52 protein-coding genes and 1 tRNA gene (2 of these 53 cut by a window edge) are annotated in these 55,273 nt (G+C 66.8%); 28 read left to right on the forward strand and 25 right to left on the reverse strand.

Going from position 1 to position 55,273, the window contains the following annotated elements; all coding sequences use genetic code 11:
* Positions 1–358 carry the beginning of a type I methionyl aminopeptidase gene (gene map / locus RCAP_RS16990; RefSeq protein ID WP_013069130.1) on the reverse strand. It extends 452 nt beyond the left edge of the window, so only the first 358 of its 810 coding nucleotides appear in the window; it begins with the start codon at positions 356–358; its stop codon lies beyond the left edge, outside the window.
* Positions 359–470: 112 nt separating this feature from the next.
* Between map and RCAP_RS16995 the strand changes: the two genes are divergently transcribed.
* The 3 genes from RCAP_RS16995 to RCAP_RS17005 are packed head-to-tail and all read left to right on the forward strand — an operon-like array spanning position 471 to position 2,841.
* The gene (locus RCAP_RS16995; protein ID WP_013069131.1) at positions 471–1,199 is read left to right on the forward strand and encodes a competence/damage-inducible protein A; all 729 of its coding nucleotides are present in this window, start codon (positions 471–473) and stop codon (positions 1,197–1,199) included.
* A complete protein-coding gene (locus RCAP_RS17000; protein ID WP_013069132.1) occupies positions 1,196–1,909 on the forward strand; it encodes a GNAT family N-acetyltransferase in 714 nt (237 codons plus the stop codon). The genes RCAP_RS16995 and RCAP_RS17000 overlap by 4 nt, the downstream gene beginning before the upstream one ends.
* Positions 1,906–2,841: an OmpA family protein gene (locus tag RCAP_RS17005; protein ID WP_013069133.1), complete on the forward strand. Its 936-nt coding sequence runs from the start codon at positions 1,906–1,908 to the stop codon at positions 2,839–2,841. The genes RCAP_RS17000 and RCAP_RS17005 overlap by 4 nt, the downstream gene beginning before the upstream one ends.
* 39 nt (positions 2,842–2,880) lie before the next feature.
* Here the strand turns inward: RCAP_RS17005 and RCAP_RS17010 are convergent, their stop codons facing one another.
* Positions 2,881–3,786 (reverse strand): LysR family transcriptional regulator, encoded by a 906-nt coding sequence (locus RCAP_RS17010; RefSeq protein ID WP_013069134.1) that lies wholly within the window; start codon positions 3,784–3,786, stop codon positions 2,881–2,883.
* A 281-nt stretch (positions 3,787–4,067) separates the two neighbouring features.
* On the opposite strand from RCAP_RS17010, the gene RCAP_RS17015 reads away from it, so the two are divergent.
* Positions 4,068–6,080: an NADPH-dependent 2,4-dienoyl-CoA reductase gene (locus RCAP_RS17015; protein WP_013069135.1), complete on the forward strand. Its 2,013-nt coding sequence runs from the start codon at positions 4,068–4,070 to the stop codon at positions 6,078–6,080.
* Positions 6,081–6,135: 55 nt separating this feature from the next.
* Here RCAP_RS17015 and RCAP_RS17020 read toward each other — a convergent pair whose 3' ends face one another.
* From RCAP_RS17020 to RCAP_RS17030, 3 genes are all read right to left on the reverse strand, one after another.
* Positions 6,136–6,480: a hypothetical protein gene (locus RCAP_RS17020; protein WP_013069136.1), complete on the reverse strand. Its 345-nt coding sequence runs from the start codon at positions 6,478–6,480 to the stop codon at positions 6,136–6,138.
* Positions 6,481–6,489: 9 nt separating this feature from the next.
* Positions 6,490–7,260, reverse strand: coding sequence for a DUF6478 family protein (locus tag RCAP_RS17025; protein ID WP_013069137.1), 771 nt, complete (start codon positions 7,258–7,260; stop codon positions 6,490–6,492).
* A 171-nt stretch (positions 7,261–7,431) separates the two neighbouring features.
* The gene (locus tag RCAP_RS17030) at positions 7,432–8,061 is read right to left on the reverse strand and encodes a hypothetical protein (protein WP_013069138.1); all 630 of its coding nucleotides are present in this window, start codon (positions 8,059–8,061) and stop codon (positions 7,432–7,434) included.
* A gap of 134 nt (positions 8,062–8,195) precedes the next feature.
* Between RCAP_RS17030 and RCAP_RS17035 the strand changes: the two genes are divergently transcribed.
* A complete protein-coding gene (locus tag RCAP_RS17035; RefSeq protein WP_013069139.1) occupies positions 8,196–9,020 on the forward strand; it encodes a BadF/BadG/BcrA/BcrD ATPase family protein in 825 nt (274 codons plus the stop codon).
* Complete coding sequence (gene nagA, locus RCAP_RS17040; protein ID WP_013069140.1) at positions 9,008–10,153, forward strand: N-acetylglucosamine-6-phosphate deacetylase; 1,146 nt, start codon at positions 9,008–9,010, stop codon at positions 10,151–10,153. The genes RCAP_RS17035 and nagA overlap by 13 nt, the downstream gene beginning before the upstream one ends.
* Here the strand turns inward: nagA and serB are convergent.
* The gene (gene serB / locus RCAP_RS17045) at positions 10,129–11,001 is read right to left on the reverse strand and encodes a phosphoserine phosphatase SerB (protein ID WP_013069141.1); all 873 of its coding nucleotides are present in this window, start codon (positions 10,999–11,001) and stop codon (positions 10,129–10,131) included. The genes nagA and serB overlap by 25 nt on opposite strands.
* 155 nt (positions 11,002–11,156) lie before the next feature.
* On the opposite strand from serB, the gene RCAP_RS17050 reads away from it, so the two are divergent.
* The 4 genes from RCAP_RS17050 to RCAP_RS17065 all read left to right on the forward strand — a co-directional run bounded on the left by RCAP_RS17050 (position 11,157) and on the right by RCAP_RS17065 (position 16,197).
* Positions 11,157–12,302 (forward strand): phosphoserine transaminase, encoded by a 1,146-nt coding sequence (locus tag RCAP_RS17050; RefSeq protein ID WP_013069142.1) that lies wholly within the window; start codon positions 11,157–11,159, stop codon positions 12,300–12,302.
* 71 nt (positions 12,303–12,373) lie between these two features.
* Positions 12,374–13,969, forward strand: coding sequence for a phosphoglycerate dehydrogenase (gene serA, locus RCAP_RS17055; protein ID WP_013069143.1), 1,596 nt, complete (start codon positions 12,374–12,376; stop codon positions 13,967–13,969).
* Between the two features lie 63 nt (positions 13,970–14,032).
* Positions 14,033–14,764 carry a metallophosphoesterase family protein gene (locus tag RCAP_RS17060; protein ID WP_013069144.1) on the forward strand — a complete coding sequence of 244 codons (732 nt, stop codon included), beginning with the start codon at positions 14,033–14,035 and terminating at the stop codon, positions 14,762–14,764.
* A 257-nt stretch (positions 14,765–15,021) separates the two neighbouring features.
* Positions 15,022–16,197: an acetyl-CoA C-acyltransferase family protein gene (locus RCAP_RS17065; RefSeq protein WP_013069145.1), complete on the forward strand. Its 1,176-nt coding sequence runs from the start codon at positions 15,022–15,024 to the stop codon at positions 16,195–16,197.
* A gap of 69 nt (positions 16,198–16,266) precedes the next feature.
* Here the strand turns inward: RCAP_RS17065 and pbpC are convergent, their stop codons facing one another.
* Positions 16,267–18,321, reverse strand: a complete 2,055-nt coding sequence (gene pbpC, locus RCAP_RS17070) for a penicillin-binding protein 1C (RefSeq protein ID WP_013069146.1) — start codon at positions 18,319–18,321, stop codon at positions 16,267–16,269.
* Complete coding sequence (locus tag RCAP_RS17075; RefSeq protein WP_013069147.1) at positions 18,318–23,762, reverse strand: alpha-2-macroglobulin family protein; 5,445 nt, start codon at positions 23,760–23,762, stop codon at positions 18,318–18,320. The genes pbpC and RCAP_RS17075 overlap by 4 nt, the downstream gene beginning before the upstream one ends.
* A 138-nt stretch (positions 23,763–23,900) precedes the next feature.
* On the opposite strand from RCAP_RS17075, the gene RCAP_RS17080 reads away from it, so the two are divergent.
* Positions 23,901–26,132, forward strand: a complete 2,232-nt coding sequence (locus tag RCAP_RS17080) for a response regulator (RefSeq protein WP_013069148.1) — start codon at positions 23,901–23,903, stop codon at positions 26,130–26,132.
* Here the strand turns inward: RCAP_RS17080 and recQ are convergent, their stop codons facing one another.
* Positions 26,133–28,196 carry a DNA helicase RecQ gene (recQ, locus tag RCAP_RS17085; protein WP_013069149.1) on the reverse strand — a complete coding sequence of 688 codons (2,064 nt, stop codon included), beginning with the start codon at positions 28,194–28,196 and terminating at the stop codon, positions 26,133–26,135.
* A gap of 4 nt (positions 28,197–28,200) precedes the next feature.
* On the reverse strand, positions 28,201–28,488 hold the full coding sequence (locus RCAP_RS17090) for a YggT family protein (RefSeq protein WP_013069150.1): 288 nt from the start codon (positions 28,486–28,488) through the stop codon (positions 28,201–28,203).
* Positions 28,489–28,639: 151 nt separating this feature from the next.
* Between RCAP_RS17090 and RCAP_RS17095 the strand changes: the two genes are divergently transcribed.
* The 8 genes from RCAP_RS17095 (at position 28,640) to dxs (ending at position 36,491) form a co-directional block, all read left to right on the forward strand.
* Positions 28,640–29,179 carry an acyl-CoA thioesterase gene (locus tag RCAP_RS17095; protein WP_013069151.1) on the forward strand — a complete coding sequence of 180 codons (540 nt, stop codon included), beginning with the start codon at positions 28,640–28,642 and terminating at the stop codon, positions 29,177–29,179.
* 54 nt (positions 29,180–29,233) lie between these two features.
* On the forward strand, positions 29,234–30,574 hold the full coding sequence (locus RCAP_RS17100; protein WP_013069152.1) for an MFS transporter: 1,341 nt from the start codon (positions 29,234–29,236) through the stop codon (positions 30,572–30,574).
* 15 nt (positions 30,575–30,589) lie between these two features.
* Positions 30,590–31,492 (forward strand): penicillin-insensitive murein endopeptidase, encoded by a 903-nt coding sequence (gene mepA, locus RCAP_RS17105; RefSeq protein WP_013069153.1) that lies wholly within the window; start codon positions 30,590–30,592, stop codon positions 31,490–31,492.
* Positions 31,465–32,388 carry an esterase-like activity of phytase family protein gene (locus tag RCAP_RS17110; RefSeq protein ID WP_013069154.1) on the forward strand — a complete coding sequence of 308 codons (924 nt, stop codon included), beginning with the start codon at positions 31,465–31,467 and terminating at the stop codon, positions 32,386–32,388. The genes mepA and RCAP_RS17110 overlap by 28 nt, the downstream gene beginning before the upstream one ends.
* A gap of 96 nt (positions 32,389–32,484) precedes the next feature.
* Positions 32,485–33,105, forward strand: coding sequence for a queuosine precursor transporter (locus tag RCAP_RS17115; RefSeq protein ID WP_013069155.1), 621 nt, complete (start codon positions 32,485–32,487; stop codon positions 33,103–33,105).
* A 356-nt stretch (positions 33,106–33,461) separates the two neighbouring features.
* Positions 33,462–33,704, forward strand: coding sequence for an exodeoxyribonuclease VII small subunit (locus RCAP_RS17120; protein ID WP_013069156.1), 243 nt, complete (start codon positions 33,462–33,464; stop codon positions 33,702–33,704).
* Positions 33,704–34,570, forward strand: a complete 867-nt coding sequence (locus RCAP_RS17125; RefSeq protein ID WP_013069157.1) for a polyprenyl synthetase family protein — start codon at positions 33,704–33,706, stop codon at positions 34,568–34,570. Before RCAP_RS17120 ends, RCAP_RS17125 begins: the two co-directional genes overlap by 1 nt.
* A 10-nt stretch (positions 34,571–34,580) precedes the next feature.
* Positions 34,581–36,491: a 1-deoxy-D-xylulose-5-phosphate synthase gene (gene dxs, locus RCAP_RS17130; protein WP_013069158.1), complete on the forward strand. Its 1,911-nt coding sequence runs from the start codon at positions 34,581–34,583 to the stop codon at positions 36,489–36,491.
* 102 nt (positions 36,492–36,593) lie between these two features.
* Here the strand turns inward: dxs and RCAP_RS17135 are convergent, their stop codons facing one another.
* The 4 genes from RCAP_RS17135 to mbfA all read right to left on the reverse strand — a co-directional run bounded on the left by RCAP_RS17135 (position 36,594) and on the right by mbfA (position 40,119).
* Positions 36,594–37,511, reverse strand: coding sequence for an ornithine cyclodeaminase family protein (locus RCAP_RS17135; RefSeq protein WP_013069159.1), 918 nt, complete (start codon positions 37,509–37,511; stop codon positions 36,594–36,596).
* On the reverse strand, positions 37,508–38,125 hold the full coding sequence (locus RCAP_RS17140; protein WP_013069160.1) for an HAD family hydrolase: 618 nt from the start codon (positions 38,123–38,125) through the stop codon (positions 37,508–37,510). The genes RCAP_RS17135 and RCAP_RS17140 overlap by 4 nt, the downstream gene beginning before the upstream one ends.
* Positions 38,122–39,039 carry an AEC family transporter gene (locus RCAP_RS17145; protein ID WP_013069161.1) on the reverse strand — a complete coding sequence of 306 codons (918 nt, stop codon included), beginning with the start codon at positions 39,037–39,039 and terminating at the stop codon, positions 38,122–38,124. Before RCAP_RS17145 ends, RCAP_RS17140 begins: the two co-directional genes overlap by 4 nt.
* 102 nt (positions 39,040–39,141) lie before the next feature.
* Positions 39,142–40,119 (reverse strand): iron exporter MbfA, encoded by a 978-nt coding sequence (gene mbfA / locus RCAP_RS17150; protein ID WP_013069162.1) that lies wholly within the window; start codon positions 40,117–40,119, stop codon positions 39,142–39,144.
* Positions 40,120–40,270: 151 nt separating this feature from the next.
* Here mbfA and RCAP_RS19730 point away from each other — a divergent pair, with 151 nt between their 5' ends.
* The 3 genes from RCAP_RS19730 to pncB all read left to right on the forward strand — a co-directional run bounded on the left by RCAP_RS19730 (position 40,271) and on the right by pncB (position 42,447).
* On the forward strand, positions 40,271–40,432 hold the full coding sequence (locus RCAP_RS19730) for a hypothetical protein (RefSeq protein ID WP_023910752.1): 162 nt from the start codon (positions 40,271–40,273) through the stop codon (positions 40,430–40,432).
* A gap of 100 nt (positions 40,433–40,532) precedes the next feature.
* The gene (gene pncA / locus RCAP_RS17155) at positions 40,533–41,138 is read left to right on the forward strand and encodes a bifunctional nicotinamidase/pyrazinamidase (protein WP_013069164.1); all 606 of its coding nucleotides are present in this window, start codon (positions 40,533–40,535) and stop codon (positions 41,136–41,138) included.
* 1 nt (position 41,139) lies between these two features.
* On the forward strand, positions 41,140–42,447 hold the full coding sequence (gene pncB, locus RCAP_RS17160) for a nicotinate phosphoribosyltransferase (protein ID WP_013069165.1): 1,308 nt from the start codon (positions 41,140–41,142) through the stop codon (positions 42,445–42,447).
* Here the strand turns inward: pncB and RCAP_RS17165 are convergent.
* From RCAP_RS17165 to dapF, 7 genes are all read right to left on the reverse strand, one after another.
* Complete coding sequence (locus RCAP_RS17165; protein WP_013069166.1) at positions 42,444–43,916, reverse strand: inorganic phosphate transporter; 1,473 nt, start codon at positions 43,914–43,916, stop codon at positions 42,444–42,446. The two genes, pncB and RCAP_RS17165, sit on opposite strands and share 4 nt — an antisense overlap.
* Positions 43,917–44,013: 97 nt before the next feature.
* Positions 44,014–44,460, reverse strand: a complete 447-nt coding sequence (locus RCAP_RS17170) for an NUDIX hydrolase (RefSeq protein WP_013069167.1) — start codon at positions 44,458–44,460, stop codon at positions 44,014–44,016.
* Entirely contained in the window at positions 44,457–45,431 is a 975-nt protein-coding gene (locus tag RCAP_RS17175) for a phosphotransferase enzyme family protein (protein ID WP_013069168.1), read from the reverse strand. Before RCAP_RS17175 ends, RCAP_RS17170 begins: the two co-directional genes overlap by 4 nt.
* Positions 45,428–46,690, reverse strand: a complete 1,263-nt coding sequence (locus tag RCAP_RS17180) for an aminotransferase class III-fold pyridoxal phosphate-dependent enzyme (RefSeq protein ID WP_013069169.1) — start codon at positions 46,688–46,690, stop codon at positions 45,428–45,430. Before RCAP_RS17180 ends, RCAP_RS17175 begins: the two co-directional genes overlap by 4 nt.
* The gene (arfB, locus tag RCAP_RS17185) at positions 46,683–47,105 is read right to left on the reverse strand and encodes an alternative ribosome rescue aminoacyl-tRNA hydrolase ArfB (protein WP_013069170.1); all 423 of its coding nucleotides are present in this window, start codon (positions 47,103–47,105) and stop codon (positions 46,683–46,685) included. Before arfB ends, RCAP_RS17180 begins: the two co-directional genes overlap by 8 nt.
* A 91-nt stretch (positions 47,106–47,196) precedes the next feature.
* Positions 47,197–48,456 carry a tRNA (N(6)-L-threonylcarbamoyladenosine(37)-C(2))-methylthiotransferase MtaB gene (gene mtaB / locus RCAP_RS17190; RefSeq protein ID WP_013069171.1) on the reverse strand — a complete coding sequence of 420 codons (1,260 nt, stop codon included), beginning with the start codon at positions 48,454–48,456 and terminating at the stop codon, positions 47,197–47,199.
* The gene (dapF, locus tag RCAP_RS17195; RefSeq protein ID WP_013069172.1) at positions 48,453–49,286 is read right to left on the reverse strand and encodes a diaminopimelate epimerase; all 834 of its coding nucleotides are present in this window, start codon (positions 49,284–49,286) and stop codon (positions 48,453–48,455) included. Before dapF ends, mtaB begins: the two co-directional genes overlap by 4 nt.
* Before the next feature lie 106 nt (positions 49,287–49,392).
* On the opposite strand from dapF, the gene RCAP_RS17200 reads away from it, so the two are divergent.
* The 3 genes from RCAP_RS17200 (at position 49,393) to msrA (ending at position 50,509) form a co-directional block, all read left to right on the forward strand.
* Positions 49,393–49,468 (forward strand) — tRNA-Lys (locus RCAP_RS17200).
* A gap of 92 nt (positions 49,469–49,560) precedes the next feature.
* Positions 49,561–50,007 (forward strand): peptide-methionine (R)-S-oxide reductase MsrB, encoded by a 447-nt coding sequence (gene msrB / locus RCAP_RS17205; RefSeq protein ID WP_013069173.1) that lies wholly within the window; start codon positions 49,561–49,563, stop codon positions 50,005–50,007.
* Between the two features lie 4 nt (positions 50,008–50,011).
* Entirely contained in the window at positions 50,012–50,509 is a 498-nt protein-coding gene (gene msrA, locus RCAP_RS17210; RefSeq protein ID WP_013069174.1) for a peptide-methionine (S)-S-oxide reductase MsrA, read from the forward strand.
* On the opposite strand, the gene fliP is transcribed toward msrA, so the two are convergent.
* Genes fliP through fliF form a run of 4 tightly spaced genes read right to left on the reverse strand, consistent with a single transcriptional unit; the run spans position 50,500 to position 53,791 of the window.
* Positions 50,500–51,222: a flagellar type III secretion system pore protein FliP gene (gene fliP, locus RCAP_RS17215; RefSeq protein ID WP_013069175.1), complete on the reverse strand. Its 723-nt coding sequence runs from the start codon at positions 51,220–51,222 to the stop codon at positions 50,500–50,502. The genes msrA and fliP overlap by 10 nt on opposite strands.
* A 1-nt stretch (position 51,223) precedes the next feature.
* Positions 51,224–51,496, reverse strand: coding sequence for a FliM/FliN family flagellar motor switch protein (locus RCAP_RS17220; protein WP_013069176.1), 273 nt, complete (start codon positions 51,494–51,496; stop codon positions 51,224–51,226).
* Positions 51,489–52,094 (reverse strand): FliH/SctL family protein, encoded by a 606-nt coding sequence (locus RCAP_RS17225; protein WP_013069177.1) that lies wholly within the window; start codon positions 52,092–52,094, stop codon positions 51,489–51,491. Before RCAP_RS17225 ends, RCAP_RS17220 begins: the two co-directional genes overlap by 8 nt.
* Positions 52,091–53,791: a flagellar basal-body MS-ring/collar protein FliF gene (gene fliF / locus RCAP_RS17230; protein ID WP_050759951.1), complete on the reverse strand. Its 1,701-nt coding sequence runs from the start codon at positions 53,789–53,791 to the stop codon at positions 52,091–52,093. The genes RCAP_RS17225 and fliF overlap by 4 nt, the downstream gene beginning before the upstream one ends.
* A gap of 78 nt (positions 53,792–53,869) precedes the next feature.
* Between fliF and RCAP_RS17235 the strand changes: the two genes are divergently transcribed.
* The 3 genes in view from RCAP_RS17235 to RCAP_RS17245 are tightly spaced (at most 10 nt apart) and all read left to right on the forward strand, a layout consistent with a single transcriptional unit that may run on beyond the window.
* Entirely contained in the window at positions 53,870–54,364 is a 495-nt protein-coding gene (locus tag RCAP_RS17235) for a flagellar basal body-associated FliL family protein (protein WP_013069179.1), read from the forward strand.
* Between the two features lie 10 nt (positions 54,365–54,374).
* Positions 54,375–54,770 (forward strand): hypothetical protein, encoded by a 396-nt coding sequence (locus RCAP_RS17240; protein WP_013069180.1) that lies wholly within the window; start codon positions 54,375–54,377, stop codon positions 54,768–54,770.
* Positions 54,767–55,273: the 5' portion of a MotE family protein gene (locus RCAP_RS17245; protein ID WP_013069181.1), read on the forward strand. It continues 114 nt past the right edge of the window; 507 of the gene's 621 nt are visible here — the first part of the coding sequence; its start codon is at positions 54,767–54,769; its stop codon lies beyond the right edge, outside the window. Before RCAP_RS17240 ends, RCAP_RS17245 begins: the two co-directional genes overlap by 4 nt.

The raw sequence follows: 55,273 nt of genomic DNA on the forward strand, positions 1-55,273 counted from the left end.
TCCGCGAGGTGTCGCCGAACCAGCCCTCCAGAATCACCGTCACGTCGATGTTCAGGATGTCGCCATCGGTCAGGACCTTTGTCCCCGGAATGCCGTGGCAGACCACATGGTTCACCGAGATGCAGGACGCATGCTTGTAACCGCGATAGCCGATCGTCGCCGACACCGCCCCCAGTTCCGTCACCCGGTTGCGGATGAAATCATCGAGCGCCCCGGTCGTCACCCCCGGCACCACCATCGGCGCGACTTCGTCCAGGATCTGCGACGCGATCTTGCCCGCCGCCTGCATCCCCGCGAAATCGGCACGGTCGTAAATGCGGATGCCATCCTTGGTCAGGCGGGGTTTTGCGTCGTTCACGGGCACTCTCCTGTTCAATCGCCCCTAGATAGTCACAAATCCGCGGCTTGGCCAGACCCGGGCTTTTCCGCAAGGCCCGCGCCCCTTATACCGTGGCCCAAGGAGGAGCCCCATGCCCAATCCCACCTGCGCGATCCTGATCATTGGCGACGAGATCCTGACCGGCCGCACCCGCGAGGGGAACGCCCATCATCTGGCGGGGGAACTGGTCAAGGCGGGCTTCGATCTGCGGCAGATCCGGGTGATTTCGGATGATCACCCGACCATCGTCGCCGCAGTGCGGGAGCTTTCCGGGACGCATGATCATCTGTTCACCTCCGGCGGCATCGGGCCGACGCATGACGACATCACCGCCGATGCCGTGGCCGAGGCTTTCGGGCGCAGCATCGGCATTCGCGACGACGCCCGGGCGATCCTTGCCGCCCATTACGCCGCCCGCGGGGTGGAGTTCACCGAGGCCCGGCTGCGCATGGCCCGCATCCCTGAAGGCGCCAGCCTGATCGACAATCCGGTCTCGGGCGCCCCCGGGTTCAGCATCGGAAATTGCCACGTCATGGCGGGGGTGCCGAACATCTTTCAGGCGATGGTGGCGGGGCTCTTGCCGCGGCTTGCGGGCGGGCAGCCGCTGTTGTCGCGCAACTGGCAGATGATGGTGGCCGAAGCCGCCATCGCCGATGCGCTGCGCGATCTGGCCGCGGCGCATCCGGCCGTGTCCTTCGGCTCCTATCCTTTCGTCACCGAGGGGCAATACGGCACCAACCTTGTCGCCCGTTCGACCGAGCCCGCGGCGCTGGACGCCGCCTTTGCCGCACTGCAAGACGCTTTCCCGGAGGGTCGATGACCGATCCGCTGTTCGAGGTCATCGACGCCACATGGCCCGCGGCCTCGGTCCGGCAGGCGGGCGGCTTTCTGATCCGCGAAGGCCGGGGCGGCGGCGCGCGCGTCAGTGCGGCAAGCCTGATCGGAGATCTTGCAAACGCCGACATCGACGCCGCCATCGCTGCGCAGCGAGATCTTGGACAGGAGCCGAAATTCATGCTCCGCCCCGGGCAGGAGGCGCTGGATGCGGCGCTGGCCGAACGGGGCTTCGAGGCCTTTGATCCGGTGGTGATCCTGATGGCCGATCTGGCCGCCCTGCCCCGCGACGTGCCGCCCGTCACCGCCTTCGCGCATTGGCCGCCCTTGGCCATCGCCCGCGAGATCTGGGCGGAAAACGGCATCGGCCCGGCGCGGCAGGCGATCCTCGACCGCGCAAGCACGCCGAAAGCCGCCGTCCTTGGCCGCAGCCGCGACCGCGCCGCCGGGGCGGCCTTTGTCGCCATCCATGACCGCATCGCGATGCTGCATGCCCTTGTTGTCGCGCCGGAATTTCGCCGTCAGGGCCTTGCCCGCGCGATCCTGGCCGAGGCCTGCCGCTGGGCCGCCGCGGAGGGGGCAACCCGCCTGAGCCTTGTCGTCACTCGGGCGAATACCGCGGCGCTGGCGCTTTACCGCGACCTCGGACTGACGCCCGTCTGCGCCTATCATTACCGCCGCGAGACCCGGACATGAGACGTTTTTTCTGCGCAGCATTTTTGCTGGCCGCCCTGCCCGCGCAGGCCGATCCGCTGGCCCTGACCCTGCCGCAAGGCGCCGCGATCTCGGCCGAGCGAAGCCAGGCCGCGACCTCCTACGGGCTGCCGATCGGGCCCTGGCGCGCGGACACGATGGCGCGCAGCGCGCTGGAAGGGGCGCGGTCCGACACGGCCTGGCGGCTGCGCGGCAATCAGCAGACGACGCTGCAAATCCTGGCGCCGCTGCGCGACCAGATCGCGGCGGCGGGCTATATCCTGATGTATCAATGCGAAACCGATGCCTGCGGCGGTTTCGATTTCCGCTATGCGCTGGATCTGATCCCGGAACCGGAAATGCATGTCGATCTGGGCGACTTCCGCTATCTGGCGGCGCAGAACGGCAATGACTGGATCGCGCTGACGGTGTCGCGCTCGTCGGAATCGGGCTTCGTGCATCTGACGACGATGACGGCCGAAGACGCCACCCCGGTCACGCCCGGCAACGATCTGGCCGCGCCGCAGCCCAGCCCGGAACCCGAAAGCCCCGCCGCCGATCTGGCCAAGGCGCTGGAGCGCGCGGGCAAGGTGGCGCTGGACGATCTGGTCTTCGCCAGCGGCGCATCGCAACTGGCCGAGGGCGATTTTGCCTCGCTTTCGGCTTTGGCCGATTATCTGGCGACCCGGCCCGAGGCGCGGATCGCGCTTGTGGGGCACACCGACAATTCCGGCGCGCTGGCCGCGAATATCGCGCTCTCGCGCGATCGGGCCGCGGCGGTGCGCAAGCGGCTGATCGAGAAGCTGGGCGTTCCGGCCGGGCAGCTGAGCGCCGAAGGGGCGGGCTGGCTGTCGCCGCGGAGCTCGAACCTCACACCCGAGGGGCGCGACAAAAACAGAAGGGTCGAAGCGGTGCTCGCCTCGACCCCAAGGTGACGGCGCCGGACGGAAGGGCACCGTGGGAGGAACGGAAACCTACCAGTTGTCGGGCCCCTTGTCGGCAAAGGTCTCGGCCAGAAAATCGATGAAAGCCCGGACCTTGGGCTGGGTGAAGCGGCCCGGCGGATAGACGGCGTAGATGCCGAGCGTCTCCATCGGCAGATCGGGCATCGCCTCTTCGACCTGACCCTTTTTCATCGCATCGGCGTAAAGGAAGCTGGGCAGATAGGCGATGCCAAGCCCGGCGATGGCGGCATGCAGCAGCGACTGGCCGTCATTCACCGTCAGCCAGCCGGCCGAGCGCACCTGCCGCCGCTCGCCCGAAGGCGCGGTGATCTTCCAGACATTGCCGTTCGACTGGTTCGAATAATGCAGCAGCTTGTGATCGTTCAGATCGTCGATCTTCGTCGGGCGGCCGTATTTCTCGAAATAGCGCGGCGAGGCGATCATCCGCTTCGCCGTCTCGGTCAGCTTGCGCGCCTTGAGCGTGCTGTCTTCCAGCTCGCCCACCCGGATCGCCATGTCGAACCCTTCCGAGATCAGCTCGACATAGCGGTTGTTGAGCACCATGTTGACGGTCACTTCCGGATATTCCTGCAGGAAATCGCCCAGAACCGGGGACAGCAGATTGACCCCGAAATCGGTCGCGACCGAAATCCGCAAAAGCCCCGAGGGCGCCACCTGCATCGAAGTGACCAGCGCATCGGCCTCTCCGGCGTCATTCAGCACCCGCCGGGCGCGGTCGTAATAAGCGAGCCCGATTTCCGTGGGCGAGACCCGCCGCGTCGTGCGGTTGAGCAGCCTTGCGCCCAGCCGCGCCTCCAGCGCCGAGACATGTTTCGACACGGCCGATTTGGAAATCCCCATCTTCTTGGCGGCATCGGTGAAGCCACCTTGATCCACCACCGTGGCAAAGGCTTCCATTTCGGTCAGACGGTCCATCGGTCACCCATCGGGAATGTTTCGCGCTTGCCCAAGTCATCGGATTGAATTCGGGCGCAATTTGGACGCTTACGGGACAATACGGGGGAAATTGCAAAGTTCGGTCAAGGCGGGGAAACGATTGTTGCCCGTCTTGGCGGGAAAGGGGCTCTGCCCCTCGCCCTGCGGGCTCACCCCGAGGTATTTCGGGCAAGATGAAGACAATGACGTCGCGTTTGCCGTGACAGGGGGGGCGGCGCTTGTAAGGTGGCCGAAAATGAGAGCCAAAACGCGAGGACGTGATGAGCCATTATCCGCATCTGCTGGCGCCGCTCGATCTGGGTCATGTGGTGCTGCCCAACCGCGTGCTGATGGGCTCGATGCACACGAACCTGGAAGAGACCGGCGACTGGGCCCGGGTGGCCGAATTCTACGCGACGCGGGCGCGCGGCGGGGTCGGGCTGATGGTGACGGGGGGGATGGCGCCGAACCGCGAGGGGGGCGTGTTTCCCGGCGCGGCGGGTTTGTTCACCGCCGCGGACATCGCCCACCACCGGCTGGTGACGGAGCGGGTGCATGATGCGGGCGGGCGGATCGCGATGCAGATCCTGCATGCGGGCCGCTATGCCTATGGACCGGAGTGTGTTTCGGCCTCGGCGGTGAAATCGCCGATCTCGCCCTTTGCACCAAAGGAGTTGGATGCGGCGGGCATCGAGAAACAGATTGCCGACATCGCCACCGCTAGCGCCCGCGCCCGCGAGGCGGGTTATGACGGCGTCGAGGTGATGGGCTCGGAGGGCTATTTCCTCAATCAGTTCCTGGTCCGCCACGTGAATCGCCGGACCGACGACTGGGGCGGGTGTTACGAAAACCGGATGCGCCTGCCGGTCGAGGTGATGAAGCGCGTGCGCGCCGCAGTCGGGCCGGATTTCATCGTGATCTTCCGCATCTCGCTGATCGATCTGGTCCCCGAGGGCTCGACCTGGGACGAGGTGGTGGTGCTGGCCAAGGCCATCGAGGCCGCGGGGGCGACGATGCTGAATACCGGCATCGGCTGGCACGAGGCGCGGGTGCCCACGATCGCCACCTCGGTGCCGCGGGCGGCGTTCTCCTGGCTGACGGCGCGGCTGCGTCCCGAAGTCGGCATCCCCGTCATCACCTCGAACCGGATCAACACCCCCGAAGTGGCCGAAGGGATCCTTGCCGCCGGTCAGGCCGACATGGTCTCGATGGCGCGGCCCTTCCTCGCCGATCCCGATTTCGTCGCCAAGGCGGCCAGCGGCCGTGCGGCGGAAATCGCGCCCTGCATCGGCTGCAATCAGGCCTGCCTGGACCACACCTTTTCCGGCAAGATTTCGTCGTGCCTGGTCAATCCGCGCGCGGGCCATGAGACCGAATTGCTGCTGACCCCTGCCGAAAGCCCGAAACGCATCGCCGTCGTCGGCGCGGGGCCCGCCGGCATGGCCTGCGCCATCGCCGCGGCCGAGCGCGGCCATGCGGTGAAGCTCTTCGAGAAGGACGCCGAAATCGGCGGGCAGTTGCGGCTGGCCCGCACCATCCCCGGCAAGGAGGAATTCCACGGCCTGACCGACTGGTTCGCCACCATGCTGGCCCGTGCCGGGGTCAGCCTGCGGCTCAAGACCGAAGCGACGGTGGCGGCGCTGGGCGGCTTTGACGAGGTGGTGATCGCCACCGGCGTCACCCCGCGCCGTCCCGGCATTCCGGGCGAAGAGCTGGCCGTCAGCTATGCCGATCTGCTCTCGGGCAAGGCCGTCGCCGGGCCGCGGGTCGCGGTCGTCGGCGCGGGCGGTATCGGTTTTGACGTCGCCGAATTCCTGACCGTGACGGACAGCCCGACGCTCCACCCCGAGGACTGGCGGCGCGAATGGGGCGTCGGCGATCCGGCGCAAAGCCCGGGCGGGCTGGCCGAGCCCGCCCCCACCCCGCCCGCGCGGAGGGTGACGCTGCTGCAGCGGAAACCGGAAAAGCCCGGCCGTCATCTTGGGAAAACGACGGGCTGGATCCATCGCGCGGCGCTGGCGGCAAAGGGCGTGAAGATGCTCGGCGGGGTCAATTACGAACGCATCACCGCCGAGGGCCTACACATCAGCTTCGGCCCCGGGCGCGAAAACCCGACGCTGATCGAGGCCGATACGGTGGTGCTCTGCGCGGGACAGGACAGCCAGCGCAGCCTGGCCGAAGCGCTGACGGCGCAGGGTTTCACCCCCCATGTCATCGGCGGCGCCGATGTCGCGGGCGAGCTGGATGCGAAACGGGCAATCGATCAGGGCACAAGGCTCGGCGCCCGGCTCTGATCCACCTTTTGTCGTGCCGCAAATATCCCGGGGTCCGGGGGCAACGCCCCCGGTCTCAGGCGCCGCTTTCGACGCAATGGCGGCGGAAGGCCCGCTTCAGCAGATCCAGTTCCGCCCGCAGCAGATCCAGTTCCGCGCGCAGATCCGCCTCGAGCGGCTGCCCGGCGATCAGGGTGAAATGCCCCACCTGTTCCTCGCCCGAGCGCAGAACAAAGGTCTGCACCCCGTCCGACAACAGCCCGGGCGGGATCGGCAGGCTCAGCTGCCAGAGGTTTTCGCCCAGCGCGGCGCAGCTCAGACCGGGCACTTCCCGTTCCAGATGCAGCACCTTGAAGGCGGGCTCCGGCCCCCGCCACAGAGCTTCCCAACGCCCGGCCGCGATCCGCGATCCTTCCAGCATCCTGCCCTCTCAGATATTGGCGCGCGGATGCCGCGCCACGGACAGATCCCGCAGCAGGATCTGGTTCATCTGCGGCCCTTCGAAGATCAGATCGACCCAGGCCTTCTCGACCCGCTTTTCGTTCATCTTCGTATAGGCCAGATCGAATTCGACGAAATCCGTGCCGCCGCCCAGCGGCATCTCCCGCACCAGCTGATCGGTGTTCGGCCCGTGCTTGATGTTCAGCCGACAGAAAATCTCGAGCGGCCGTTCCAGCTCGACCGACATGGCGAGCCGGATCAGATGATTGCGCTTCAGCCCCGCGATGCCCTCCTCGGGCAGGTCCAGCACCAGCGACAGGAACGAGCCGTCGAAGCGAAAGACATCCATCCGCAGCCCGAAGGGCGCGGCCTCCTGCGGCGGGCGGTTGCGGATCTGGCGCAGCGTGATGTCGCTGTCGCGGCAATCGTGAAACAGCGTCGCATCGGCGCCGATCCGGGTCCGGCTCTCGATCCCGACATGGCCCGAGGGCACCACCGGCCCCCGCCACAGATCCGGGCGCCAGACCCAGTCGCAGCCCAGCGGCCGAACGATCCCGTCGCCGCCGGGCGGCAGGGCCAGACGTTCTTCCGCCTGAAACAGCACCTGATCCAGCCTGCGCCGCAGGGTCTGCGCATCGTCGCGCAGCTGCGCCAGCTCGGCCGCGCTCATCAGCGAAACCTTGCGCCCCGCACGCTCCCAGCGCGCCAGCATGCGGCCTTGCGCCAGCCGATCAAGGAGGGAGTTGGATTTTCCGGACATCATCACCCAGGCGATACGAGGACGCCACCATCATACAAACGAAAAGTTACGCTAGGATTGTTCTGCACCGGCTCCGGATAGAAATGAAGCTTAAAATCAGCAAGAAAAGCAGCATTTCAGCCTTGTTGCAACCCTGCCGTGAAACGCATTTTAAACACTCTCCGAATGCGGTCAATTCAGGTCATGAATCGTCTCGTCGAAAGCCGACAGCAGGTCCAGCTGAGTCGCGTCATCCAGCGCGCTGCCCGCCAGCGGCAGCACCGACAGCGCCGAGACATGGCCGCCAAGCCCGATGATCTCGCGCCAGTAGACCGGCTCCACCGGGGCGGTGTCGGGGGCAGAGTGATCGGCGATTTTCAGCAGCAACCGCCGCTCCTCGCGCCGCACCGCCAGGATCTCGACATCCCGCGCCTTCCCCGACCGCGCCAGCGCCGCCCGTCCGGCCCGGCTTTTGAAAAACGCCTCGTAGCTTTCGAAGGCGGCCTCGACCGGATCCTCGCTGGGTGGACCGATCGTGGCGCTGAGCAGCGCCTTTTGTGCCGGTCGCGGCGCGCGCGGATCGCCGCCGATCGCGGCACAACTGCCCCACAGCACGAAGCTGCCCTCGGGCCCGTCGCGGGTCGAGCCGGGATCGACGCAGAACCCGTCCGGCGCCAGAAGGGTCATCCTGCCCTGCTGCAGCGTGACCCGGCCGGTGACCGGCTTCTGCTTCGGCAGCGGCAGCTCGAGTTTGAACGGAAGTGCCGTGACGCAGCCCGAGAGGGCAAGGCTCAGACACAGAGTGATCAAGATCCGTCGCATCGTCCCCCCCCTGCGCGCGCGGCCCTTCCTATCAAGGCCCGCGACCCGGGGACAAGCGCCGAGTTGCGACCCGGGCGGGTTTCGCCTTGCCGCCTGCGCCGGGCCACGGCATCTTGGGCCGAACGGAGGCGAACATGGTCTATCTTGCGATTGATGGCGGCGGAAGCGGCTGCCGGGCGGTGCTTTGCGATGCCGAAGGGCGCGAACTCGCCCGGGCCGAGGGCGGTCCCGCAAATATCGCCACGGATTTTGCGGCGGCGCTGGAAAGCCTGCGCGGGCTGGCGCTGCGGCTGATCGCGGACCGGCCGCCGGAACAGGTGCGGGCGGTGCTGGGCGTCGCCGGGGCGAACCTTTCGGGGGCGGGGCCGCGGCTGGAGGCGGCGCTGCCGTTCCGGGCCAAGGTGGTGCAGGATGTGACCACCTCGCTGCGCGGCGCGCTGGGGACGGGCGACGGGATCATGGCGGCGATCGGCACCGGCTCGGTCTTTGCGCGGCAGTTGGGCGGGCAGGTCACGGCGATCGGCGGCTGGGGGTTCCGGCTGGGCGACGAGGCCTCGGGCGCCTGGATGGGGCGGCTGATGCTGAACCGGATCACCCGGATGCTGGATGGCTACGCGCCGATCTCGCCCCTGGCGCAGACGATCCTGACCGATCTGGGCGGCGGGCCGGGGCTGGTCGCCTTCACGCTGCAAAAGACGCCCGCCGATCATGCGCTTTTGGTGCATCGCATGGCGAGCGCCTTCGACGATCCGCTGTCGCGTCACGTGCTGGCCGAGACCCGGGCGGAATTGCGCGCGGCGATCGGGCTGTTGCAGACCGATCCGCCGTTGCCGGTGGTGTGGTTGGGCGGGCTTGGGCCGACGCTGGCGCTGACCGACTGGCCGCGGGCCGAGCCCCTGGGCACGGCGCTTGACGGCGCGATGGCGATGGCGCGGGATCCGGCAACATGGGCCGCATGATCCTGACCGGGGCCCGGCTCTTTGACGGCGCCCGGTGTCTTGACGGACAGGCGGTGGTGATCGAGGGCGACCGGATCGCCGCGATCCTGCCCGTGCAGGACGCGCCCGAAGGCGCGCGGATCAAGCTGGAGGGCGGCCTGCTTGCGCCCGGGCTGATCGATCTGCAGGTGAACGGCGGCGGCGGGGTGATGCTTTCGGGCGATGATCCCTTGGCCGAGATCGCCACGATCTGCGCCGCCCATGCGGGCCTTGGCACGACCGGGCTTTTGCCCACGCTGATCACCACCTCGGCCCGGCAGACCCGCGCGGTTCTGGCCGCCGGGGTGGCGGCGGTCGGCCGGGTGCCGGGGTTTCTGGGCCTGCATCTCGAAGGGCCGCATCTCGACCCGAAGCGGCCCGGCTGCCATCCGGCCGCGCACATCCGGCCGATGACCGAGGACGACCTTCTGACGCTTTGCGAAGCCCGCGCCGGTCTGCCCGCGCTGCTGCTGACGGTGGCGCCCGCTTCGGTGACGCCCGAGCAGATCGCCCGGCTGACCGCGGCCGGGGTGGTGGTGGCGCTGGGTCACGCCGACTGCAGCTTTGCGCAGGCGCAGGCCGCTTTCGACGCGGGCGCCCGCGTCGTGACGCATCTCTTCAACGCGATGAGTCCGCTGGGCTCGCGCGAGCCGGGGCTGGTCGGTGCCGCCCTGTCGCTGCCCTTCGCCTGCGGTCTGATCGGCGACGGGATCCATGTTTCCGCCGAATCAGCCCGGCTGGCGCTGCGGCTGGCGGCGGAGCGGATCTATCTGGTCAGCGATGCGATGGCGGTTGCAGGCACCGATCTGACCGGCTTCGACCTTGCGGGGCGGCGCATCCATCGTGCCAACCGGAGCCTGCGGACGGAAAACGACACGCTGGCCGGGGCGGATCTGAGCCTGCCCCGGGCGATCCGATTCTGCGTGACGGATCTGGGCCTGCCGCCCGAACAGGCACTGGCCATGGCCACCGCACGCCCGGCGGCGCTGATCGGGTCGAACCGGGGACGCATCGCCCCCGGCCTGCCCGCCGATCTGGTGCATCTGACTGACGACTGGGCACTGACCCGGGTCTGGCAGGGCGGGAAGCTTCAGGCGAAATCGCCCACCGCATAGCCCTGAATGTACAGCAGCGCCGAAAGATCGCCGTGGTTGATCCGGATCTCGCATTGCGCCGCGACCGAGGGTTTGGCGTGCAGTGCCACCCCCGCCCCGGCCAGCTGCAGCATGCCCAGATCATTGGCGCCGTCGCCCACCGCCATCACCTCGGAATGGGCCAATTTCAGTCTTTCCGAAATTTCCAGAAATGCCTGAACCTTGGCTTCACGCCCCAGAATGGGCCACACCGGAACCCCGGTCAGCTTGCCATCCTTGATGCCCAGAACATTCGCCCGGTTCTCATCAAAGCCAAGCGTTTCAGAGACATAGCCGGTGAAAGCGGTAAATCCGCCGGATACCAGCGCACAATAAGCCCCGTTCGCCTTCATCGTGCGCAACAGGTCATGACCGCCCGGCATGAAGGTGATGCGCTCCGAAATCACCCGGGCAATGACGCTTTCGGGCAAGCCGGTCAGCAGGCCCAGACGCTCGGTCAGCGCGCCTTCGAAATCCAGCTCGCCATTCATCGCGCGGGCGGTGATCGCGCTCACCTGCGCGCCGACGCCCGCCACATCGGCCAGCTCGTCAATGCATTCCTGCTGGATCATCGTGCTGTCCATATCGGCCAGCAGCATCTTTTTCTTCCGCCCCTCGGCCCCCTGCACCACAAGGTCGAAACCGAGCTTCTGCAGATCTTCCCAGACCTGCCAGCGGTTCTCGGGCATCCTGTCCATCGGGAATTCGGCGGCGATGCCGGGGGCCAGCCAGCGGACCTCTCCGCCCCCCCAGGCATTGCGCAATGAGGTGACCGTGACCGCCTCCAGATTGGCGGCTTTCGGGTCGGCGAGAAGCGTGGCGATGAACATGGATCAGGGGTCCCGGGGCTGGAGGGATGTCGCTTTTGATATCCGATGCGGCGCTTTAGCGTGATTTTCCATCTTGTGCCAGAGGGCAAAGCCTGTAGCAGCGACGGCGGGACACCCTTCCCCAACGAAGGGCGTTTATCTGGAAGGATAGCGACATGACGAATACTGCCCCGGCCAACCGTCCGGCGAATGCACGTTTCTCTTCGGGCCCTTGCGCGAAGATCCCCGGTTTCTCCCTCGACATGCTCTCGGATGCGCCGCTTGGCCGGTCGCACCGTGCCGCCATCGGCAAGAACAAGCTGAAAGAGGCGATCGACCTGACCCGCGAAATTCTGGGCGTGCCTGCGGATTACCGCATCGGCATCGTTCCCGCCTCGGACACCGGCGCCGTCGAAATGGCGCTCTGGTCGCTGCTCGGCGCCCGCAAGGTGACGATGTGCGCCTGGGAAAGCTTCGGCTCCGGCTGGGTCACCGATGTCGTCAAGCAGCTGAAACTTGACGCCGAGGTGAAAGAGGCTGGCTATGGCGATATCGTCGATTTCGCCACCGTCGATTTCAACACCGATGTCGTCTTCACCTGGAACGGCACCACCTCTGGTGTGCGGGTTCCGAGCGGCGACAAGATCCCGGCCGACCGCGAAGGCCTGACCATCTGCGACGCGACCAGCGCGGCGTTCGCCATGGACCTGCCCTGGGACAAGCTCGACGTCACCACCTTCTCCTGGCAAAAGGTGCTGGGCGGCGAAGGCGGCCATGGCGTGCTGATCCTGTCGCCCCGCGCGGTGGAACGGCTCGAAAGCTACACCCCGGCCTGGCCGCTGCCGAAGATCTTCCGCCTGACCTCCAAGGGCAAGCTGATCGAGGGCATCTTTGTCGGCGAAACCATCAACACCCCCTCGATGCTTTGCGTCGAAGATTATCTGGTGGCGATGAAATGGGCGAAAACCATCGGCGGGCTGAAGGGCCTTGTCGACCGGGCCGCCGCCAACGCCAAAGTGGTCTGGGACTTCTGCGACGCCAATCCGTGGATTGCCAATCTGGCGAACGACCCGGCGACGGCCTCGACCACCTCGGTCTGCCTCAAGTTCAATGACGCCCGCATCAAGGACGGCGCCGCCTTTGCCAAGGCCGTTGCCAAACGCCTTGAAAAAGAAGGGGTTGCGCTGGATATCGGCGCCTATCGCGATGCCCCGGCCGGTCTGCGGATCTGGTGCGGCTCGACGATCGAAAAAGCCGATGTCGAGGCCCTGATGCCGTGGCTGGCTTACGCCTTCGAGGCGGAAATCGCGGCGCAAGCCTGATTTCAGAACGGCGATGGGCGCAGGCCGCGCCCATCCTTTCCCACATTTCCGAAATTTCAGGAGCCCATGAAATGGTCCCCAAGGTTCTGATCTCTGACGAACTCTCCGACGCCGCCGTGCAGATCTTCCGCGATCGCGGCATCGAAGTGGATTTCCAGCCCAAGCTCGGCAAGGACAAGGAAAAACTGGCCGAGATCATCGGCAATTACGATGGCCTTGCCATCCGCTCGGCGACCAAGGTCACCGCGGCGCTTCTGGAAAAGGCGACGAACCTGAAAGTCGTCGGCCGCGCCGGGATCGGTGTCGACAACGTCGACAAGGAAGCGGCGTCGAAAAAAGGCGTGATCGTGATGAACACGCCCTTTGGCAACATGATCACCACCGCCGAACATGCGATCGCGATGATGTTCGCCGTTGCCCGTCAGATCCCCGAGGCCTCGGCCTCGACCCATGCGGGCAAATGGGAAAAGTCGAAATTCATGGGCGTCGAACTGACGGCGAAGACGCTGGGCGTGATCGGCGCGGGCAATATCGGCGGGATCGTCTGCGACCGCGCCAAGGGCCTGAAGATGAAAGTGATCGCCTATGATCCCTTCCTGTCGGAAGAAAAGGCCGAGAAGATGGGCGTGGAAAAGGTCGAGCTGGAGGAACTCCTGCGCCGCGCCGATTTCATCACCCTGCACGTGCCGCTGACCGACAGCACCCGCAACATCCTGAGCCGCGAAAACCTGGCGAAAACCAAGCCCGGCGTGCGCATCATCAACTGCGCCCGCGGCGGTCTGGTCGATGAAGAGGCGCTGGCCGAGATGCTGAAATCGGGCCATGTGGCGGGCGCCGCCTTTGACGTCTTCTCGGTCGAACCGGCGGAAACCAACCCGCTCTTCAACCTGCCGAACGTCGTCTGCACGCCGCATCTGGGCGCCTCGACCTCGGAAGCGCAGGAAAACGTCGCGCTGCAAGTGGCCGAGCAGATGGCGAATTATCTGCTGGATGGCGCCGTTGAAAACGCGCTGAACATGCCCTCGATGACCGCCGACGAAGCCCGCGTCATGGGGCCGTGGGTGAAGCTTGCCGAATATCTGGGCGCCTTCATCGGCCAGATGACCGACGAGCCGATCACCGCGATCAACGTCACCTATGACGGCACCGCCTCGACGATGAACCTGCGTGCGCTCGAATGCGCCGTCATCGCGGGCATCATGAGCCGGGTGAACCCGGACGTGAACATGGTTTCGGCCCCGGTCATCGCGAAGGAACGCGGGATCCAGCTTTCGACCACGACGCAGGACAAGTCGGGCGTGTTCGACGGCTACATCAAGATCACCGTCGTCACCGACAAGCGCGAACGCTCGATCGCGGGCACCTGCTTCTCGGATGGCAAGCCGCGCTTCATCCAGATCAAGGGCATCAACGTCGATGCCGAAGTCGGCCGCCACATGCTTTACACGACCAACAAGGACGTGCCTGGCATCATCGGCAAGCTGGGCACGCTTCTGGGCGAAAACAAGGTCAACCTGGCGAACTTCACCCTGGGCCGCGCGGCCGCGGGCGGCGAGGCCATCGCCATCGCCTATCTCGACGAGGCGCTGGATGCCAAAGTTGTGTCCGAACTTGAAGCCACCGGCCTCTTCCAGCAGGTGAAACCGCTGGAATTCAACATCGCCTGACCCTAGATTCAAGGCGTTACCAGGCCCTCCGCGACCGCGGGGGGCCTTTTCGTTGGAGAGACCATGCAAAGCTATGCAATCGGCGACATCCACGGCCAATATGACCTGATGATGCGCGCCTTCGACCGGATCGAGACCGACCGAACCCGCGAGGGCGCCCCCGACAGCCCCGTGGTGGTGCTGGGCGATCTGTGCGACCGCGGTCCGAATTCCGCCGGGGTGATCGCCCATCTGTTCGAGCGGCAGCAGACCGATGACACTCTGATCGTGCTCAAGGGCAATCACGACCGGATGTTCTCGATCTTCCTCGATGATCCCTTCGGCCGCGATCCGCGGCTGCGCGCCGAATACACCTGGATGCATCCGCGGTTGGGCGGGCCCGAGACGCTGGCCTCCTACGGCATCCGCGAACCGGCGAACCGGCCCACGGCACAGGTCCATGCCGAGGCACTCGCCGCCGTGCCGCCCGCGCATCGCCGCTGGCTGGCCGATCTGCCGCTCTTTCATCAGCGCGACGAAGCGATCTTCGTGCATGCGGGCATTCGCCCCGGCGTGCCGCTTGCGGCGCAGACCGAGGATGACCTGCTCTGGATCCGCGCCCCGTTTCTGGAAGACCCCCGCGATCACGGCGCGCTGATCGTGCATGGCCATACCGCGCTTGAGGTCCCGAGCCATTACGGCAACCGGCTCAATCTGGACAGCTCGGCCGGCTATGGCGGCCCGCTGTCCGCCGCGGTGATCGAGGGGCGGAAGGCCTGGCTGCTGACCGACCGGGGCCGGGTGCCGCTGGGCTGAGAACCTCGCATTAACCAATTCGGCGCATGCTTCCCGAAACAGCAACCGCGGGGGGCTTTGATGCGGAAACGAGTGACACCACGCCTGCGAACCCATTGGATCGTCACCCATCCCGAGGGAGAGGGGGGGCGCACGGAACTGCGGCTGGTCTGGGCCTTCGGCGCCTGAGGGAATGACGTTCCGTCACGCAAGGCCAAAGCCCTGTTCCCCGCCCCCGTGCCGGAGATAACCTTTCCGCATTGCAGCGGAGGGGAACCATGACCGGCATTGTCATTCTTTCGGGCGCACGGACCGCCATCGGCGGCTTCGGCGGCAGTCTTGCGGGCTTTGCGCCCGTCGATCTGGCCACCATCGCCGCGCGGGCGGCGCTGGAGCGCGCGGGCCTCGCGCCCGAACAGATCAATCAGGTGGTGATGGGCCATATCCTGAACACAGAACCGCGCGACATGTATGTCAGCCGCGTCGCTGCGGTGCAGGCGGGCGTGCCGGTCGAAACGCCCGCGATGAACGTGAACCGGCTTTGCGGCTCGGGGGTGCAGGCGATCGTCTCGGCGGCACAGGCGTTGATGCTGGGTGAGGGCGACTTCGCCTTGGCCGGTGGCGTCGACGTGATGAGCCGCGCCCCCTATATCCTGCCCGCCGCGCGGTTCGGGCAGAAGATGGGCGATGCGAGCGTGATCGACATGATGGTGGGGGCGCTGTCCTGCCCCTTCGGCACCGGCCACATGGGGGTGACGGCGGAAAACGTCGCCACCGAATGCGGGATCAGTCGCGCGGATCAGGACGCCTTTGCGCTGGAAAGCCAGACCCGCGCCGCGGCGGCGATTGCGGCGGGCGCCTTCAAGGAGGAAATCGTGCCCGTCGAGATCGCCTCGCGCAAGGGCACGATGATTTTCGACACCGACGAACACCCCAAAGCGACGACGCTGGAGAAACTCGCCGCGCTGAAACCCGCCTTCCTCAAGGGCGGCTCGGTCACGGCGGGGAATGCCTCGGGCATCAATGACGGTGCCGCGGCGCTGGTGATCGCGCGCGAGGAGGCCGCGATGGCGACCGGGCTGAAACCCTTGGCGCGCATCCGCGGCTTTGCCGTCGCGGGCGTGCGCCCCGAGGTGATGGGCCTTGGCCCGATTCCGGCGGTACGGCTTTTGTGCGAAAGGACCGGGCTGAAGCTCGGCGATTTCGACGTGATCGAAAGCAACGAGGCTTTCGCGGCGCAGGCGCTTGCTGTTTCACGTGCGCTTGACCTCGACCCGGCGCGGGTGAACCCGAACGGCGGCGCCATCGCGATGGGCCATCCGGTCGGTGCGACGGGGGCGATCCTGACGGTGAAGACGCTTTATCACCTGCACCGGACCGGCGGTCGGCTTGGCCTGATCACCATGTGCATCGGGGGCGGACAGGGGATTGCGCTCGCGATCGAGCGCCTCTGACCCCTGTCGCAAGGGCATATTTGGACCAAGAAAAAGCAGCTGTTTTTTCTTGGCAAAAATACGCCCTTCTCACGGTTTCAGCACGATCTGGCGGTGGTCGCTGCGCCCCTGCGCATCGAGCACGGTCAAGGACACGAAGCCCGGGCCGGTCAGGTCGAGCACGGTTTCCCGCGTGCGGCTGCCCACCAGCAGCGGCGCGCCATTCGCAAGCCAGGTGAAGGGCGGCGCGCCACCGCGCAGCTTCACCGTCAGCCCCTGCCCCGCCATCTCGATCTCGGCGCCCTCGGGTGGGAAGGTCACTTCCGGGGCGCCCGCGACCACCGTCGCAAAAGCCGCGTCGCGGGGGCGGAAGCGCTGCAACGGCTGCGGCAGCCGGGCATTGGGCAGGATCAGCGTCGCGGGCGGCGGCGGCGGCAGGGGGGCACGGGCGGCGCCGATGCGGTCGAAGAGTTCGAACAGCACCGGCGCCGCCAGCTCGCCGCCAAAGGCCCCGGGAACCGGCGTGCCATCGGCGCGGCCCATCCAGACGCCCGCGACATGGGCGCCGTCAAAGCCCAGCGCCAGCGCATCGCGATGGCCATAGGAGGTGCCGGTCTTGAAAGCGATCCGGTTCGGCGCCGCGCCGGGCGGCGGCGGAATGCGCGACAGGATATCGCTCACCTGCCAGGCCGCGACCGGGCCGAACAGCGCGCCATCCCGCGGACCGGCCTTGCCCGCCTCGGCCGAAAGCCGCAAGGGGCGGCCGAGCCGGGCCAGCGCCGCATAGGCCTGCACCAGATCCTGCAGGCTGATCCCCACCCCGCCCAGACTGACCGCAAGACCCGGCGGGGCGTCCGTTGGCAGCAGCACCTTCGCCCCGGCCTTGCGCAGGGCCGACAGCAGCCGTTCCGGCCCCAGGGCCTCGGTCAGGCTGACAACGGGGATATTGAGCGAGAGCGACAGGGCTTGCCGCACCGGCAGAGTGCCGCGAAAGCTGCGGTCGAAATTCTGCGGCCGCCAGGGGCCGAAGGCGACCGGGCGATCCTCGATCAACGTCTCGGGATGGGCCAGACCATCGTCGAAGGCCAAGGCATAGACGAAGGGTTTCAGCGTCGATCCGGGCGAGCGCGGCGCCTGGGTCAGATCGACGAAACCGGCCCGTTTCGCATCGGTCCAGGCCGCGCCGCCGACCGAGGCGAGGATCTCTCCGGTCCGGTGATCGGCGACCAGCAGCGCCACCGAGACCTGCCCGGCCTGCCCCGCCACCGCCCGGCCCGCCAGCGCCTCGGCCGCGCGTTGCAGCCCCGGCGCGATCGTCGTTTCGATCCGGGCGCCCCGCGGCGCGGCGGCGGCAAGCCGTTCGGTCAGATGCGGGGCGAGCGCGGGAAAATCCCGCCGCCGGGTCGGGATCGGCTCGGCCTTGGCGGCGCGCGCGGCATCGGGCGCCAGAACGCCTTCGGCGGCCAGACGATCCAGAACCCGGTCGCGGGCGAGTTTGGCGGCCTTTGGAAAGCGGTCCGGGCGGCGGGTCTCGGGCGATTGCGGCAGGGCGATCAGCAGCGCCGCCTCGGCCGGGGAAAGCCGCCGCGGTTCCTTGCCGAACCAGGCGAGGGACGCCGCCCGTACGCCTTCGACATTGCCGCCAAAGGGCGCCAATCGCAGATAAAGATCAAGGATTTGGGCCTTGCTCAGATGCCGTTCCAGCGCCAGCGCCAGCCGCGCTTGCCGCAGCTTGCCATCAAGCCTTCCGGTCGAGCCTTCCTCCAGCAGACGCGCCACCTGCATCGTCAGGGTCGAGGCGCCCGAGACCACCTGCCCGTTCCACAGCATCTGCCCGCCTGCCCGCAGCACGGCGATGGGGTCCACGCCGGAATGGTGGTAAAACCGGCCATCCTCATAGGCGACCAGCGCGGTCAGATAGGCCGGATCGACCGGGCCGGGCGCCAGGCGCCAGCGGCCGTCGGCGACCGGAAAGGCGCGCAGGATCGTGCCGTCGCGGGCCAGAACCTCGGTGCCGACATCGACGCCCAAGGGCGGCAGCGGCGCCGTCGCAATCCAGCGATCCAGCCCGTCGCGCAGGCCCGCCCCCGACAGCAGAAGAAGGGCGGCGGCGAAAACCCCCGCCGCCCGCAGGCGAGGTGTCATTCCACCGTCACCATCCCGGTGTCGCCATGCGCCCGCATGTCCGGGCGATACATGTCTTCGACCGAGGCCGCCGGATGGACGAAGGTCCCCGGGCTGACCGCGCGCACGACATAGGCCAGCCGGAAGGGCTGATCGCTTTGCCAATCCAGCGCGGCGAGGAACCGATCCTGCCGGAACTCGGTCGTCAGCGGGTTTTCCTCGACCGAAAGCCAGTCGAGCGCCGCCAGATCGCCCGCGCGGATCAGGTTCGGGTTGTCGATCTCGAAGCCCGCGGGCAGCGGATCGTTGACCATCAGCCGCGCTTCCTGGCGACCAAGCGGCTTGATTTCCAGCACCGTCACCAGCCGCGTGCCTTGGGCAACCTTCGTCGCGTCAACCTCCTCGCCCTCCAGCGTGTAGTAGCTGCGCGCAATCGCCCAGCCCTTGCCCCCGGCCTTTTCGGCGACTTCAGGCACGCCGACCGTGGTCAGGGTCAGGGTCTGCGGGGCGTCGCCGGTGTTCGCGATCGCCAGCGACCGCCCGGCCGTCTCGGCGTCGATCACCTTGACGAGCGGCCCGGTCACCGGAGCGCCATCCACCGTCAGACCCTCGGCCCCGGGCCGGTCGATCTGCGCATGGGCGGCCAAGAGCGTCCAGGTCGCCTCCTGCGTCGACAGGGGCGTGCTGCCCAGCCGCGCGATCACCGATTGGCCGACCGTCTCGGGATTGACCGCAGTCGAGCCCGATTCCGACGCCAAGGCAAGCACCGCCGCCGCATCGCGCAGGTTGGTGCCATAATCGTCCCGCCAGACCGGCTTTTCATCGCCCAAGGCCGAGACCGACTTTGCCGCCCGGGCAAACATCGCATCGGCCCGGGTCTGATCGCCATAAGAGGCCAGCGCCGCCCCCAGTTGCGCCATCGCCAAGGGCGTCGCGAAATCATCGCCCTTCACATCGGCGAAATAGCGCAGATCGCCGATCGAGGCCGCCCCTTCGCGCGCCAGCACCATCAGCTGATAGGCCAGAACCCGGCCGCCGCCATTCGAATTGCGGTCGAAATCGGGCGCGTAATTCACCTGATTGCGCAGGTTGTCGAGCGCGTTGCGGAAGGCCGTGTCCGGCACCGGATGACCGGCCTTGCGGGCGCGGCTGAGGAAATCGGTGACATAGGCATCCAGCCAGCCATCGCCCGACATCGGCCCCCAAAGCCCGAAAGCGCCGGTGGCATCCTGATTGGTCAGCACCTTGGAAACCGCCATTTCGATCCGCGCGTCGATATCCTTGGGCGTGCCCAGCTCCATCGCCTCGGCCACGGACGACAGATAAAGCAGCGGCAGCGCCGTCGAGGTGATCTGCTCGGTGCAGCCATAGGGGTAACGGTCGAGCGCCTGCAACAGCGCCGGGGTGTCAAAGCGGGCAATCGGCCCCGCCGCCAGCGTCGCGCGGGCGGAACCGGGCAGGAAGCCCGCAAAGACATTGGCGTCAAAGGTGAAGCTCTTGCCCGCGGCCAGATCGAACCGCGACTGCCGCGCCACCTCGGGGCTGTTGTCCTGCACGGGGATTTTCAGCACCTTTTCCAGCAGCTTGCCATCTGGCGTCGTCAGCGCCACCCGGATCTCCTGCACCCCTTCGGCCTTGGGCGCAGTGACCGGCACGGCGATTTCCGCCTTGCCCAGATCGGCCAGATCGAGCCCCGAGGGACGATCCCCCAGCACCAACCCGGCCGAGGTCACGTCGAGCCCCATCCGCCCGGAAGGCCCGGTGGCATGGACGATTTCCAGAAGCAGCCGCGAGCTGTCGCCGGGGGCCAGGAACCGCGGCACCGAGGCCGTCACCACCACCGGATCCCGCACCAGAACATCGGACGAGGCCTGCCCGACGCCGGTCTTCGACCAGACCACCGCCGAAAGCCGCACCGTGCCGTTGAAGGCAGGCAGGTCGAAACTGGTGCGGATCACGCCATCTGCATCCGCCGTCAACGCGCCCGAGAAATAGGCCACCAGCTCTTCCGTGGGCGGCGGCGCCTGCAGCGTCATGTCCCGCCCGGCATCGCCGCCGGAACGGATCACCCCCATCTCGCCGCTGCGACCGTCGATCAGCCGCCCGTAAACGTCGCGCAGCCCGACGCCCAGACGCCGCTGCCCGAAATAATGCGCCGCAGGATCGGGCGCCTTGAACCCGGTCAGGTTCAGAATCCCCAGATCCACCGCCGCAATCGTCGCGTAAACGGTCTCTCCCTTCTTCACGCCCGCGACCTTCAGCGCCACCGGCAAAGCCGCGCGCGGATCGGAGGCGGCAGGCACGTCGAAGGCCGCCTGCAGCTTGCGTTCGCCCGGATCGACCGTGGCATAGGCCAGCCCCATCGCCCGGTTCGGCGCCCGCGCCGGGGCCTCCTCGGCCAAGGGCCGCAGCACGGAGGCCGTCACATAGGCCCCCGCCCCCCATTCCTGCGTCACCGGCAGGTCGATGCTGTTTTCCCCGGCCTCGACCGCGAGGGATTTCAGCGCCACCACCCGGTTCGACAGGACCGAGACCAGTGCCACCCCCTTCGCAGGCGCGACGATGCGCAGATGCGCCGTGTCGCCCAGCGCATAGGCGGGCTTGTCGAGCGCCAGCTGCAGCCGGTCGGGGCTGGCCAGAACATCGGCGGGCGCATACCAGCCCGCGTCAAAGGCCATGCTGGCCGCCATCGCGCCGCTTTCCTCCTCGACGACAAGCTCGTATTGCCCCCAATCGACCTTGGCCGCGATCTGCAGCGGCCCGGCCGCGGTCAGATCGCCCCGGCCCTCGGCCACGCGAGAGCGCCGGGTGATCGGCTCCCAGTTCCAATAGCCATCGACCGCATACCACTGGTAGGTGGTCTCGACCTTGTTCACCACCCAATGCAGCGTCATCGGCACCGGCTGCAGATCCGGCCCCAGGGTCGTGACCTCGAAGCCGGCCTCTGCGCCTTCGGGCACGGCGCCCTCGGCAAATTGCGGCTTGATCCCCAGAACCGGCGCCGCGGGCATCACCAGACGCTTGATCTCGCGGCTGATCGGACGGCCCGAGCCTTCGCGGACTTCCACCGCAAAGGTCGCCTCGAGCGGCCGGTCGGCGGTCAGGGCCGCCTCGGGCAGCGAGACGGCGATCTCGGCCGCGCCGGTCTCGTCGGTCTCGCCCGCTTCCAGACTGTCGTAGATCGTTTCAAACGGCGTGTCGTGACGGCCGAAGACATAGCCCGCAAAGCCCGGAACCTCCGCGGCGGTGCGCAGCGCGAAGCTGCCCTCGGTGCCCAGCCCGGCCCCCGGAGCGCCAAAGAGATAGCGCGCCGAAACCCCGATCAGCGGCATGTCATCCCCGGCCAGAACGCCTTCGGGCAGGGTCAGGGTGGCGTCGATCCGTTCGGGCAGGAAGTCCTCGACCAGGAATTTGCCCGAGGCGAGCGGCTCGCCCTTGGGATCGGCGAAGATGTCGAGCCGCCAGGTGCCGCGCGGCGCCTGCGCCCCGATCGGCAGGGCGATGGTGTGCCCGCCCGCGCCCGCATCTTCGGTCAGGGCGCGGGAATATTCGACACCATCGGGCCGCAGCAGCACGGCGGTCAGCGGCAGGCCGTCAATCGCCTGCGTGCTGGCATCGCGGGCCAGAACGGTCGCATGCACGGTCTCGCCCGCGCGATAGGCGCCGCGGTCGGTGGTCAGGAAAACATCGATCGCGGGCGCGGGGGGCATGCCCTCGACACCGCGGTCGGACAGGTCGAATTCCGCATCGGTGAGCGAGAGATAGGCCAGATCCTCGCCGCGGCTGACCGCGATCAGCGCCGGGGCGGCATTGCCCTTGCCCGCGGCCTGTTCGGGGGCGAACTGCACCACGCCCTCGGCATCGGTCGTGGCCGTCGCGATCACCGCATTGGCCTTGGACACCAGCTGCACCGCGGCGCCCTCGACCGCAACGGCATCGGACAGGCCGCGCACCGCCACCGTCAGCCCGTCGGCGCCCGAATAGCTGGTCAGCCCCAGATCCGAGATCATGAACCATTGCGCCGCGGGCGGCTTTTCATAGGGGTCCGCCCCCGGCACCGCCGCGGTCAGCACATAGATGCCCGCCCCCAGCGGCCCGGTCACCTCCTGCACCGGCAGGCGGGTGGTCATGTCGCGGTTGACCTCCATCTTCACCTCGGCGCTGCCGTGCCAGACCTCTTCGGCATATTGGGTGTTGAAGTAATCGACCGACCAGCTGTCCATCGAACGGGCAAAGTAATCCTCGCGCATCGCGGCCACCAGATTGCGGTCCGACACCCGCAGGATCTTCAGATCCAGCCCCTTGAGGTTCACCGTCTGCACCGGCACGCCACTGTCGGCCCCGCGCGGCAGGATATAGGACCGGCCCGGGAAGCTGACCGCGGGCGCCCGGTCGCGCACATAGGCGGTGATCGTGACATCCTTGCCCAGCGTTTCCCCCGTCGCCGCAGGCAGGCCCTTGCGGAAGGTCAGCGCATAGCGTTGCCCGTGCTTCACCCCGCCGACACAGATCTGGTTCGCCGCGGCCTCGACCGACAGCCCGGTTTCGGGCAGCTGCACGAAGGGCGCGTAATCGACCCCGGTCTTCACCAGATCGGCGTTGAAATTCGCGCAGATCCGGGGACTTGCGCTATCCGCCTCGACGCTGTTGTCCTGAATGCGAAAGCCGTATTTGCCCTCGGCGTCCTTCAGCGCGGCGGCGATATCCTCGCGCGCGGAGAGCGTCGCCGCCAGCTGCAGCGCCGCCAGCGTCTCGCGGGTGCGACCGGCCTTTTCCAGCGCCTGCGCCAGAACGAAGAGCGCCTCGGCCTGACCGGCGGGCCGGGCCGCGCGCAGATAGCCGTTCACCGCCGCCGAGACCGAGCGGCCGACCGCCTCGGACTCCTCGAGCCGAAGGCCCAGCGCCGCATAATCCGTCCATTGATCGGCGGCATCGGAGAGAACGATCATCGCCCCTTCCAGCGCCTGCGCCCGCGTCCAGTCCGCCTGCGCCCGGGCCTGTTTCAGCCCCGCGGCCAGCTCCTCGGGGCTGGCGAAATTCGTCAGATGCAGCCGCCCCATCGCGCCCGCCAGCGCCGTCGCCTCGGCAAGACTGCCCTCGGACAGAAACTCCAGATCGGCGGCCCGGGTTTTGGCCCGGGCTTCGGCGCCCTTGTTCGCGGCCACCACCACGCCCGAAAACGCGCCCTGATAGGGCGCCATCGCCGTCACCCCGGCCTTCGGAAAACAGGAATTGTTGCGGGCGTTGAAGGTCACCGCCTCGCAGGCCGAATCGGCGAGACAGGCGGCTTCGCAGGCTTCAAGGCTGGTGTCGAAAATCTGTTGCAGATCCCGGCCCGAAAGGTCCATCCCCTCGGCGATCGACAGCCGTCGCTCGGGGACAAGGGGGAAATCCTGCGCCATCGCAGGGCCGATACCGCAAATCACCGCGCAGAAGGAAAGAAAGACCGAGGACAGACGCATGGAAACCTCCGGGCTGAATGCCGGGATGCTCTCATGCGGCCGGGTTTCGTTCAACAGCGAAGCGGCCCGTTAAGGCCGTTAAGCAGATTTTCACCCAAGACTGGGATGGTGCGACAGGATTTTCGACAGGTGCCGGGAATGGACGCCGTCTTGGCAGAAAAATTGGCGCAGGAGCGGCGGGCTCGGCTGGCGGCGGAACGCCTGCTGGAGCAGAAGAAGCGCGAGCTGTTTGCGGCGAACCAGAAACTGGCCCTGCATGCGCGGGCGCTTTCGGAACAGATCGTGCAGCAGCGGCACGGGCTGCAACAGGCGCTGACCGAGGCCGCCTCGCTCAAGGGCGAGAATTCGCGCGTGCGCGGCGATCTGCAGCGGGCGGAATCGGTGGCGATGATCGCGCAGCGGCGGCTGTGGGACGCGCTGGAAACCATCCGCGACGGCTTTGCGGTCTATGATGGCGATCTGCGGCTGGTGGTGGCGAACCGGGCCTATCTGTCCTTCTTTCATGGCGAGGTGGCGATCACCGCGGGCGTCACCTATGATGCCGTGCTGAAGATCGTCGCCAAGCATGAAATGGTCGACATGGCGGGCCGCGATCCGCTGGACTGGCACCACGAGATGATCGCCCGGATCCGGCGCGAGCATATCGAACCGATCGTGTTGCGCACCCGCAACGGCCACCACATCAAGCTGATCGACCGCTGGGGCGAGGATGGCGATCTGGTCTGTCTGGCGCAGGACATCACCCATATCATCGAGCGCGAACAGGAGCTGGAGGAAGCCCGCAACAAGGCCGAGGCCGCGAACCGGGCGAAATCGGCCTTCCTGGCCAACATGAGCCATGAAATCCGCACGCCGATGAACGGCGTCGTCGGCATGGCGGAACTTCTGGGCGAAACCGAGCTGAACGAGGAACAGCAGCTTTACGTCGAGACCATCCGCTCCTCGGGCGAGGCGCTGCTGACGATCATCAACGACGTGCTCGACTATTCCAAGATCGAGGCGGAGCGGCTGAAGCTTTACCCCGAAGTCTTTGATCTGGAACGCTGCCTGCATGAGATCATGGTGCTCTTGCAGCCCTCGGCCAAGGACAAGGGCGTCAAGCTTCTGGTCGATTACGACCTGTTCCTGCCGACCCGCTTCATCGCCGATCCGGGGCGGATGCGGCAGATCCTGACCAACCTGCTTGGCAATGCGGTCAAGTTCACCCATACCGGCCATGTGCTGGCCCGCGTCGTCGGCTTTGAACGCGACGCCGAACATTACGAATTGCATGTCACCGTCGAAGATACCGGCATCGGCATCTCTCCCGACAACCTCGATCACGTCTTCGGCGAGTTCAATCAGGTCGAGGCCACCTCGAACCGCCGCTTCGAGGGCACCGGGCTTGGCCTCGCCATCACCCGGCAGCTGGTGCATCTGATGGGCGGTTCGGTCTGGGTCGACAGCCAGCTGGGCGAGGGCTCGTGCTTCGGCTTCCGCGTCACCCTGCCGCGCGCGGAACCGGTGGCGCCGCTCGACCGGCCGACGCCGCCCGTCACGCTGCGCGCGGCGCTGGTGGTCGATGACCTGCTGGTGAACCGGGTGATTCTGGAACGGCAGCTGCAGACCTACGGGCTGGACGTGACGCTCTGCCGCTCGGGCACCGAGGCGCTGAAGGTGCTGGATGAGGGCACCCGCTTCGATCTGGTGCTGACCGATCACCACATGCCCGATCTGGACGGGCTGGAACTGACGCGGCGGCTGCGGGCGATGGGCCATGACACGCCGATCCTGCTTCTGACCTCGGACAGTGCGGCGCTGGATGCGGCGCAGGGCAATTGCGACCTGTTCGGCTGTCTGGAAAAGCCGGTGCTGCGTTCGGACCTGTTCCGCATGCTGCAGAAACTGTCGCTGCCGACCGAACCGAAGCCGGCAGAGCCCGCCCCGCCGCCGCCGCCGCCCGCCCTGCCGCCGCAAAAGCGGCAGATGCGGATTCTGGCGGCCGAGGACAACCGGACCAACCAGCTTGTCTTCGGCAAGATGGTGAAGGATTTCGACATCGAGCTGCGCTTTGCCGCGAATGGTCTGGAAGCGGTCGAGGAATGGCGCCGCTTTCAGCCCGATCTGATCTTCATGGACATTTCCATGCCCGAGATGGACGGGCGCGAGGCCACCCAGACGATCCGCCTGCACGAACAGGACAAAGGCACAAGGGTGCCGATCTGCGCCCTGACCGCGCATGCGATGGAAGGCGACAGCGAGTCGATCTTTGCCGCGGGGCTCGATTTCTATCTGACGAAACCGCTGCGCAAGGCCTCGATCGTGGAACGGATCCTGGCGCATCAGCCCGCGGATGCGCGCCCGGCGCTGCCGGAGGGGCAGGAGAGCTGATCAGCCGTGTTCGGCGATCAGCGCCAGAAAGGCATCGGCGAAACGGTCGAGCTTCGCTTCGCCCATCCCCGCGATCCGCTCCAGATCGGCGCGGGTCTTCGGCTTCACCTCGGCGATCCGGCGCAGCATCGTCGCGGTGCAGGACAAAAACCGCTCATGCCCGTCTTCGCCGCGCGCCAGCGCCCGCTGCGCGCCGTCGAGCGCATCATAAAGGCTGGCCGCCGCCGTCCCCGCAAGCTTCCGTCGCGCCGGATGCACCGGCTCGGCCGCCCCCGCCCCCGCGATCACCTCGAGGAAGGCGCGGCCATAGCTTTCCAGCTTCTTCGCCCCCACCCCGTTCACCTGCGCAAACTGGTCAAGGGTCGTGGGCCGCAGCTCGGCCATCTCGATCAGGGTGCGGTCGGGAAAGATCATGTAGGCGGGCAGACCCGCCGCCTCGGCCAAAGCGCGCCGTTTCGCCTTCAGCGCCGAAAGCAGCGGCGCGTCTTCATCGGACACGAGCGCCTTCGGCACATGCCTGACCTTGGCCTTGCGCACCAGATCGCGGCGCAGGGTGATGCGTTCCTCGCCGCGCAAGATCGGCCGGGCGCGGTCGGTCATCACCAGCGCCCCGTGCCGCGCCGCATCGGGGCGGATCAGGTCATGGCCCTGCATCTGCCGGAACACCGCCTGCCATTCGGTGCGGCTCAGATCCTTGCCCACGCCAAAGGTCGGCAGCCGGTCATGGCCGCGCGCGGTGATGCGATCATTCGTCTGCCCCAGCAGAACCTCGATCAGATGCCCGGCGCCATAGCTTTCCTCGGTGCGCAGCGCGGCGGAAAGCGCCTTGCGCACCGCCTCGGTGCCGTCGAAGAGATCCGGCGGCGTCTCGCACAGATCGCAATTGCCGCAAGGCCCTGATGTTTCCCCGAAATAGGCCAGAAGCCGCTGCCGACGGCAGCCCGTCGCCTCGGCCAGACCCAGAAGCGCATTCAGCCGCCCGTGATCGGCGGCCTTGCGTTCGGGCGGCGCCAGACCCTCGTCGATCTGCTGGCGGCGAAAGCGCACGTCGTCGGCACCATAAAGCGTCAGCGTCTCGGCAGGCGCCCCGTCGCGGCCCGCCCGGCCGATTTCCTGATAATAGCTCTCAATGGATTTCGGCAGATCGGCATGGGCAACCCAGCGGATGTCGGGCTTGTCGATGCCCATGCCAAAGGCCACCGTCGCCACCACGATCAGCCCGTCCTCGCGCTGAAACCGGGTCTCGACGCGGCGGCGATCCTCGGCCTCCATGCCGCCGTGATAGTGGCAGGCGGGATGACCCGCCTCGATCAGCGCGGCGGCCAGTTGCTCGGTCTTCGCCCGCGAGGCGCAATAGACGATGCCCGATTGCCCGCGCCGCGCCGCCACATAATCCAGGATCTGCCGCCGCGGCTGGTCCTTGGGCTCAAACGCCAGCGAGATGTTCGGCCGGTCAAAGCCGCGCAGAAAGGTCGCGGGCGGGATGCCGTCAAACAGCCGGGTGACGATCTCGGCCCGGGTTTCCTCGTCCGCGGTCGCGGTAAAGGCCGCCAAGGGCACATCGAGCGCCCGGCGCAGATCGCCGATGCGCAGGTAATCGGGGCGGAAATCATGGCCCCACTGGCTGACGCAATGCGCCTCATCGACCGCGATCAGCCCGGTCTTTGCGCGGCGCAACAGCGCCAGCGTGCCCGACCCGGCCAGCCGCTCGGGCGCGATGTAAAGGAGTTTCAGCCGCCCCGCATCGATCGCCGCAAAGACCGCTTCGGTCTCCTCCTCGGTATTGCCCGAGGTCAGCGCCCCGGCCTCGACCCCGGCTTCGCGAAGCGACCGCACCTGATCGCGCATCAGCGCGATGAGCGGCGAGATGACCACCGTCAGCCCCGGCAAACACAGGGCAGGCAGTTGGAAACACAGGGATTTCCCGCCCCCCGTCGGCATGATCGCCAAGGTGTTGCGCCCTGCCAGAACCGCCCGCACGATTTCCTCCTGCCCCGGTCGGAAGGCATGGAATCCGAAAACCGAGGCAAGCATTGCCTCGGGGCTGGGGTCGGGCAGGGTCATGCGGTCAGAGGCCAAGCAGCCGTTGCAGGAAGATCATCGCGATGATCACCACCATCGGCGTGAAATCGACGCCCTGAAACGACGGCAGCACCTTGCGGATCGGGGCATAGATCGGCTCCAGGATCCGGTTCAGCAGATCCCAGATCTTGTAGACCATCGGCTGACGCAGGTTCAGCACGTTGAAATTCACCAGCCAGCTCATGATCACCTGGGCCAGGATCACCAGCCACAGGATCTGAAACACGAGGGCAAGGGCCACATGGACCCCGTCGAGCAGCATGTAAGGGTTCATTCGGACCTCCGTCGGATGCCCTCACAGGTAAGCCAGGCCGGTCTCGCTTGCAACTGCCCGAGAGCGCCATTTCGCAGGGCATTTGCCGCAAGGTCGTCCTTGACGCCCCCGCTGCAGCGCGGCACGACGGGGCAGCAACCGGGGGGCGTGCATGTATCCGATCATCCGCATGGGCAAGGCGATCCTGTCATCGCGCGGCCAAAGGATCGACATCCTCGATCCGATTTCCACCTTTCACCGCGCCTGGCCCTGGGACATCGACCCCTGGAAGGATCTGAACAACGGCCGCATCGTGACGCTCTTCGATCTGGGCCGGATCGCGCTGGCACAACGGACGGGGCTGAACGCCTGTCTGATCCGCAACCGCTGGGGCATCGTCGTCGCGGGCAACACGACGCGCTACAGAAAGCGCATCACCATGATGCAAAGCTTCGAGATGCGGACCCGCTGTCTGGGCTGGGATGCGCGCTTTTTCTACATGGAACAGGCGATGTGGCGCGGCGAGGACTGCTGCAACCACATCCTGATCCGCGGCGCCGTCACCTCGAAAGCGGGCATCGTCGCGCCGCAAAGGGTGGTCGAGGACATGGGCCACCGCACGGAAAGCCCCGCCCTGCCCGACTGGGTGCAGGGCTGGATCGCCGCCGATCATGCCCGGCCCTGGCCCCCCGAAATGCCCGCAACAAGGTAAATGTTGCGCTGCCCTCCGGTTTCGGGCTTGATCCGGCCAAACACGGGGGGCGACATGATCACCGAACGCAAGCGCATCTGGGGCTGGTGGTTCTTCGACTGGGCCAGCCAGCCCTACAACACGCTTTTGCTGACCTTCATCTTCGCGCCGTTCATGGAGCGGCTCCTGGGCGACGGCACCACGGCGCAGACGGTCTGGGGCTTCGGCATCGGCCTTTCCGGGCTGATCATCGCGGTGGCCTCGCCCTTCCTTGGCGCGATCGCCGACCGCTCGGGCCGACGCATGCCCTTCATCTGGTTGTTTTCACTGATGTATGTGGCAGGCTCCGCGTTCCTTTGGACGGCAGAGCCGGGCCATTACAATCTGTGGCTGGTGATGACCGCCTTTGCCATCGGCATGATCGGCATGGAATTCGCCACCTCCTTCACCAATGCGATGCTGCCCGACCTGACCGGCCGCGACAACATCGGCAAGGTTTCGGGCTCGGGCTGGGCCTTTGGCTATCTGGGCGGGATGGTGTCGCTGATCGTCATGCTGACGCTGTTGCAGGCCAGCCCGACCACCGGCAAGACGCTGATCGGGCTGACGCCGCTGTTCGGCCTTGATCCGGCCACGGGCGAGGATACCCGCATCGTCGGCCCGCTGACCGCGCTTTGGTATGCGGTCTTCATGATCCCGTTCTTCCTCTGGGTGCGAGAGCCGCGCCATCCGGGCGCCGTGCCGGTGGCGCAGGCCACCCGCGAAGCCTGGCCCGAGCTGCGCAGCACGTTGAAATCGCTTCCGAAACGACCCAGCCTTTTCGCCTATCTCATCTCCTCGATGTTCTACCGCGATGCGCTGAACGGCATCTTCACCTTCGGCGGGCTTTACGCGGCGGGGGTGCTGAACTGGTCGATCCTGCAGATCGGGCTGTTCGGCATTCTGGGCACGATCACCGGGGCGACCTTTTCCTGGCTCGGCGGCAAGGCCGATGACCGCTTCGGCCCGAAAGCCGTCATCGTCTTCACCCTGATCGCGCTGGCGCTGATCACCCTCGGCGTCGTCTTCATCTCGCGCGAGAGTGTCTTCGGCCTTGCCGTCGCCCCCGAGAGCGCCCTGCCCGACATCGCCTTTTACATCCTGGGCGGGCTGATCGGCGCGGGCGGCGGGGCGCTGCAATCGGCCTCGCGCACGATGATGGTGCGCCAGTCCGACCCGGCCAAGATCACCGAATGTTTCGGCCTTTACGCGCTGACGGGCAAGGCCACCGCCTTCCTCGCGCCGCTTTCGATCGGGGCGGTCACCGCGATGACGCAAAGCCAGACTTTGGGCATCACTCCCGTCATCGTGCTTTTCGTTCTGGGGTTGATCCTGATAGCCTTCGTCAAATCCGAGGGAGACCCCGCCGCGGTCTGAACCAAAGGAAAGCGCATGACGCCGATCCGCCTTGCCCTTGCCGCCGCTCTGGTGGCGCTTGCCCCGCTTTCCGCCGGGGCAGAGCCGCTGGCGCGGCAGCTCTTCGGCGCGCAACTGCGGCCGACCCAGGGCGCGTCCGAACCGATCGGCGCCTATTCCCGGGGCTGTGCCGCCGGGCTGGTGGCGCTGCCGGAAACCGGGCCGACCTGGCAGGCGATGCGGCTCAAGCGCAACCGCAACTGGGGGCAGCCGGAACTGGTCGCCTATCTGCAGGATCTCTCGGCCTTTGCCGCCACGCTGCCGGGCTGGCGCGGGCTTTACATCGGCGATCTGAGCCAGCCGCGCGGCGGCCCGATGACCGGGGGACACGCCAGCCATCAGATCGGGCTGGATGCCGATATCTGGATGCTGCCCGCGACGCGGCTCGACCTGTCGGCCAAGCAGCGCGAAAAGATCTCCTCGATCTCGATCCGCACCGAGGATCAGATCCGGGTGAACCGCAACTGGACGCCGCAGCATGCGGCGCTGTTGCGCGCGGCGGCCTCGGACCCGCGGGTGGACCGGGTCTTTGTCGCCGCGGCGGCGAAGCTTGCCATGTGCGCGACGGCGACACGGGCCGATACCGCCTGGCTGCAGAAGATCCGGCCGATCTACGGCCATAACGAACATTTCCACGTCCGGCTGAAATGCCCGCCCGGGGCGCGGCTCTGCGAGGGGCAAAAGCCCACCGTGGCCGAGCTGTCAAAGGGCGGCAATGGCTGCGACGAGACCCTGACCTGGTGGGTCACGACCTATCTGGAAGAGCTGCGCCACCCGCCGAAACGGCAAAAACCCTCAGGCCCGGCGCCGAAAAACGCGAAAACCTATGTGATGTCGGATCTGCCTGCGCAATGTCAAAACGTCCTCTCCGCACGCTGATCGTCGGCCTTGCGCTGGCCGCGGTGCTGGGGACGCTGCCGCTTTGGCCGATGGCACCGGCCCAGGCCGGACAGGACCGCGCCGAATTCCTGCAGGCCTTCACCTGGAGCCACCCCGATCCCGCTTTCGGCGGCTTTTCGGCGCTTGATTTCGCCGATGACGGCAGAAGCTTCGTCACCGTCTCGGACCGCACCACGATCTGGCGCGGCAAGCTGCAGCGCGACGCCGCGGGGCGGATCGTCGCCGCCAGCTTCACCAGCGGTCCGGTGCGGCTGCATGACAGCAAGGGCCAGGATCTGGGCCGGTTCAGCGGCGATTCCGAAGGGGTGGCGCTGGCCCGTGACGGCAGCGTCTTCGTCTCCTTCGAGGGGATGGCGCGGGTCGTGCACTATCCGCAGGACGGCGGCCCGGCCAAGCCGCTGCCCCGCCCCGCCGCCTTCAAGCAGTTTCAACTCAACGGCGCGCTGGAATCGCTCGCCATCGCCGCCGACGGCACGCTTTACACGATGCCCGAACGCTCGGGCAGCCGCACGGCGCCGTTTCCGGTCTGGCGCTTTCGCAACGGGGAATGGTCGCAACCCTTTTCCATCCCGCGCGAGGATGACTGGCTGCCCGTCGGCGCCGATTTCGGCCCCGACGGCCGGTTTTATCTGCTCGAACGCGATTTCTGGGGCCTTCTGGGCTTTCGCAGCCGGGTGCAGGTCTTCGAGATCAAGGGCGACCGCATCGGCCCCGGCACCGAACTTCTGCGCACCACCGCCGGGCTGCATGACAACCTGGAGGGCCTTGCCGTCTGGCGCGACACACAGGGGGCAATCCGGCTGACGATGGTCGCGGACGACAATTTCAACGCCTTCCAGCGCAGCCAGATCGTCGAATACCGCCTGAGCCGCTGAGGTTTTCCTTGACCCGAAAGGACCCGGGGCGTATGGCCCCCGCGTCCGCATGCCGCGGGCCATGTCTCCGCGACCATGTAAAAACGGTGATCCTGAATGCGCTACCTGCCCGGCATCCTTGCCATGGCCACGATTGTCGTGGCCTCGAACATCCTCGTGCAATTCCTTTACGGCCAATGGCTGACGCTCGGGGCCTTCACCTATCCTTTCGCCTTCCTCGTCACCGATCTGACGAACCGGCTGCAGGGCCCGCGGGCCGCCCGGATCGTCGTCGTCTCGGGCTTCGTCGTCGGCGTGATCTGTTCGCTGATCGGTTCGCAGATCATCGGCGAATTCGGCCCGCTGGTCAGCTTCCGCGTCGCTTTGGCCTCGGGCCTGGCCTTCCTTGCCGCGCAGCTGACCGACGTGACCATCTTCAACCGGCTGCGCCATCGCGGCGGCTGGTGGCGGGCGCCGCTGGTCTCGACCCTGATCAGCGCCAGCCTGGACACGATGGTCTTCTTCACTGTCGCCTTTGCCGCCGCGCTGAGCTTCCTGGAACCCGGCAATGACGTGACCTGGGCCAATGAAACCCTGCCGCTTCTGGGCTTCGGCCCCGCCCTGCCGCTGTGGATTTCGCTGGGTGCGGCCGATTGGTGCGTAAAAATTGCGCTTGCCATTGTTGCGCTGCTGCCTTTCCGGGCGATCGTCTGGCGGTATTCGCCAAAGGTTGCGTAATTTAACTTGCCATACACCAAATCTGTGCCACCCTTTCCCTATCGGCAACACGCATGAAAGGAGGTGGTCCAGTGTCTAGAGTGATATTGGAGAGAGGTGTCGGGACAGTCAGGGGGGCCGAGGCCTGAGGGCAACCCCAAGGGTCGCAGACCCTGGCTGGGACGGAGGATCTGATCCAGACCCTAACCGGACCATCTCCGTAGATCTCGGGGGTCGCAGGCCAAGCCCGCGACCCTTTTACTTTGCGACTTTTCGACCGTGGCGGGCCAATCGGCCCGCTTTTTCGTTGCGGGGGCTGGAATTGCGGGGCCACCCGTGGCAATCCGGAACCGGCATCCAAGGGGGCGGAGCGCAAGATGGACGACAGCGACATTTCCGGCATGACGTTCGAGCAGGCGATGGCGGCGCTTGAACAGGTGGTCAACCAGCTGGAACGCGGCGAGGTGGCGCTGGACCAATCCGTCCGGCTTTCCGAACGCGGGGCGAAGCTGAAGGAGCGCTGCGCGATGCTGCTCAAGGAAGCCGAGGAACGGGTCGAAAAGATCCTGCTGGGCGAAGGCGGGGTGCCCGCGGGCACCGTTGCGGTGGAAGGACTCTGATGTTTTCCGAACGTTTGAAAGAGATTCAGGACGCCGTGGAAACGGCGATGGCGGCGGCGATCGGGCGTCTGCCCGCGGGCGATCTGCGCGATGCGATGGCCTATGCGGCGCAGGGCGGCAAGCGGCTGCGCGCCTTCCTTGCCATCGAATCCGCCGCGATCCACGGGATTTCGATGGCACAGGCGATGCCCGCGGCGCTCGCGGTCGAGGCGCTGCATGCCTACAGCCTTGTCCATGACGACATGCCCTGCATGGACAATGACGATCTGCGCCGCGGCCTGCCGACCGTGCACAAGAAATGGGATGACGCCACCGCCGTTCTGGCGGGCGATGCGCTGCAGACGCTGGCCTTCGAGCTTTGCACCGATCCGGTGCTGGGATCGGCCGAAAATCGCGTCGCGCTGGTTGCCGCGCTGGCGCAGGCCTCGGGCGCCGAGGGGATGGTTTACGGCCAGGCCCTTGATATTGCTGCCGAAACCGCCGCGGTGCCGCTGACTTTGGACGAAATCATCCGCCTGCAGGCGGGCAAGACCGGGGCGCTGATTTCCTTTGCCGCGCAGGCGGGCGCGATCCTCGCGGGCGCCGACCGCGGGCCGCTGACCGCCTATGCCACGGCGCTGGGCCTAGCCTTCCAGATCGCTGACGACATTCTGGATGTCGAAGGCAACGAGGAAGCGGCGGGCAAGCGGCTGGGCAAGGATGCCGAGGCGCACAAGGCCACTTTCGTCTCGCTTCTGGGTCTGGCGGGGGCGAAATCCCGCGCCGCGGATCTTGTGGCCGAGGCGGAAGCCGCCCTTGCGCCCTATGGCGAAGCCGCCTCTACCCTTCGCGCCTGTGCGCGCTATGTGATCGAACGCGACAAGTGAAGCGAGCCCCATGAGCCAGCCCCCAGTGACCCCGATCCTCGACCGCGTGCGTCTGCCCTCTGACATGAAGGGGCTGAGCGACCGCGACCTGCACCGCCTGGCCGATGAATTGCGCGCCGAGACGATCTCGGCCGTATCGGTGACGGGCGGGCATCTGGGCGCCGGGCTGGGGGTGGTGGAACTGACCGTGGCGCTGCATGCGGTCTTCGACTGCCCGCGCGACAAGATCATCTGGGACGTGGGGCACCAATGCTACCCGCACAAGATCCTGACCGGGCGACGCGACCGTATCCGGACGCTGCGCACCAGGGGCGGGCTCTCGGGCTTCACCAAGCGGTCCGAAAGCCCCTATGACGCCTTCGGGGCCGGGCATTCTTCGACCTCGATTTCCGCGGCGCTGGGCTTCACCATGGCGCGGGAACTGGGGTCCGAATGCGGCGATGCCATCGCGGTGATCGGCGACGGCGCGATGACCGGTGGCATGGCGTTTGAGGCCCTCAATCACGGCGGCCATCTGGGCAAGCGGATGTTCGTCATCCTGAACGACAATGAAATGTCGATCTCGCCCCCCGTCGGCGCGCTCTCGTCCTACCTGACGCGGCTTTACGCCGAAGCACCGATGCAGGATCTCAAGGCGATGGCCAAGGGCGCCGTCAGCCTTTTGCCCGAACCCTTCCAGGAAGGCGCGCGGCGGGCCAAGGAAATGCTCAAGGGCATGACCATTGGCGGCACGCTCTTCGAGGAGCTGGGCTTCGATTATGTCGGCCCGGTCGACGGGCATGACCTTGAGACGCTCTTGCATCTCTTCCGCACGCTGAAGACGCGGGCGACGGGGCCGGTGCTGATCCATGCGCTGACGAAAAAGGGCAAGGGCTATGCCCCCGCCGAGAACCGCCCGGATCGCGGCCATGCCACGGCGCGGTTCGACGTGCTGACCGGCGCGCAGGTCAAGGCCGCCTCGAACGCGCCCAGCTACACCAAGGTCTTTGCCGAAAGCCTGATCGATCAGGCCTCGCGCGATGAAAAGATCGTCGCGGTGACGGCGGCGATGCCCGAAGGCACCGGGCTGAACCTTTTCGCCGAGCGCTTTCCGCGCCGCTGCTTCGATGTCGGCATCGCGGAACAGCATGGCGTGACCTTTTCGGCCGGGCTCGCGGCGGGGGGGATGAAACCCTTCTGCGCGATCTACTCGACCTTCCTGCAGCGCGGCTATGACCAGATTGTGCATGATGTGGCGATCCAGCGCCTGCCGGTGCGCTTTGCCATCGACCGCGCCGGTCTGGTGGGGGCCGACGGCGCCACCCACGCGGGGGCGTTTGACATCGGCTTCATGGCGAACCTGCCCGGCATGGTAGTGATGGCCGCCGCCGACGAGGCGGATCTGGTGCACATGGTCGCCACCGCTGCGGCGCATGACGAGGGCCCGATCGCCTTCCGCTATCCCCGCGGCGAGGGGATGGGGGTGGATATGCCCACCCAAGGCGTGCCGCTTGAAATCGGCAAGGGCCGGATCATTTCCGAAGGCGCGCGGGTCGCGATCCTCTCCTTCGGCACGCGTCTGGCCGAGGTGCTGAAGGCGCGCGAGGCGCTCGCCGCCCGCGGCCTGGCGCCGACCGTGGCCGATGCCCGTTTCGCGAAACCGCTCGACAAAGATCTGATCCTGCGGCTTGTGGCCGAACACGAGGCGCTCATTTGCATCGAGGAAGGCGCCGTGGGCGGTTTCGGCAGCCATGTGGCGCAATTCCTGTCGGAGCAGGGGGTGTTCGACCGCGGCTACAAGTTCCGCTCGATGGTGCTGCCCGACACCTTCATCGACCATGCCAATCCCGAGGACATGTATGCGGTCGCGCGGATGAACGCGGCGGATATCGAAGCGAAAGTGCTCGATCTGCTCGGCGTCGCGGTGGCGAAACGCGCCTGAGGCGCGGGCTGACCCGTCGAAAAGAGCGTATTTGAGCCAAGAAAAAGCCGATGTTTTTTCTTGGTGCAAATACGCAGCCTTCCTTGCGGCAAGGCGCGGCGGTCAGGCTTGCCGGGCCTGCCAACGGTCGCGGATGAAGCACGCCGTCATCAGATCCAGATGCGCGCCACCGCCGTTCTTGCACAGGGTGATGTCCTCGGCGCTGTCGCGAACGAAGCGCCCCGCGGCGATGTCGTAGAAATCGGCCACCACATCGGCTTCGGAAATCACCCCGCGCGCCAGCGGGTCGCGGAATTCGCCGATATGGTGCAGTGTCGTCGCGCGGGCATCGCAAAAGAGCCGCGCCCGGCGCAGGGTCGCGTCGTCGGCCTCGCGCATGTCGGGGCGGAAAGCGCCGATCAGGTCGATATGGGTTCCCGGCTGCAGCCAGTCGCCGCGGAGCCAGGGCTCCTTCGCCATCGTCGTGCCGGCAACGATCTCGGCCGTGCCCAGCGCGGTTTCAAGGTCCCGCTCGACCCGGGCGCCAGTGGCCTCCGCCAGCGCCTCGGCACCGGCTTGCGAGCGGTTCCAGATCGTGAAACGGGCACCGGGAAAGGCCGCGCGATAGGCCTCGATCATCGAAGCGGCGACCTTGCCCGCGCCGCAGATCAGGATCTCGCGCGCCTCGGGCCGGGCCAGAAGCCGCGCCGCCAAAAGGCTGTCGCCCGCCGTCTTCCATTTCGTCACCAGCGCGAAATCAAGCACGGCCGAGAGACACCCCGTCCGGTCCTCCATCAGCATCACGCCGCCATTCACCGTGCCCAGATCCGGGGCGTTTCCGGGCACGATCGTCGCGGCCTTCACCAGCATGCCCAGCCCGTCGATCAGCGCGGATCGGGTCAGCAGCGTATCGGCGCCGCGATAAAGGAAGCTGTCGGCCACCTCCGCGCGGGGCAGGCGATGCCCGGCGCGGAAGGCCTCGGTCAGGGCGATCCAGTCAAGCTGCGCTTCGGCCTCGGGGCCGATCAGGGCGGGGGTCATGCGGCCTCTCCTTCGGTCAGAAAGCCCTCGGCCACAAGGCGGTCGGCCCAGCCTGCGGGGGTGGTGAAAAGATGCGTCTTCCAGCCCCGCGCGGCGGCGGCTTCGATGTTTTCGGGGCGGTCGTCGGCGAAAAGCAGATCGGCGCCGGAATAGCCCGTGCCCGCCTCCAGCGCCGCATAAAACCGCGGATCGGGCTTGATCAGGCCCAGATAGCCCGAGACGAAGAGCCGGTCGAAATTGGTCAGGAACGGATAATGGCGGCAGGCCAGTTCAAAGGTGCCGATACCGAAATTCGACAGCGCAAAGACCGGCACCCCCTTGGCGCGCAGGGCCGAAAGCAGGCGCACGGAATGGGGAATGGCCGGGGTGCACATGTCAAGCCAGTGGTCGTGCCAGGCCATCACCTCGGCCCGCCAGGCGGGGTGCAGATCGGCATGGGCGCGGACGGTTTCGGCAAAGGGCGCGCCAAGGTCAATGCGCTCGTTCATCGCGGCGATGCCGGTTTCGGCCCAGAAGGCACGGCGACGATCCGGGCCGATCAGGCGGTCGTAAAAGGCCTCGGGCTGCCATTCGACCAGTACCATGCCGATGTCGAAAACCACGGCTTTTGTCATGTGTGCACCCATGCGATGACGGCGGGGATGGAAAGGATGGAAACCGCGGTCGAGATCAGGATCGCGGTCGAGACGCGCTGCGGCGCGACGCCGAAATGGGCAGCCAGGATGTAGACATTGCCCGCCACCGGCAGCGCGGCGGCGGCGACCATGACGCCGGCGGCGAAGGGCTCGACCGGGAAGATCAGGAAGGCGGCAATCGCCACGGCCAGCGGATGCAGGACGAGCTTCGCCGCGGAAAGCCAGAGCGCGGGACCGAAGGTCTCGGCCGCGCGCCCGGCGAGCGAGGCGCCGATGGCGAAAAGCGCCCCGGGCGTGGCGGCACCGCCGAGGACCTTCATGAACTCCTCGAGCGGGCCCGGCATCGGCAGATGCACCAGCGCCCAGGCCAGCCCCGCCAGCATCGAAACGATCATCGGGTTCTTCGCCAGCCCCATCGCCAGCGGGCCGATGGCCACGCGGCCCTGCCGGGCATAGGTGACAATGAGCGTGATCAGCGTCGAAAACACGATCATGTCGGCGGCCAGCACCATCAGCACCGGTCCAGCCGCCTTCGGCCCCAAAAGCACGACCAGCATCGGCACGCCCAGAAAGCCGGTGTTGCCGGTCATCGCGGTATGGGCCTCCATCGCGGCCTCGGCCAGCGGCCGGGCACGCAGTTTCGCCACGGCGAAGCCCAGCACCCAGACGGCGATCGAGGCGGTCAGATAGGCGGCGAAAAAGGCGGGATCGAACAGCTCCGCAATCGGCAGCGTCGCGGTGAAGCGAAACAGCATCGCGGAAAGCGCGAAGTAGAAGACGAATTTCGTCAGCCAGGCCGTCGCCTCGGGCGGGAAGAAGCGCAGCCGCCCCGCCGCCCAGCCGAGCCCGATCAGCGCGAAGAACGGCAGTGTCTTCAGGAAGATCTCGATCATGCTGCAGGGCTAACATGCCGCAGCACGCGGCACCAGCGAGGCGATGCGCGTATTTGCCCCAAGAAGAAACCCGTGGCTTTTTCCTGGCTCAAATACGCCCTGTCAGCCGCCGCCAATCAGCGCGCCGGCGGCAAAGACCAGCGCGCCGCCCACCACCACCTGCAGCACGGCGCGGAAGAAGGGCGTTTCCATGTATCGGTTCTGGATCCAGGCGATCGCCCACAATTCGACGAAGACGACCACCATGGCTATCGCCGTCGCGGTCCAGAAATCCGGGATCAGATAGGGCAGCGCGTGACCCAGGCCCCCGACCGCCGTCATCACCCCCGAGGCCAGCCCGCGCTTGAGCGGACTGCCGCGGCCCGAAATCACCCCGTCGTCATGCGCGGCCTCGGTGAAGCCCATCGAAATCCCGGCGCCGACCGAGGCGGCCAGCCCGACCAGCAGCGTCGTATGGGTGTCCTGCGTCGCAAAGGCGGTGGCGAAAATCGGCGCCAGCGTCGAGACCGAGCCGTCCATCAGCCCCGCCAGCCCGGGCTGCACCCAGGTCAGCACGAATTGCCGATGCGCCGAGGTGTCTTCCGCAGTCTTCGCCGCGCCGGTCAGATTGTCCTCGGTCAGGGTTTCGGCATGGCGTTCGTGGCGCGCCTCGGCCGCCGCCAGGTCCCCCAGAAGCTTGCGCGTCGCCGCGTCGGTCGTGTGTTTCGCGGCCTGCACATAAAAGGCCCCTGCCGTGCGTTCCATCGCTTCGGCCTCGGCCCGGATCGCCGCCAGCGAGAGATTCGCCGAAAGCCACATCGGCTTGCGGGCGTAAAACCCCGCCACATGTTCGCGGCGAATGAGCGGGATCACCTCGCCGAACCTTGCCCGGTGGCGCTCGATCAGGGCCTTGCGGTGGCCGTCTTCTTCCTCGGCCATGCCGTCGAAGACCGTCGCCGTCGCGGGGTATTCGGCGCGCAGGCGTTCGGCGAAACTGCGGTAGATCCGGGCGTCGTCCTCCTCCGAGGAGATGGCCAGCGCCAGAACCTCGCGCTCGGACAGGTCGGAAAAGCGGCGGCGGTTGGCAAGTGCGGAAAACATGGCGGCCCCAGTTTAGAATGATTCCAACATAGACGCTGTGTCGCATCTTGCAACCGATTGATGTGAACCGTCCAGTTCAATTTGCCCTTGAAAAGCTGAACGACTCGGTTCATATAGCGTCATGTAAACCGATTGGTTCAGATTGGAGACCATGATGAAACGCTTCTTCCTTGGCCTTGCGCTTGTCACGATGACCGCGTCTGCCGCCGCGGCCGGAGGCATGAGCTTCGACCTGCCGCGCCTCGACTTTCCGGGCACCGGCGCCGAGGTCACCCAGACCTGCAACCTGCTGACGCAGACCTGCAGCCAATGAATCCGGCGCAAGCGCCGTGCCCGGCAGCGGCCGCGGGTGGTTGACCCTGCCGCGCCTGCACCCTACGCATGGGCGGCAGGGTAACCGAACGGGGCACAGCATGGGCGGACCGCAAGACGCGCTGATCGTCATCGACATTCAGAACGACTTCTGCCCGGGCGGGGCGCTTGCGGTGACGGGGGGCGACGAGATCATCCCCCGTGTCAATGCGCTGATGGCGGAAGCCCCCGTCACCGTGCTGACGCAGGACTGGCACCCCGCGGATCACGCCTCTTTCGCGGAAAACCACCCGGGCCTGGCGCCGTTCTCGCAGATCGAGATGGCCTATGGCGCGCAGACGCTGTGGCCCGCGCATTGCGTGCAGGGCACAAGGGGCGCGGAATTCCACCCCGCCTTGCGCACCGATGCCGATCTGATCCTGCGCAAGGGGTTTCGGCGCGGCATCGACAGCTATTCCGCTTTCTTCGAGAATGACCGCAAGACCCCCACCGGCCTTGCGGGCTATCTGCGCGAGCGCGGCGTCATGCAGGTGACCCTTGTCGGGCTGGCGCTGGATTTCTGCGTGGGCTGGTCGGCGATCGATGCGGCGAAGCTTGGCTTCACCACCCGCGTCCTGACGGGCGCCTGCCGGGCCATCGACCTGAACGGCTCGCTTGCGGCCGCGCGGGGCCAGATGCTGGCGGCGGGCGTGGGGCTGGAGCCCTGAGATGGTCGATATCGCCACCCGCGTCTACAACCACCGCTGGCAGATCGACCCTATCGTCCGCTCGCTGATCGACACCGATTTCTACAAGCTCCTGATGTGCCAGTCGGTGTTCCGGCACCGTCCGGCAACGCAGGTCACCTTCAGCCTGATCAACCGCACGAAATCCATCCGCCTCGCCGATCTGATCGACGAGGGCGAATTGCGCGAGCAGCTGGATTACGCCCGCGGCCTGCGGCTGACGCGCGGCGAAAGCACCTGGCTGCGCGGCAACACCTTTTACGGCAAGCGGCAGATGTTCCGCCCCGATTTCATGGAGTGGTTCGAGGCGTTCCGCCTGCCGCCCTATCACCTGGAAAAGCGCGACGGCCAGTATGAGCTGACCTTCGAGGGCAATTGGCCCGAGGTGATGATGTGGGAAATCCCGGCGCTGGCGATTCTGATGGAGCTGCGCTCGCGCGCCGTGCTGCGGGGCATGAAGCGGTTTGAATTGCAGGTGCTTTATGCCCGTGCGATGACGCGCGTCTGGGAAAAGATCGAACGGCTGAAGCGGATCGAGGGGCTGAAGATCGCCGATTTCGGCACGCGCAGGCGGCATGGCTTCCTGTGGCAGGACTGGTGCGTGCAGGCGATGGTCGAAGGTCTGGGCGATGCGGCGCAGGGCGGCTCTTTCACCGGCACCTCGAATTGTCTGATCGCGATGCGCCGCGATCTGGAGGCGGTCGGCACCAATGCGCATGAGCTGCCGATGGTGATGGCGGCGCTGGCCGAGACCGACGCGGAATTGCGCCAGGCGCCCTATCGCGTGCTGGAGGACTGGCACGAGGAACACGACGGCAATCTGCGCATCATCCTGCCCGATACCTACGGGACCAAAGGGTTTCTGCAACGCGCCCCCGACTGGCTGGCGGCCTGGACCGGGATCCGGATCGATTCGGGCAACCCCTTCGAGAGCGCGGAAACCGCGATTTCCTGGTGGCAATCGCGCGGCGAAGACCCGGCGAAGAAGCTGGTGATCTTTTCCGACGGGCTTGATGTGGCGCAGATCGAGGCGCTGCATGCGCAGTTCCGCGGCCGGGTCAAGGTCAGCTTCGGCTGGGGCACGCTTTTGACCAATGATTTCCGCGGCCTGGTGGAGGAGGACGAGCTGTCCCCCTTCAGCCTGGTCTGCAAGGCGGTCGCGGCGAACGGGCGCCCGACGGTGAAACTGTCGGACAACCCGGAAAAGGCCACCGGCCCCGCCGAAGAAATCGCCCGCTATCGGCGGGTGTTCGACGTCGGCGCGCAGACCGCGTCGCCGGTCGTCGTTTAACCGTCGAGCGCGTTCATCAGCCAATAAAGCCCGGCCGAGAGCACCGCCGAGGCCGGCACGGTGATGATCCAGGCGGCGACGACCGTGGTGATATGCGAGCGCCGCACCAGAAGCCGGCGCGAGCGTTCCTCGGGCGGGACCACCTTGCCCTTTTGCAGGCCCAAAAGCCGCGCCCGGCGTTCGGCATGCCATTCGCGGTAAAAGCCGACGCCAAAGACGCCGCCCACCGCGATATGGGTCGAGGACACCGGCAGCCCCAGCCACGAGGCGACGATGACGGTGATCGCCGCCGAAAGCGCCACGCAATAGGCCCGCATCGCATTGAGCTTGGTGATTTCCGAGCCCACCAGCTTGATCAGCCGCGGCCCGAACAGCGTCAGCCCGACCGAGATGCCGAAAGCGCCGACCGCCATGATCCAGAACGGCACTTCGACCTTGTCGCTCAGCGTGCCGTCCTGCACCGCATGCACGATGGCGGCCAGCGGCCCCACCGCATTGGCCACGTCATTCGCCCCATGGGCAAAGGACAAAAGCGCCGCCGAGACGATCAGCGGAATGGTGAACAGCTTCTTCAGCGTCTTCTTGCGGTTTTCCTGGCCCGCGGATTGCGCCCGCACCAGCGGCACCGACACGCCCCAGGCCACCAGCCCGACCAGAACCCCGATCAGCAGCGAGGCCCCCAGCGAGATGTGAAGGATCTTCGTCAGCCCCTTGAGCGCCAGATAGGCGGCAAAGGTGCCCGACATGAAGCCGATCAGCATCGGCACCCATTTGCGGGCGGCGGCGATCTTGTCCTCGACATAGATGATCTTGGCCTTGATGAAAGCCAGGAAAAGCGCGGCAAAGATCCCGCCCATGATCGGCGAAATCACCCAGCTGGCGGAAATCGTCGCGATGGCGGGCCAGTTCACCGCACCAAATCCCGCGGCGGCCACGCCCGCGCCGACGACGCCGCCGACGATCGAATGGGTGGTGGAGACCGGCGCCCCCATCCAGGTCGCCACATGCAGCCACAGCGCCGAGGCGAGCAGCGCCGCCATCATCGCCCAGATGAAATGCGCCGCATCGGGCACGGCCTCGGGCGCCAGGATCCCGGTCGAGACGGTCTTGACCACATCGCCCCCGGCAATCAGCGAGCCCGAGACCTCGAAGATCGCGGCAATGATCAGCGCGCCGCCCAGCGTCAGCGCATTCGCGCCGACGGCCGGGCCCATGTTGTTGGCGACGTCATTGGCGCCGATGTTCAGCGCCATATAGGCGCCGATCGCCGCGGCGAAGACCACGATCAGCCCGCCCGGCTGCGCCCCCATCAGGATCGCGGCGAAAACCCCCGCCAGCACGATGAAGGCCAGACCGATCCCCGGCGCCACCAGCGGCCGGGCCACGAATTGCGTCGCCTCTTCCAGAAGACCGATCCGGCTCAGATCCTTGTCGAGCGTCTTCCATTGGTTGATCGGCGGTGTAGCCACGGTCTTTCCCCTGCCCGACGCCCGTCACAAAACTGACAGGCACCCGTTACGTTCGCGCGTGGGTTAGACCGGTTGAGGCGTCAAGGCAATGCGGCTATCACGAAAACGTGCGCAGGATCTGCTTCAATTCGCGTTCCTGCACCCGTTTGGCGGCCGCTTTTGGCGAAACGAATTGTCGCGCCCGCCGCCCGACCTCGGGATAGTCGTCATCCAGCCCTTCGACATCGACGACGAAGCACAGCACCTTGCAGCGCTGTTCAAGCCCGTTCTTGCGCCGCTTCGTGTAGTGAAAGGCGCCGATGGGATCGGCATTCACATGACCGCGCACCCCCGCCTCTTCCCAGGCTTCGCGCAGCGCCGCCTCGGCCAAGGTCTTGCCGCGCATCGGCCAGCCCTTCGGCACGATGCAGCGCTTGGTGTCCAGCGAGGAGACCAGCAGCACCTCGGTCTCCTTGCCGCGGCCGCGCCGACAGATCGCCGCCACCTGCAGCGCCTCGGGGCGGTGGCCCAGCAGATTGCGCAGAAACGGGGGCAGGCCGATCATCCGATCTCTCCCCAGGGGCTGTCGCCCGCCAGCAGCATCCGCGCCAGCGCCACCGCGCGATAGGCATAGGCGCGCTGGCGGCGGCTGTCTTCGGGCGCGCGGGTGACGACCCAACCGGCCGAGACGAAGGCCCGCACCGCAAGGAACAGCGGCAAAAGCGCCAGCTGATCCGCGGGCAGGTCGCGGCGGCGACGATAGCCCGCCACCAGCCGCCGGGCATGCTCGGTCAGCAGCGGGTCGCCCCAGCTTTGCACCAGCGCCGAGGCGAGATCGTAAAGCCGCCAGCCCGGGCCGCAATCGTCAAAGTCGATCAGCCGCAGCCCGTCGCGGGTCATCATCACGTTCGAGCGCAGCGTATCGGCATGGATCGGCCCGAAATCCGTGGCCCGCGGCAAAAGCGCAAGCGCCTTGTCGCGCGCCGCCCGCAGGATCGCGCTTTCCTCGGCGCTCAGCGTCGGCGCCTCCCAGAACCGGCCCAGCCGCGGCGTCTCGCCCAAAAGCGCCTCGGCCGCCCAGCCCGCGCGCGGAAAGGCCTCGGGGCAGGCGCCCGCGTCGGTGGCATTGTGCAGATCGGCAATCAGCGCGCCAAAATCCCCGGCCCGGGCCAGCACGGCGGAATTTTCCAAAGGCGCGACGGCCTCGCCCAGCGGCCGCCCCTCGATCCAGCGCAGGCAGGAGACCACCAGCCCGTCGACCATCGCCACCCAGGCACCATTCGCCGCGGGCAAGGGCTCGGCCACCGCCACGCCAGCATCGCACAGCCGCGCCGACCAGGCCAGTTCGGCGGCGATCGCGGGGGCATCCTGATAGCCGGGCCGGTGCAGCCGCAGCGCGGCCTTGGTGCCGCTGGGCAGGATCGTGCCGAAGACGATGTTTTCCGACCGCCAGATCAGCTGCAAGGGCGCACCCATGCACAGCCAGGCGCGTTGCGCCTCGCGGGCCAGATCATAAGCGGCGGCATCTTCCATCATGCGGGCATCTTTCGCAAAATGGCGTCGAGCGTCTCGACCAGTTGCGCGGCATTCGCGCGTGAAAACGGCATCGGCGGCCGCATCTTGAGGATATGCTGCCCGCGCCCGACCCGGCCCAGAAGGAGGCCCGCATCCTTGGCCGCCTCGACCACCCGGCCGCAGAACTCGGTCGCCGGTTGCCCGTCGCGGGCAAATTCGATGCCGAAGAACAGGCCGAAACCGCGGGTGTCGGCGATCAGCGGATGGCGCAACTCGCGCAACAGGCCCAGTGCGTAGGCGCCGACCTCGCGGGCGTTTTCGACCAGACCCTCGTCCTCGATCACATCCAGCACGGCACTGGCCGCAGCACAGGAGACCGGGTTTCCGGCAAAGGTGTTGAAATAGCCAAAGGCGTTGCGAAAGGCCGCCATCACCTCGGGCCGGGCGATCACCGCGGCGACCGGGTGGCCATTGCCCATCGGCTTGCCCAGGGTCACCACATCGGGGGCAAAGCCGAGGAAGTCATGCCCCCACCAATGCGTGCCCACCCGGCCGAAGCCCGGCTGCACCTCGTCGCACAGGATCAGGCCGCCCGCCCTGCGCACCACCTCGACGGTCGGGTCCAGAAAGCCGGGGCCGATGCCGGGCGTCCCCTCGTTGGCGAAGATCGGGCAGAGCATGATCCCGGCGAACCCATGGCCTGAAGCCTCCAGCTCGGCAATTGCCCGGGCCACGCCCTCTGCGAAAGCCTGCGGCTGCGCGGCAAGTGATCCGCCCAAGGGCGCCAGACTGTCGGGCGCGGGCACGCGGCGGATATGGGGCGGGTAGCCGCCAATCGGCGGGCGGCGCGTGGAGAGATGCGCCACCGCCGTGGTATTGCCGTGATAGGTGTTGTCGGTGGCAATCAGCCCGGTCTTGCCGGTCATCGCCTGCGCCATCCGCAGCGCGACATCATTCGCCTCGGACCCGGTGCAGGTCATCAGCATCTGGTTGAGATCATGCGAAAACTTCGCGGTGAGCCGCTCGCCATAGGTCAGGATGCCCTCGTGCAGATAGCGGGTATGGGTGTTCAGAACCGAGGCCTGCGCCGCAATCGCCGCGACCACGCGGGGATGGCAATGGCCGACATGGGCGACGTTGTTGTAGCAATCCAGATAGCGCCGCCCGGTGTCATCAAACAGCCAGACGCCCTCGCCGCGCACGATCTGCAAGGGGCGCTCATAAAAGGTCGGCACATTCGGCCCCAAAAGCCGCGTGCGGCGGGCCAGCAGGTCACTCATCCTCGCCCACCCTGCCCCGCAGCGCCTTGACCTCGCCCCGCACCGTCTTCGCCGCCAAACGCCGCCGCTGACTGCCGAGCGTCGGCTTCGTCGCCACCCGCCGCTTGGGCGCCACCAGCGCCGCGCGGATCAGCTCCACCAGCCGCTCGCGCGCCAATTCACGGTTGCGCAGCTGGCTGCGCGTCTCCTCGGCGCGAATGACGATGGCGCCATCCAGCGTCCATTTCCGCCCCGCCAGCCGCTTCAGCCGCGCCTTCACCGGGGGCGTCAGATGCGGGCTGCGTTCGGCCTCGAAGCGCAATTCCACCGCGGTCGAGACCTTGTTGACATTCTGCCCCCCCGGCCCCTGCGAGCGCGTGAAGCTTTCCGACAGTTCCCAGTCGGCAATCGCCAATGTGTCATCGATCCACAGCATGGGCCCAACCTAAACACCGATTCGAAAAACAAAAGCCCCCGGCCCTTCATCTTGCCGAAAATATCCCGGGGCGCGGGGCAGAGCCCCGCTCTCAGGCCAGCAAACGGGCACCATCCTGCCCGGAAATGCGCAAGGACATCACCGTGCCCTCCGGCATATCACGATCAAACGACACTTCGGTGAAATACTCGGTCCGACCCAGCCGCGGCCCCTCGGTCAGCACCTCCCGCAGTTGCCCCACCTCGGCTTGCAGATGCCGGACAAGTGCCGCATCGCCCGCCGCGCGCAGCCGTGCCGCCCGGTCCTTGATCACGGGCCCCGCCACCCGCGGCATCCGCGCGGCGGGCGTGCCCTTGCGGGCCGAATAGGGGAAGACATGCAGGAAGGTCAGGCCGCAGTCCTCGACCAGCCGCAGGGAGTTTTCGAACATCTCTTCGGTCTCGGTCGGAAAGCCCGCGATGATGTCGGCGCCAAAGACGATGCCGGGGCGCAGCCGCCGCGCCTCCTCGCAAAAAGCAATCGCATCGTCGCGCAGGTGGCGGCGCTTCATCCGCTTCAGGATCATGTCATCGCCATGCTGGAGCGACAGATGCAGATGCGGCATCAGCCGGGGCTCGGTCGCAATCGCCAGCATCAGGTTGTCATCCGCCTCGATGCTGTCGATGGACGATATCCGCAGCCGCGCCAGATCCGGCACCAGCCGCAGGATCCGCATCACCAGATCGCCCATCCGCGGCGCCCCCGGCAGATCCGCCCCCCACGACGTCAGATCGACCCCGGTCAGCACCACCTCGGCAAAGCCGCGATCGACCAGCCGCTTGATCTGCTCGACCACCACGCCCGCGGGCACGGATCGCGAATTGCCGCGGCCAAAGGGGATGATGCAGAAGGTGCAACGGTGATCGCAGCCGTTTTGCACCTGCACATAGGCGCGGTGCCGCCCGAAGCCGTCGATCAGATGCCCCGCGGTTTCCTTGACCGACAGAATGTCATCGACCATCACCCGCTCGGTCTCGCCGATGAAATCCGCGCCCTTCGGTGCCAGCGCCGCCCAGGTCTCGGGCTGCATCTTTTCATGGTTGCCGACGACGCGGGTCACCTCGGTCATCGCGGCAAAGGTCTCGGGCTCGGTCTGCGCGGCGCAGCCCGTGACGATGATCGCCGCACCGGGGTTTTCCCGCGCCAGCTTGCGGATCTCCTGCTTGGCCTTGCGCACGGCCTCTGCCGTGACGGCGCAGGTGTTCACCACGACCGCGCCGGAAAGACCGGCCTGCGCGGCCAGTTCCTTCATCGCCTCGGTCTCATAGGCGTTCAGCCGGCAGCCCAGCGTCGAGAAAACCGGCGGCTTCATAGCGCGGCAAGGAAGGCGGGGGACAGTTCCGCCGCGAAGACCAGCGCGGTCGGGCCGGTCATCCAGACCCCGTCCTCGCGCCAGTCGATCTCCAGCCGCCCGCCATCGACATCGACGATCACCCGCCGCCCGGTCAGCCCGCGCAGATGCGCCGCCACCGCCGTCGCGCAGGTGCCCGACCCGCAGGCCAAGGTGATGCCCGCGCCGCGTTCCCAGACCCGCATCCGCAAATGATCGGGGCCAATAAGCGAGGCGAATTCGACATTGGTGCGTTCGGGGAACAGCGGGTGATGCTCGATCTTCGGACCCAGACCCGAAACATCGGCCGTTTCGGCATCCTCGACGAAAAAGACGCAATGCGGATTGCCCATGCCGACGGCGACGGGATCGCCGGTCAGCGGCAGCGCCAGCGGATCGGCCGCCACGGGAATCGCGGCGGGGTCCAGAATCGGGGCGCCCATGTTCACCGACACCAGCCCGTCCGCGCGCCGTTCAGCCGAAAGCCGCCCGCGCGCCGTGGTCAGCGTCACGCGGTCCTTGCCCAGATCGCGCATCATCAGATCCGAGACGCAGCGCGTGGCATTGCCGCAGGCGCCCGCCTTCGAGCCATCGGAATTCCAGAATTCCAGCGTGAAATCCGCGCCTTCGGCGGGCAGAATCACCGCAAGCTGGTCGAAGCCGACGCCGCGATGCCGGTCGCCCAGCGCCCGCGCCAGCGCAGGCGTCACCGGGTTTTCACCGCTGCGCGCGTCGATCACGACGAAGTCGTTGCCAAGGCCGTGCATCTTCAGAAAACGCAGGCCGGGTTCGGAAAGGGGTCTGTGGTCCATGCGCGCCCTCTACACCCCGTCTGCAGTTTTTTCCAGTGCTGCGATTTTTTTCGCGTTTTGGCCCTTGACCCCCCCGGCACGGACCAGTAGAGACCGCCGCAGTGATGGGCCGTTAGCTCAGTTGGTAGAGCAGCTGACTTTTAATCAGCGGGTCGCAGGTTCGAATCCTGCACGGCTCACCATCACTCTCCCCGCGGATCGCGAAAAGAAACAACCCCTTCGGGGGCTGGACTTTTTGCGCCCCCGGACCATCTGGGCCGCAGGAGGCCGAAAGATGGACAAGAAATATCGCAAGACCCCCGAAGCGCTGGCCCGGCTGACGGCCGAGCAGTTCCGCGTGACGCAGGAAAGCGGCACCGAGCGCGCCTTTACCGGGGCATTCTGGAACACCACCGACCCCGGGCTTTATGTCGATGTGGTCTCGGGCGAGCCGCTGTTTTCCTCGCGCGACAAGTTCGAAAGCGGCTGCGGCTGGCCCTCGTTCACCCGGCCGGTCGTGCCCGCCCATGTGACCGAGCATCGCGACGTCAGCCATGGCATGATCCGCACCGAAGTGCGCTCGATGCATGGCGACAGCCATCTGGGCCATGTCTTCCCCGACGGCCCGCGCGATCGTGGCGGGCTGCGCTATTGCATCAACTCGGCCAGCTTGCGGTTCATTCCGAAAGATCGCATGGAAGCCGAGGGTTACGGCGACTGGCTTGCGGAACTGGAGGGATAAGCGGATGCAAAAGGCGATACTGGCGGGCGGCTGCTTTTGGGGCATGCAGGATCTGATCCGCAAGCTGCCCGGGGTGATGTCGACCCGCGTCGGCTATTCGGGCGGCGATGTGGCGCAGGCCACCTACCGCAATCACGGCACCCATGCCGAGGCGATCGAGATCGTCTTTGACCCGGCGCAGATCAGCTTCCGGCGGCTGCTGGAATTCTTCTTCCAGATCCACGACCCGACGACGCCGAACCGGCAGGGCAATGACATCGGGCTGTCCTATCGCTCGGCGATCTTTTTCCTGGATGCCGAGCAGGAACGCATCGCCCGGGACACCATCGCCGATGTCGACGCCTCCGGCCTCTGGCCGGGCAAGGTGGTGACCGAAGTGGCCCCGGCCGGGCCGTTCTGGCAGGCCGAGCCGGAGCATCAGGATTATCTGGAGCGGATCCCGAACGGCTACACCTGCCACCGGATCCGCCCGAACTGGGTGCTGCCGAAGCGTCAGGAATAACTGCGCACCAGCGCGCCCGAAAGCAGAACCCAGCCGTTCGCCACCACGAAGAAGGCCAGCTTGAACGGCAGGGCCACGACGGCGGGCGGCACCATCATCATCCCCATCGACATCAGGATCGCCGAGACGACAAGGTCGATGATCAGGAACGGCAGGAAGACCAGAAAGCCGATCTCGAAGGCGCGGGTGATCTCGGAGAGCATGAACGAGGGCACGAGGATCGACAGCGGCGCCTCGCGCGCGGTGCCGGTGTAGGTCGCGCCTTCGCGGATCGCGGCGAGCTGGGTGAAGGTCTCGGGATCGGTGCGGCCCGCCATGAAGATGCGGAACGGCTCGACGCCGCGTTCAAAGGCGGTGACGATGTCGATCTTTTGCGCGATCAGCGGCTCGATCCCGGCCTGATAGCTGGCCATGAAGGTCGGCTCCATCACGAACCAGGTGAGAAACAGCGCCAGGCTGATGATCAGCATGTTCGGCGGCGATTGCTGCAGCCCCATTGCCTGGCGCAGGATCGAGAGCACGGTGACGATGAAGGGAAAACACGTCACCATGATCGCCAGCCCCGGCGCAAGGCTCAGAAGCGTGATCCCCGCGATCAGGATCAGCGAGGAATTCGTCAGGCTTCCGTTCCCGCCCATGTCGAGCGTGATCTCCTGCGCGCCCGCGGGCGCCGCAAGGATCATTAACGTTAATGCAAGGGCAAGAACGCGCATGTCAGAGCCCGTTCTGCAGATCGACGACTTCGGTCAGGCGCACGGCCAGCTGACCGTTCGAATCGCCTTCCATCTCGGTCAGCTCGCCGCGGGCGATGAGCTTGTCGCCGACGTAAAGCTCGACCGGATCCTCGACCCGGCGGTCGAGCGGCAGGATCGAATCGCGCTTCATCCGCAGCAGATCGCGCACCAGCGGCCGGGCCTTGCCCACCGAAATGGTGATCTCGATCGGGACTTGCGAAAACGGGTTGCTGGACGGGGCAGTGTCATCCATGAGCGGCCTCCTGTTGGCTGGCGCTGAAATAGGTGTCGATCGCGTCGGCGATCAGCCGGATCACCCCGTCAAGGTCGATCCGGGTCTCGGTTTCGGCAAATTTGAGATAGACCTGACCTTCGCCAAGGGTCGTGTCGCCGGTGAAGACAAGCGGCAGGCCGGAGCTTTTGCCCAGAACCTCCTCGATCACCGGCAGGCTGAGCGGGCTGGCCAGAATGGTGATCGGCACCGAGGTCGCCGATTCGGCCAGCGGCTGCAGCTGCTCGGCCACCATCTGCGCCAGCGTCTGCCGCGCCATCGCGGGCAGCAGCTTCGCCGCGATATCGACCAGCAGCGGGCGCAGCGCCATCAGGATCTCCTGCCGCGCCTCGTGATAGGTGAAGGACAGCTCCTGCAGGTTCTGCCCGAGGTCCGAGCGCAGCTTGGTGCCCTCGGCCTCCTGCGCCGCGACGGCATCGTCCCAACCGGCGGCGTAGCCCTTTTCAAAGGCCGCCAGACGTTCTTCCTCGAAGGCGCCGGGATCGATCTCGATCTGCGGCGGCGGCGGCGGGGCCGGTTCCGCTTCGAAGGATTCCAGCCGAACCCGGTTCCGGATCATGCCCGTTCCTCCGCCTCATCCATCCAGCTGCGCAGGATCTCGACCGATTCGGCCTGACGTTCCTCGATCAGCTTCTTCAGACGTGCCACCGGATCGCTGGCCTGACCCGACTCGCCGCCCATGCCCATGTCGCCGAAGTTGCCGGTGCCCATGGTCATCGGCATGTCGCCGATGTCGAAATCGGAGACCACGTTCATCGACCCGATCGGCATGTCGCCATCGGCGATCTCTCCGGTCAGCGCCCGGCCGGTGCCTTCGTCCGAGCCGATCATGCCGCCGGGCAGGTTCATCGCCCGCTCCGCCTCGGCTGCCGCCGCGCGTTGCGCCAGGATCGGTCGCATCACGAACAGGCCGAGAATCAGCGCCACGATGGCAAGCACCGCGATCTTGATCAGCTGCATCGTATCAAGCGGCGCCGAGGCAAAGAGGCTGCTGGTCGCCTCGGTGCCGGTTTCGGCGAGCGGCTCGAAGGCCATCGAGCGGATGGTGATGACGTCGCCGCGCTTTTCGTCGAAGCCCACGGCCGAGGCCACCAGCTCCTTCAGCGCCGCCAGTTCCTCGTCGGTGCGCGGGGTGATCGCCGTGACGCCATTCGCGTCCTTGCCCTCGACCCCGTCGACCAGAACGGCAACGGTCAGGCGCTTGATGTCGCCCGGATTGCGCAGCACTTCCCGCGTCGTCTCGGAGACTTCGAAATTGACCTGCTCGCGGGTTTCCGAGGCCTGGCTTTGCGATTTTCCGCCATTCGCGGCATCGCCCTGCGGCAGGTTCGAGGCCACGGTCACCGCACCCGGCTTGGTGTCGTCGGATTTCTCGGAGCGCTCCTGCGTCTCGGTCGAGATCGCCACCCGGCTGTCGGGCTCGATCCGCTTTTCGGTGATCGCCTCGCGTTCGGTCACGGTCTGCACCGACACTTCGACCACGGCATTGCCATAGCCGACCCGCGCCTCCAGCAGCCGCTCGACATTGCTGCGCAGCTCCTCGGCCCGGTCGTTCGCGGCCGGGTTGAAGACGTCATCGCCGGTCGAAATCAGCCCCGCCACCGAATCGATGATCGAGACATCATCGGGGCTCATCCCCTGCACCGCGGAAGACACAAGAAATTTCAAAGCCTTGGCATGGGTCGGCGAAAGCCCGCCCGAAGCCGTCGTCACGGTGACCGAGGCGGTCGGATGGTTTTCCTTGCGGAAGGACTGCCCTGAAGGCGCGGCAATATGCACCCGCGCCGCCCGGATCATCGGATTGGCCACGATGGTCCGGGCCAGTTCGCCCTCTTTCGCGCGCCAATAGGCGGCATCGAACATCTGCGAGGTGGTGCCAAAGCCCGACAGGCCGTCAAGCAGCTCATAGCCCGCCCCGCCCGTCGCCGGCAGACCCTCGCCCGCCAGCGCCATCCGCAATTCGTCGCGCCGCGCGGCATCGACATAGATCGAATCGCCCCGCACCTCATAGGGAACCGCGCGGGCGTCCAGCGCGGCCACCACTTCCCCGGCACGCGCCCCTTCAAGACCCGCATAGAGAAGCGCCATGTCGGACCGGGAAGCGAAGCTCGACAGCGCCAAGATCGCCGCAAACATGAGAATAGTCGCCCCGGCCACAAGCACGCGTCGCGTCGTGTCCAATCCTTGCCATACGGCCATCAACTGCTGCAAGACGCACCTCCATCGAGCGGACTTCTGCCCCGTCGTCCTGCGCATCTTTCTCCGATCGCCCTTAACAATCGGTTAGTGGGTCCAAGGGTATAGCAGGATGGATCGAAGAAATCGGGGACCGCCATGGCCGAGCCAGAAGCTGAAGGCGAAGAAGCGCCAAAGAAGAAATCGAAACTGCCGATTCTGATCGGGCTGGTGCTGATGCTCCTGCTCGGCGGGGGGGCTTTTTACGCCGTCTACTCCGGCATGATCCTTGCACCGGCCCATCCGGAGGGCGCCGAGGCCGCCGCCGAGGAAGAGCATCCCGAGGCGACCGAGCCGCAGATCGCCTTTGTCGCGCTTGATCCGATGGTGATTTCGCTGACCGAGGGCAAGGCGCGGCATCTGCGGTTTTCCGCCCAGCTTGAAGTGCCGCTGCTGAAGCAAAAAGAGGTCGAGCTGCTCAAGCCGCGCGTGATGGATGTTCTGAACGGCTTCCTGCGCGCGGTCGAGGTGAGGGATCTCGAAGACCCCGCCGCGCTGTTGCGGCTGCGCGCGCAGATGCTGCGCCGGGTCCAGATCGTGGTCGGCGAGGGCATGGTGAACGACCTGCTCGTGATCGAATTCGTGATGAACTAGGGAGAGAAAAATGCAGATGATCGCAGATATTCTCATGGGTTTGGGCGCATTGGGGGCCAGCGTCTACTGCATGGTTCTGGCCCGCAGGCTGAAGCGGTTCAACCAGCTGGAAAGCGGCATGGGCGGGGCCATCGCGGTGCTCTCGGCCCAGGTCGACGACATGACCAAGGCGCTCAACCGGGCCCAGGCAACGGCGGCGACCTCGGCGGAGCAATTGCGCAGCCTGACCGAACGCGCCGAGCAGAGCGCGCAGCGGCTGGAACTGCTGATGGCGATGTCGCAGGCCGCGGCCACGCCGACGGCAGCCCCGGCGGCGCCCGCGGCGCCCCTGCCGGAGGCGGAACCGCAACGCCAGCGCGTGCTGCGCCGCCGGGTGCGTCCGTCCGATCTGGAGGCCGCCGAATGAAGACGCCCCGTCCGGCGCCCGCGCCCGCCCCCGCGCCCAAACCCGCGGCCCGCAAACCGCGCAGGCGGATCGGCCGCGGCTCTCTCGTGCTGATCGCGGCGCTGTTCGCGGCCTCGGGCCTGGTGCGATTCGGCTCGGGCTTCGCGCTTGCGCTCGACAGCGCCGAGGCCACGCCCGCCGCGGCCGAAACCGCGGAATGCGTCACCGAACCCGGGGTGATGCAGCTTTATTCCGAGGTTCAGACCCGGGAACGCAAGCTGGCCGAGCGCGAAAAGGTGCTGTCGGACCGGTCGCAGGCGATCACCCTGGCGGAAAAGCGCATCGAGGCGCGACTCGCCTCGCTGGTCGAGGCGGAGCAGAATCTGGCGCAGACCGTGACCATTGCGGACAAGGCGGCTGACGAAGATGTGACCAGGCTGGTGACCGTCTACGAGAACATGAAACCGAAGGACGCAGCGCCGCTGTTTTCGGCGATGTCCCCTGATTTTGCGGCCGGATTCCTG

This window comes from Rhodobacter capsulatus SB 1003, assembly GCF_000021865.1.
Taxonomy (GTDB): domain Bacteria; phylum Pseudomonadota; class Alphaproteobacteria; order Rhodobacterales; family Rhodobacteraceae; genus Rhodobacter; species Rhodobacter capsulatus_B.

What these genes read in the sequence shown, in the direction of transcription:
- RCAP_RS17005 (WP_013069133.1), top strand. Translation starts at nt 1,906, where the DNA reads ATGAGACGTTTTTTCTGCGCAGCATTTTTGCTGGCCGCCCTGCCCGCG.
- RCAP_RS17235 (WP_013069179.1), top strand. Translation starts at nt 53,870, where the DNA reads ATGGCCGAGCCAGAAGCTGAAGGCGAAGAAGCGCCAAAGAAGAAATCG.
- RCAP_RS17175 (WP_013069168.1), bottom strand. Translation starts at nt 45,431, where the DNA reads ATGATGGAAGATGCCGCCGCTTATGATCTGGCCCGCGAGGCGCAACGC.
- RCAP_RS17095 (WP_013069151.1), top strand. Translation starts at nt 28,640, where the DNA reads ATGTATCCGATCATCCGCATGGGCAAGGCGATCCTGTCATCGCGCGGC.
- dapF (WP_013069172.1), bottom strand. Translation starts at nt 49,286, where the DNA reads ATGGACCACAGACCCCTTTCCGAACCCGGCCTGCGTTTTCTGAAGATG.
- msrA (WP_013069174.1), top strand. Translation starts at nt 50,012, where the DNA reads ATGCAAAAGGCGATACTGGCGGGCGGCTGCTTTTGGGGCATGCAGGAT.
- RCAP_RS17030 (WP_013069138.1), bottom strand. Translation starts at nt 8,061, where the DNA reads ATGCGACGGATCTTGATCACTCTGTGTCTGAGCCTTGCCCTCTCGGGC.
- RCAP_RS17170 (WP_013069167.1), bottom strand. Translation starts at nt 44,460, where the DNA reads ATGATCGGCCTGCCCCCGTTTCTGCGCAATCTGCTGGGCCACCGCCCC.
- msrB (WP_013069173.1), top strand. Translation starts at nt 49,561, where the DNA reads ATGGACAAGAAATATCGCAAGACCCCCGAAGCGCTGGCCCGGCTGACG.
- RCAP_RS17120 (WP_013069156.1), top strand. Translation starts at nt 33,462, where the DNA reads ATGGACGACAGCGACATTTCCGGCATGACGTTCGAGCAGGCGATGGCG.
- RCAP_RS19730 (WP_023910752.1), top strand. Translation starts at nt 40,271, where the DNA reads ATGATGAAACGCTTCTTCCTTGGCCTTGCGCTTGTCACGATGACCGCG.
- RCAP_RS17015 (WP_013069135.1), top strand. Translation starts at nt 4,068, where the DNA reads ATGAGCCATTATCCGCATCTGCTGGCGCCGCTCGATCTGGGTCATGTG.
- mepA (WP_013069153.1), top strand. Translation starts at nt 30,590, where the DNA reads ATGACGCCGATCCGCCTTGCCCTTGCCGCCGCTCTGGTGGCGCTTGCC.
- RCAP_RS17220 (WP_013069176.1), bottom strand. Translation starts at nt 51,496, where the DNA reads ATGGATGACACTGCCCCGTCCAGCAACCCGTTTTCGCAAGTCCCGATC.
- mbfA (WP_013069162.1), bottom strand. Translation starts at nt 40,119, where the DNA reads ATGTTTTCCGCACTTGCCAACCGCCGCCGCTTTTCCGACCTGTCCGAG.
- RCAP_RS17010 (WP_013069134.1), bottom strand. Translation starts at nt 3,786, where the DNA reads ATGGACCGTCTGACCGAAATGGAAGCCTTTGCCACGGTGGTGGATCAA.
- dxs (WP_013069158.1), top strand. Translation starts at nt 34,581, where the DNA reads ATGAGCCAGCCCCCAGTGACCCCGATCCTCGACCGCGTGCGTCTGCCC.
- fliP (WP_013069175.1), bottom strand. Translation starts at nt 51,222, where the DNA reads ATGCGCGTTCTTGCCCTTGCATTAACGTTAATGATCCTTGCGGCGCCC.
- serB (WP_013069141.1), bottom strand. Translation starts at nt 11,001, where the DNA reads ATGTTCATCGCCACGCTTCTCGCCGACCCGAAAGCCGCCAATCTGGAG.
- pbpC (WP_013069146.1), bottom strand. Translation starts at nt 18,321, where the DNA reads ATGACACCTCGCCTGCGGGCGGCGGGGGTTTTCGCCGCCGCCCTTCTT.
- RCAP_RS16995 (WP_013069131.1), top strand. Translation starts at nt 471, where the DNA reads ATGCCCAATCCCACCTGCGCGATCCTGATCATTGGCGACGAGATCCTG.
- RCAP_RS17080 (WP_013069148.1), top strand. Translation starts at nt 23,901, where the DNA reads ATGGACGCCGTCTTGGCAGAAAAATTGGCGCAGGAGCGGCGGGCTCGG.
- RCAP_RS17025 (WP_013069137.1), bottom strand. Translation starts at nt 7,260, where the DNA reads ATGTCCGGAAAATCCAACTCCCTCCTTGATCGGCTGGCGCAAGGCCGC.
- RCAP_RS17050 (WP_013069142.1), top strand. Translation starts at nt 11,157, where the DNA reads ATGACGAATACTGCCCCGGCCAACCGTCCGGCGAATGCACGTTTCTCT.
- RCAP_RS17060 (WP_013069144.1), top strand. Translation starts at nt 14,033, where the DNA reads ATGCAAAGCTATGCAATCGGCGACATCCACGGCCAATATGACCTGATG.
- mtaB (WP_013069171.1), bottom strand. Translation starts at nt 48,456, where the DNA reads ATGAAGCCGCCGGTTTTCTCGACGCTGGGCTGCCGGCTGAACGCCTAT.
- nagA (WP_013069140.1), top strand. Translation starts at nt 9,008, where the DNA reads ATGGGCCGCATGATCCTGACCGGGGCCCGGCTCTTTGACGGCGCCCGG.
- RCAP_RS17075 (WP_013069147.1), bottom strand. Translation starts at nt 23,762, where the DNA reads ATGCGTCTGTCCTCGGTCTTTCTTTCCTTCTGCGCGGTGATTTGCGGT.
- pncB (WP_013069165.1), top strand. Translation starts at nt 41,140, where the DNA reads ATGGTCGATATCGCCACCCGCGTCTACAACCACCGCTGGCAGATCGAC.
- RCAP_RS17000 (WP_013069132.1), top strand. Translation starts at nt 1,196, where the DNA reads ATGACCGATCCGCTGTTCGAGGTCATCGACGCCACATGGCCCGCGGCC.
- serA (WP_013069143.1), top strand. Translation starts at nt 12,374, where the DNA reads ATGGTCCCCAAGGTTCTGATCTCTGACGAACTCTCCGACGCCGCCGTG.
- recQ (WP_013069149.1), bottom strand. Translation starts at nt 28,196, where the DNA reads ATGACCCTGCCCGACCCCAGCCCCGAGGCAATGCTTGCCTCGGTTTTC.
- arfB (WP_013069170.1), bottom strand. Translation starts at nt 47,105, where the DNA reads ATGCTGTGGATCGATGACACATTGGCGATTGCCGACTGGGAACTGTCG.
- RCAP_RS17110 (WP_013069154.1), top strand. Translation starts at nt 31,465, where the DNA reads ATGTCAAAACGTCCTCTCCGCACGCTGATCGTCGGCCTTGCGCTGGCC.
- RCAP_RS17035 (WP_013069139.1), top strand. Translation starts at nt 8,196, where the DNA reads ATGGTCTATCTTGCGATTGATGGCGGCGGAAGCGGCTGCCGGGCGGTG.
- RCAP_RS17065 (WP_013069145.1), top strand. Translation starts at nt 15,022, where the DNA reads ATGACCGGCATTGTCATTCTTTCGGGCGCACGGACCGCCATCGGCGGC.
- RCAP_RS17180 (WP_013069169.1), bottom strand. Translation starts at nt 46,690, where the DNA reads ATGAGTGACCTGCTGGCCCGCCGCACGCGGCTTTTGGGGCCGAATGTG.
- RCAP_RS17100 (WP_013069152.1), top strand. Translation starts at nt 29,234, where the DNA reads ATGATCACCGAACGCAAGCGCATCTGGGGCTGGTGGTTCTTCGACTGG.
- pncA (WP_013069164.1), top strand. Translation starts at nt 40,533, where the DNA reads ATGGGCGGACCGCAAGACGCGCTGATCGTCATCGACATTCAGAACGAC.
- RCAP_RS17125 (WP_013069157.1), top strand. Translation starts at nt 33,704, where the DNA reads ATGTTTTCCGAACGTTTGAAAGAGATTCAGGACGCCGTGGAAACGGCG.
- RCAP_RS17240 (WP_013069180.1), top strand. Translation starts at nt 54,375, where the DNA reads ATGCAGATGATCGCAGATATTCTCATGGGTTTGGGCGCATTGGGGGCC.
- RCAP_RS17135 (WP_013069159.1), bottom strand. Translation starts at nt 37,511, where the DNA reads ATGACCCCCGCCCTGATCGGCCCCGAGGCCGAAGCGCAGCTTGACTGG.
- RCAP_RS17090 (WP_013069150.1), bottom strand. Translation starts at nt 28,488, where the DNA reads ATGAACCCTTACATGCTGCTCGACGGGGTCCATGTGGCCCTTGCCCTC.
- RCAP_RS17145 (WP_013069161.1), bottom strand. Translation starts at nt 39,039, where the DNA reads ATGATCGAGATCTTCCTGAAGACACTGCCGTTCTTCGCGCTGATCGGG.
- RCAP_RS17140 (WP_013069160.1), bottom strand. Translation starts at nt 38,125, where the DNA reads ATGACAAAAGCCGTGGTTTTCGACATCGGCATGGTACTGGTCGAATGG.
- RCAP_RS17225 (WP_013069177.1), bottom strand. Translation starts at nt 52,094, where the DNA reads ATGATCCGGAACCGGGTTCGGCTGGAATCCTTCGAAGCGGAACCGGCC.
- fliF (WP_050759951.1), bottom strand. Translation starts at nt 53,791, where the DNA reads ATGCGCAGGACGACGGGGCAGAAGTCCGCTCGATGGAGGTGCGTCTTG.
- RCAP_RS17020 (WP_013069136.1), bottom strand. Translation starts at nt 6,480, where the DNA reads ATGCTGGAAGGATCGCGGATCGCGGCCGGGCGTTGGGAAGCTCTGTGG.
- RCAP_RS17115 (WP_013069155.1), top strand. Translation starts at nt 32,485, where the DNA reads ATGCGCTACCTGCCCGGCATCCTTGCCATGGCCACGATTGTCGTGGCC.